The following is a 57,671-nucleotide window of genomic DNA, read 5'->3' as shown; positions in this document are numbered from 1 at the left end:
AAAAGAAGACACAAAAGAACTATGGGTATTTGGTTTAGATGACGATGATATTTTCGAGGTTAAAAATCCGTTTAATTACGCTGGTGTCAAAGTCAGAATTATTGGTGGTCATAATAATGATATTTATAGGGTAGAAGGTGGTAGAGATGTCGCTTTGTATGATTTTAAAAGTAAGAAAAATACGTTTGAAGAAACTGGTGGTACAAAAGTAAAACTGTCAGATGATTATGAGTTGAACACCTATCAGCCGTTAAAGTTGAGAAATAGTTTCAACCAAATTATCCCTACGATAGGGTTTAATCCAGATGATGGTATGCGAATAGGTTTTGTAAATACCTATACATATAACGGTTTTAGGCAGAATCCTTTTACCCAACAACACACTTTTGCTGCATCATATTATTTTGCTACAAGCGGATTTGATTTCAAGTATCAAGGTGAATTTGCACATGTATTCGAAAATTGGAATGCTGAGCTGAAAGCACGTTTTACGAGTCCGAATTTTGCCATTAATTTCTTCGGATTTGGGAATAATACCGAAAATTTTGATGACGATTTAGAACTAGATTATAATAGGGTAAAATTACGACAGATAGATTTTTCGCCTTCACTGGTGTGGAGAGGGCAATTGGGTGCAAAAGTGAAATTAGGTTTGTCTTACGAAAATATTAGTGTTGAAGAAACCAACGATAGATTTATAAACACATTTTATCAGGAAAACGGAGAAGAGACTAATAGTGATTTTGTTGGTGCTCATGCTGCTTACACGTATGAGAATAAAGATAACGAGGCGTTCCCAACTTTAGGTATGTCTTCTTCTTTAATGGTAGGTTTCAAAGAGAACCTTTCAAAAGAGGGCGGTAGTTTTGGTTACGTTATTCCTAGTTTAGGTTTTGATTACAAATTGATACCCAATGGTAGGTTGGTATTAGCAACTAAGTGGAAAGCACATTTTAATATTGGCGATGAATACGAATTTTACCAAGCCGCAAGTATTGGTGGTTTAGATGGACTTCGCGGATTTAGAAATCAACGCTTTACCGGTAAAACATCGTATTATCAGAATACAGATATAAGATTTAGTCTAAAAAAGAAACGTACCAGATTATTGCCAACGGCCATGGGTCTTTTTGGCGGATTTGATTATGGTAGAGTATGGATGCCTGAAATGAGTTCTGGTCGCTGGCACACTTCATATGGCGGAGGGTTCTTTTTAAATGCCTCAGATATCATTTCTATAAACACTGCCATTTTCGCTAGTGAAGACGGACCAAGATTTACTTTCGGACTAGGGTTCGGGTTTTAGATAACCCAGTTATTTTAAGGAAAAGGTGTAAAGGTTGCCACCTTCACCGTGTGCTTTTTCATCGGAAATTAGTAAGGTCTCGTCATTAAGAAAACAAACAGATTCTAATTGAGAGCGGGCACCTAAATCAATTTCTTGCATGTTTCCTTTAGAGAAATCATCCCAGGTGAAATTTGTGAAAATGAAAAGCTTACCGTAACTAAGTGCTATAATTTTATCACCTTTTGGCGATATGTCAATAGATGTTATTTGGCAAATTTTCCAATCTGTACATGGTGTAAACGAACCCACTAGTGTGGCTTCGTAATTACCTTTAGTATCAGGTACCCAGTAAATATGGGCTTCACCGGTGAACGATTTTGACCTGTTTTTAGTTACAATGTATAATTTGTTACCATGATGAAATATAGCCTCTGAATCATAGAAAAGATGATCTTTCTTTGGTGGAAAGTCTTTTTGATCAGGGTAATGTAGCTCAATCTTTTCAGCGTCAATTTTATCCCCTGGTTCAATAGTCGGGTTTGGTAATTTGTAAATGACTAAATCTTTACGATCATTAGCATTATTGCCAATATCACCTATGTATAAGTTGCCGGCAGCATCTTTTGTAAGATCCTCCCAATCATGATTTTTTCCGTTTTTAACTTTAAAACTTTTAAGTATTTCTCCGTTTAGGTTTACTTGGTATATTTCATCTTTATTGCCGCCATCTTCAACGACCCAAACAATAGAATCGCCGTAGGTAGCTAAGCCTGAGTTTTCAGACAAACTATCGGGCAAATCAGCAATTACTTTAAGTTGCCCGTAATTATTACATGAGATAAGTGTTATGAAAATTACAAGGTTTGTTAAAATTAGTTTATTCATATTATTCTGCTATTGGCATAAATACCTCGGTCTTCCAATATAACGCATCTCCACCCATGTTCGGGTTGTTATAAAAGAATTCAATAGGATTTGCTTCTACTTTTATATTGTTTTTTTCCGCGTAATCTAAAAGCGCATACCATGCTCTATCTGAGGTTATATAATTGCCGTTATATATGGCTTTTAGAGATTTTGAACCTTCAAATTCTTTATAAATAATATCTTTTATATCAGGCAGAGAGTCAGTTTTAATTATAGGATAGCAAAAGTTAAATGCAACACTATCTTTATGCATGTTCCAATCTGTAATTTCAATAAAAGGAACGCCATTTAATTGCAAACCATTACCTACAAGTACTGAGTTCAAAAAAGGATAACTATCTTTCATTGCAGTTGCTTTTTTTGTCTGAATAGTATTGTGTTGAACGCAAGCACAGTAAGTTGATGGTAATTCTTCTTCATTCAAAATGGTCACCTTAAATTCTTTTCTATGCTTATTTAAATAAGACATAAAATCAGTGACAAGTTTTCTTGACCCCTTTTCAAAATCGGTGTCTGTAAAGGGAATTGATAATCTATTTTTGAAACTATTGTCTTTGTCAGTTACATCTACCTTAAGTTGAGAGGTAGAGTCATTAATTGGGGAAATATTCCATGTATAAGTATGGGTAGAATCTCCAGATACTATAGTTTGCTTGAGATGTTTTATGTCTTCAAGTTGTTTAATTGAAGCATTGTTCAATGAAGTATTCCAGGCTTTCAATGACTGATTTATTGTCCCTGGAAAGGTTTTGGCTACGACCCTTATTTGATAATCTTGTGGCTTTATGAAAAAATACCAAAGTAAACCAATACAAATAATGGCAATTGTAATTGAAAGCGCTTTTTTCATGATGATTTAAAATGTGCTAAAAATTAATTTTTCTTCATTTTAATTTTAGAATTCAGTAGTGCACCAATTTTTCTACCTTGACCTACACCCACTTCAACAGCTGACCTGTAATGAATACCACCATACATTCTGCTAATGGCTGCTTCATCTGCTGCTTGGTTAAATGAATTGAATTTTCTAATAGGTAGGCCATACGGCGTTTCGGTATCATCTTCAAAGCTAAAATCTTCACCGTAAATACTGGTCAAGGCAGTTGCTGCAGCGCCAGAAACAACACTATGTCCACTCGTGTATTCTGGGAAAGGAGGCGTTTGTAGAATAGGCTTCCAATTCTCGTCGATATGTTGGTTAATTAACGTTTCTGGTCTAATTAAATTACTGCGATATTTTTCATCCCAGCAGCTAATAAATCCGTCAGCAATCGCCATTGAAGTTTTTGTATAGGCAAAAACAGTATCGTCGAAATTACTATTTGTTTTTTTACTGGCAATTTTTGTGATACCTATCCAATGTGCACCTGGGGTAATCTTTTTGGTAGCGAACATTAAATGTCCTCTTGTAACCGATACATACGGATTACAATCCCAGAATTTAGCTATTGCTACTTCGTCAGATTCATCTCCATTTTTAGTGATTTCATTACTAATATTATAAACCTCAATCAGTTCTTTGTAAAAATCTGAGTCTTTTTCTAGTGAAAACGGCGGTGGAGGAACGGGTTTAAATTGTGATGCGGAGTCTATGATAAAAGGGCGAATTTTGCTCCAATGTGGCTCAATACCGTCCATATAGGCAGGTGGAGTTGGTTGCCATCTGGTAGGGTCGTCTGTATTTACCGTAAATTTTGGCATGGTACGCGTTTGGCTGTAATTATCCTTGCCCATCCATTCTTTTATATGGTCTGCAACTTTTAGACCGTATGCTTTAGAAGCTTCGAATTCAGGTTCGTTCATTGACTTCCATTGTGTAAAAAGACTATCCTGTAAAACATCAAATTTATCTTCAGAGAATATCAATTGTCTGCTAATATTCATGTGCGCAATTAAGGCAGATAATTGAGGATTGATACCCGAAATAGTATCTATGGCAGGTATAGGTTTTAAATCTTTTAGTTGACCAGCTAATGATTGATAGTCAGGGTTTACTTGGGCAACGATTTCATATGCGGCAATATTAGGGTATGCAAAAATTCTACTCGCTACCGGTGGCGAGAAAATATCATGAATCATAATATCTATTATCTTATCAATAGAGTTGTGTAATTGATTAGGAGATACCACTATAGGTTCTTGCTTTTTTTCGGTGCAATTCGCTAATAAAATTCCTGCGATTAAGATTAAAATATACCTTTTCATTGTACTATGGTTTGAGAATGCTATACACCTCTGCTGCTTCATTATTAAAAGTAAGCAAAAGGTATGTGTTGTTGTTTGAGTTTATAATTTTCATGCTTCGAATCGATTTCCCTGTTAAATCGAGTCCTATTTCATTCGCTAAGGTAACATTGTTGCCAGTACTAATCAATGCTCCTGGAAAAGAATCAAAACGACCATGGTATGGTTTTACGCCAAAATAATTTCCTGCAGCGAGCACTTCGGTTTTGTTATCACCATTAAAGTCATATGCTAAAAATGCCATAATGGGTGCCAACTGTAATTGATAACTAAATGGCACAAAAGTGAACTTGCCATTGTTGTTTTGTAAATAACCTGAACTTAGGGTATGCACTTCTAGAATTTCTGCATTTGGTAACATTTCTTCGCCAAGAATTTCTTCCATCGATTTTCCTGCAAAAGAACTATAGGTATTGAATTTTTTACGGAGAGAAACCAATTGACTCGACAATTCTTTTAACCCATCTACTGGGTAGTCTTTACCGTCTTTATAGGTGCTAACAATAGTTTCCGTGGCTCCGTTTTTATCAAGGTCACCGTAATACATTTTCATCGGATACTTTTGTGATGCAGTAAACTTAGTATTCATTCCCCAATTACCTAATAGGTAGTCTTGATCACCATCATTGTCAATATCAAAATTGATTACGGATTGCCATAAACCATTTAATTTTTCATTTTCTAATGGCTGTATTTCTTGAAATTCACCTTGGTTGTTTTGAAAAAATTTAGGTGAAATCCATTCTCCAACAAATAATATATCTTCCCAGCCATCATCATTGAAATCGGTAACAATTGCGTCTGTTATCATACCTAAGTTCTTAAACGGATTTGACGCTACATTAAAATTGCCATTTTCATTTTCTAGAATATAACTGTTAGGTTTGTTTCCATAATCGGCACTGATAGATTGATTGCAAATTATAATGTCTAAATCATCATCGTGGTCATAATCTAGCTTTAATAGAACAGATGCATTCTCAAATAGCTCAGGGAATTCTTTTTGAGTAAAAGTACTATCGCTTGCGACGTAGTACGAGTCAGTTAATGGCTTCATTTCATTAAAGAAATCTGCTCCGCCTGTACCTACTATAATATCGTTTTTGCCGTCACTATTGAAATCACCTATTATAGAAGCGATGTCTTCTTTAATACTGTCTTTTTTTATTTCAGGATAATTTTTTAGCTGAAAGGTAGAATCCCCTTGAATATAAATTTGAGACGGAATAAATTTAGCTCCTCCAAAGAAAATATCCTCTTTTCCGTCAGCATTTAAATCACCAACACTAACTGCAGGACCTCTATCTGACATTTGATAAGGAATTAGCTTTTGGCGTAAATAATCACTGTAGGCATCTTCAATGTGTGTATAATTAATACCTAAATTATTAGATGTTTTTTGAAATAGGTGCTGCTGTTTAGGGTGTAAAGAATTATAGTAGAAAGGTTGCACTTTATCAGGACTAAGATAAAGTGTTTGATTGACGGCGATATTTTTTACTAATTGATAGCTTTTATCTGGCCATATAATTTTTAAAGAATCTATGTTTTCTAGGTCTCCATAGCCAAAATGAATTAAGGGTTCAGAAGAAGCTTGAAATCCGCGTACGGTATACATTTCCTTAAACTGTTGAATTCCGTTGGCATATGAAAATACCTTGGTGCCAATGCCGAATTTATTTTTATCAGAAAAATTCAGTTTAATTTTTAGCCAGTTGCGTTGGCTGTTTGTAGTGTTCTCTTGAATAATTGCCGGACTAAATAGGTTGTTGGTTACCAAATCTAAATCGCCGTCGTTATCTAAATCGCTATAAGCTGTAGCGCCAGAAATAATGGTGTCTTGTGCAATCCAAGATTTAGATTCATCTATAAATTGAAGATCTGTTGCTCCTTTAAAAATCATGTTGCCAATAAAACCAGAAGGCATCATTTTAAGAGCTTTCTGATCAACAAGATTGGTGTTGTTGATTTTTGACCGAATATTCTCGTTAGATATATAGTTGATATAATCAAGGTCGTTCGGTCTTTTAGGTATACCGTTACTTATGTATAAATCTTGCTCCCCATCTTGATCGTAATCACCGAATAGCGCACTCCAGCTCCAGTCTGTTGCGGCTACTCCGCTCTGCAATGCTGTTTCTAAAAACTTACCATTTGGTTGGTTGACTGATAGCATATTTCTAGTATACTGATTGTGATAGCCAAAAGTTTCGGTCTTCATTTTTTGGATTTGGATATCGTCATCACCTTCAGATGATTTTAAAACAATTTCATCTTTACCCAACATGTCTAAAGAAATTAAATCAGGTAGACCGTCATGGTTGATGTCTGCTACATCACTACCCATAGAAAACCTGGTGGTATGCCCAAAGGCTTCTTTAAGACTTTCTTTAAAAGTACCGTCGCCATTATTTAGATAATAATAATCATCTTCATGAAAATCATTGCCAATATATAGATCAGGGTAGCCATCTTGGTTAAAATCAGAAACAGCAATACCTAATCCATATCCATTTACACCACCATATATACCGGCCTCTTCGCTAATGTCAACAAATTTTCCGTTATCATTACGTAGCAGTTTATCACCGGTTTCATAAATACGGTTATGTCTAATTTGGGCATTGCCATAAGTATCTTGGGTGTGTATGGCATGATTAAGAAGATACATATCTAGATCGCCATCTAGGTCGTAATCTAAAAAAGCAGCTGAAGAACTGTACGATTCAAAATCCAATCCATATTCAGCGGCACTTTCCTTAAAAGTGGCATCACCTTGGTTTATAAAAAGCTCGTTATAACCATTGAAGCCGTTTAACCCGACAACCGCACAAACGTAAATATCTAGGAGTCCGTCACCATTAACATCGCCCATTATGGTTCCTGTATTCCAAGAACTATTTCCTGAGACACCAGCTGTTTCGGAAATATCTTCAAACTTTAAATTGCCTTTGTTCAGGTATAATTTGTTCTTTACTTGATTGCCCGAAAAATAAATATCAGGTAGGCTATCGTTGTTGATGTCGCCAATAGCGACACCACCACCATTATAAAAATAGAGGTAATCTAAAATACTAAGGTCTTTAGATTCTTTAAGTGTGTTTTCAAAAGTTATACCGGTTTCTTCTGTAGAAAGTTTTACGAACAACTCGCCAGAATTTTCAGTACAACCAATGGTAAATATTAATAAACATAGGTATAGTATGTTATTTTTCATGTAGTCGATACATTTTTGGAGTGTCGTTATTGATAGCTGCTATAATGAATTGATTGCCTTGCTTGTCTTTAACTATTTTTAATTGTTTTACTTCATTACGGATAAAGAAACCACTATCAGAATAATTTTGCCATTCAAAATTTAAGTTGCCATCGCCAAGAAGAACATTTCCATAATTGGCATCTAGCCTAGAATATTGGGGTTTAAACTCGAAGTTATTCCCTGCCATAACCAAATCTAAGTTTCCATCTTTATTGACATCTAGACATTGTATACCGCAAATACATGAAAATTGAACTTGAGGTGGTAGTATTTTAATAGTAAAGTTGCCATTGCCATCGTTTATGGCAATTATAGACTCAGAGATTGTTGACTGCTTTAATATAGTATTGTCTATAATGTTCTTTGGAAATAACTCTTGTATGGTTTTTGAAGCATATTCAGAAGCTTTAATATTTTTCTTTTTCAATGCAAGAATTTGGGTTGTCAATTCCTTCTTTTGATGAATTGGGTAATCGCCGCCATCGTAGTTTTGGGTGGTAATTTGTTCTATAGTACCATCGTTGTCAAAATCATTCACCCACATTTTCATGGGTTGCCCAGGTTTTGGTTTGTAATGGAGGTTGCTGCCCATGTTGCCTAGAATTAGATCTTGGTCGCCATCATTATCCAAGTCATACCCTTCAACAGCACCCCACCAGCCACTAAGGCTGTCTAAAGAACTTTTTGAGTCGCTAAGTCTTCTACCAGAGTTCTTGTAGATTTTTGGACTACCCCAGTCAGATACGGTTACTAAGTCATCTTTACCATCACCATCAATGTCAATCCATTTAGCATCGGTTACCATACCCGCATCTTTTAAATCATAAGCAGAGCGTTCAGTAATATCGGTAAAAGTTCCGTCTCCGTTATTTAAAAGAAATAGGTGGTCAGGATTTACACCATAAGTTCCTACGACACTTCTAGAGCCAACAAAAACATCAATATCACCATCTGCGTCAAAGTCTGACGGAGCTATAACCGCAACATTTTTATTTATGCTCGGTAGTTTGTTTGTACTCAACGAGAAATTGCCCTTGCCATCGTTTAGGTAAAGTCGAATTCCGTAATTGCCCTGCATGCCTAATTCGTTACCGCCTGTACCGACCATAAGATCTAAATCGCCATCATTATCTGAATCAAAAAAGGAAGCAGTGGTATCTTCTAGTTGAGCTTCTGCTTCAAAATATTTTACAATAGATTTAGAAAGTGATCCATTACCATTATGTATATATAACGCACCAGCTTGGTTTTTTGCTCCACCAATAAAAATATCTTCGTGGCCATCGCCATTTACGTCACCAACGGCTAAACCGGGTCCTTCTTCTGCTAATGATTTAGAAATTAACCCCTCATTATCAAAATCCATATAACTATTCTCTTTATGGGTTAAAAAGGTATTACTATCTATAGCTTCGAACAGGGTAGGGGTTTCTGTTTTTTTGATTTTAAATATTTCTTTAGCCTCTTCTTGCTTAAATGTAATGGTTTGGTTCGCCTTTACATTAGTCAATTTAGCGGTTGCGTCATTCGGCCATATAATGCGAATGGAGTCTAACATTTCTGTCGCGCCTAAACCGATAGTCATAGGGTATTCTACAGAAGACTGAAAACCTCTAGATGGCATCAAAGTCTGGTCGATAATGTTATCTGGGTAATATAGGCGCGCAACGGTTCCTATTCCAAATTTGTTACCATCGGCACCTTCAAATTTTAACTTAATGTAGTTATTTTTTGATTGCAATTCAGAATTATTACGGTACACAAAAGTCTCCATGTTTACGTTGTTGACAACGAGATCTAAGTCCCCATCGTTATCTAGATCCCCATATGCAGAACCGTTTGAGCGACTCGGTATTTCAAAACCCCATTGTTTGTTGTAATTACTAAACGTAATGTCGCCATTATTACGATAGGCGTAATTAGGTAGGGGCGTAACTGGCATTTTGTTAATGATAGAATCAATAGATTCTTTTCTGCCAGTTAAAGCCATTTTTTGAATGATATCATTGGCGAAGAAATCTATAAAATCTAAATCGGTAAGATCATGATTAATGCCATTGGTAATATAAATATCTTTTAGTCCATCATTATCCATGTCGAATAAGAGTCCAGACCAGCTCCAATCAGTAGCTTCAACTCCGCTGTAGTATGCAACTTCAGAAAAAGAACCATTACCGTTATTTAGTTGTAACGTGTTTTGAATATACTGTTGATGAAAATCTTTGCTCTGCTTAAGCTTGAAAATGTTGTAACCTTCAAATTCCATAACAGATTTTACACGCTGATCTGGTTCAGGTAGCATATCGGTAATGAAAATATCTGTAAGTCCGTCATTATTAATGTCGGCCATATCTACACCCATCGCAGATAAGCTTAAGTGATTTGTCCATTTTTGAACCTCTTCTCTAAAAGTACCATCTTGGTTGTTGATATATAAATAATCCCTTTCATAAAAATCGTTAGAAACATAGATGTCTGGGTACAGGTCATTATTAATATCTATAACCATAACACCAAGACCAAAACCTATAAGGCTACCATAAATACCAGCTTTTTCACTAACATCAACAAATTTTCCATTATCATTTCTTAGTAGCATATCGCCTACGCCTCTAAAAATTTTCGGGACACCTTCCCAATCTTGTGCTCTTACTTCCCGTTGTTCTGCATAGCCAAGACTACTTACGGGAATATTACTATTGTTTAGAATGTAGGCATCTAAATCTCCGTCTTTGTCATAATCGAAGAAAGAGGCGTGGGTAGAGAATCCTGTTTCGGCTAAATTATATTCATGCGCTTTTTCGGTGAAAGTACCGTCTCCGTTATTGATGTATAGGTCGTTGTCATGGTTGTTGCCTTCCATGTTACCGGCATTACTCACATAAATATCTAGAAATCCGTCATTATTGATGTCTGCCATCACAACACCTGTAGACCAAGGTTTATTTCCTGATATTCCGGCAGTTTCCGAAATATCTTCAAATTTCATATCGCCTTTATTAAGAAAAAGTTTGTTAGGCTCCATGTTTCCGGTCAGAAAAATATCTGATAATCCATCATTATTAATATCTCCAATAGCAACGCCACCACCATTGTAAAAGTTACGGTATTTAAATATGTTGAATTCTTTTGAGTTGGCAACTTTATTTACAAATGAAATACCAGATTCTTCAGGTTGTAGTAATGTAAACAATGTTGGTTCTGATTTTTCTTCTGATGTATTAACATCTTCTTTAGATCCGCAAGAATATAAAAGGGAGAAAAACAAACCAAGGTAGCTTAGCTTAAGCAAATTAGAGTTCATTCTTGAGTATGTTTGAAATAGCACTTTGCGTTTTTTTGTAGGCTATTAAAGTTGAGTTGGTTACCTGTGTAATAGTTCTTTCAAAATTAATTTGCAAGATAGCAAATACCTACTATTTGTAAGGCTTATTTAGTAAAAGTCGGCGTTAAAATTTAAAGAAAACGTTATATGATCAGTGTAATAATATGAATAATGAGATTTTGCTCTAAGTTTTTAGAAGTAATGGAAATAATCCAATATATTTAACCTTGACTTAACAACAAACAAATCAACCAATGATAGGAATTTTATCTTTTTTAGGCTTTACCATTTTGGTAGCGGTAATTGCTTATTTCGCAACAAGATCAACAAATGAACAATCTTCTGATGGGTACTTTTTAGGAGGGCGAAGTTTAACAGCGGGAGTGATAGCAGGTTCCTTGTTATTAACCAACTTATCTACAGAGCAAATTGTTGGGCTAAATGGTAATGCATATAGTGATGGAATTTTAGTAATGGCTTGGGAAACTTTAGCCGCTATTGCAATGGTGATATGTGCTATATACTTGTTGCCTAGGTACTTAAAAGGAGGTATTAGTACCATACCAACGTATTTAGAAAGAAGGTTTGATAAGACAACCAAAGCAATGACATCTGGCTTGTTTTTAAGCGGATATGCCATTGTATTATTACCAATTGTTTTGTATTCTGGGTCTTTGGCTATTAGTGGAATGTTCGATTTGCCCTCGAAATTAGGAATTTCTGAATGGGCGTCGATATGGGTATGTGTTTGGAGTATAGGAATAATTGGTAGTATTTATGCCATTTTCGGAGGTTTAAAAGCTGTTGCGGTTTCTGATACTATCAACGCCATTGGATTGTTGATAGGTGGATTGTTGATACCGATATTTGGACTTTATGCAATTAGTGATGACAATAGTCTTTTAGGAGGGATTTCAAAACTTACAACAGAACACCCAGAAAAGTTTGATGCTATAGGTTCAGAATCTTCTAGTATACCTTTTGCAACGATATTTACAGGTATGGTTCTAGTACAGTTGTTTTATTGGGGTACCAACCAACAAATAATTCAAAGGGCCTTGGGGGCAAAAAATTTAAAAGAAGGTCAAAAAGGAGTTTTGCTTGCAGCCTGCTTTAAAATATTAGGTCCGTTAATTGTTGTTTTACCAGGTATTATAGCTTTTCATATGTTCGATGGTCAATTAGATAAAGCAGATCAAGCTTATCCTAAATTAGTGGCCGCTGTACTACCTATCACTTTGGTTGGTTTTTTTGCAGCGGTGCTCTTTGGTGCTATACTAAGTTCTTTTAATAGCGCCTTAAATAGTTGTGTTACCTTATTCGGGTTAGATATTTATAAGGAGTATGTGAACAAAGAAGCTTCAGAGAGTAAAGTTGTTTCAGTAGGAAAACGCTTTGGTGTTTTACTTGCATTGTTTTCAATGATTTTAGCTCCTTTTCTGTATTATGCTTCAGATGGACTTTTTGGTTATTTACAACAAGTAAACGGTGCGTACAGTATTCCTATTTTATCAGCAATTGTTATTGGTTTCTTAACAAAGCGTGTACCTGCCATAGCTGCCAAAGCTGGGATAATTTTTGCTGTTGTTATTTATGTAATTTATATATTCATGCAAAGAGGACTTGGTATAGAGTGGTTGCCGCATATGTTGCATGTTCAGGCTATTACCTTTGTTTTGACAATTATTTTAATGTTGGTAATTGGTAAATTAAAACCAAGAGAAACTGATTATGAACAGGAATATACAAATGAGGTCGATATAACAAGTTGGAAGTATGTGAAACCGGTAGGATTAATCATTACACTAATTGTTATTAGCACTTATATTATATTTAGATAACATATCATAATCCATTATAGATTGCAGCTCTTATTTTAAGACGTTTATTCTATAATATTTTGAGATGATGTTTTAATTATAAAATAGTATTGAAAAAGTAACATTCTTATATGCAAAAGCTATATAGGAATGTTGCTTTTTTTTATGTGTTCATACAACAACCATGGCTTTTTTTTTCATGCTTAGTGAAAAGCTCATTTTTAATATGGAGTGATTGATTAAAAATATTTTGGCTGTTGGTTTCCAAGCTATTGCTTTAATGATTTTATAGTAATGTGAGTCTTTGAAAGAGATAGATGTGTTTAAAATTTCAATAGCCTATTTAAGATTCTGTAGTGTCAATGCTCTGTAAAAATTTTAAAGCAAGGATTTAGGTAGCTACTTATATGGATTCTAGCAAAATCTCTATTTGCAAGTATTGGTTGGTTTTATTTTTATATTATCAAGAGTAATTTTATGAGCTAACAATTATATATTGGGTAAGCTCTTTTTTGTTCTTTTGAATCGGAATTGAGAAATTATAATTTTTTCACACAACTAAATCAGGTTATATAATCATACCTGTATTTGATAGGTAGTATTTTAGGTTGCAGAGTAATTGATTTATTTTGGGGGTAATCGCTCATATTAATCTTAATTAATTTAAGGATTTGCAATTGGTTTTAGGTGCTATGCCAGGTAGAATTATTCAAAGTCTTAAAAAGGCAGGTACCTCAAACCCTGTTTTTATACTAGATGAGATAGATAAGTTGTCTAATAGTAACCAAGGCGATCCATCTTCAGCAATGTTAGAGGTGTTAGATCCTGAGCAGAATAGTGATTTTCACGATAATTTTTTAAAATTAGCGGAAATAAAAAAGCCTCCAAAATCAATTGGAGGCCTTTTCAACTTAAACTTAAATTTATATATGCTTAGTATCCTGGGTTTTGAACCAAATTAGGATTAGCTAATATATCTGCAAAAGGAATAGGGAAAATTATAGATCTTGCATCTGTAGCATCTTTAAGATTCCATGCTCTTAAATACTCATCAAATCTTACTAAATCTTGTCTTCTAGTTAATTCCGCATACATTTCTCTTCCACGTTCTGCTAAAAGATCAGATTCAGTTACTGAACCTAATGCTGTTGCACCTCTTATAACTCTTAATGTATTGATCATGCCAGTAACATCTTGACCCATTCTAAACATTGCTTCAGCTCTCATTAAGTAATCATCAGCAAATCTATAACGTACAGTATGAGCTCTTTGGTCCCCACCTTCTTCGTTAGGGTGATATTTCAGCATTCTCGTCCCGTCAGTTTCTAATACTGCATTATCGGCCGGTGCAGTATACTCAGCTTTTGATACTTCTTTTGTGAATACTAAAGGAACACTACCGACATTGTCTCTTGCGGTTAATGGGGTACCATCTTGTTCATATTGTTGACCAATAAGAAAACCATATCCTATACCTAAGTTATCAGCATTTGCAGTTTCTGCATCAGGAACCCATCCTCTACGTTCTTCTTGACCATCACCAACATAATTAGTATCAGGGTCACCTTCAAATAATTGATAGAATTCAGAAAGGGTAGCAAAACCGTTCCATCCACCTCCATCATTCGCACCTGGAAAATTCAAATTGTAGTGTAGCGTATTCCATATTCTAGGGCCAGTAGCTGCTGGTGACCACCAAATAGTTTCCACATCATTACTAGGTCTAAAAATATCAAAGAAATCTCCAGCTGCTGCTAAAGTATATCCATCAGCTTCAATTGCGTCAACAGCATCAATTACGACTTGCATATCTGCATTATCAGGAGAAGTCTCCAAATAAATATGCTTGTTTAAGTGTAGTTTTGCCATTAAATGGTTGGCAGCTGCTTTGGTTGGCGTTTGTTTTAAATCAATACCATCGCCAGCAGTTACTTGAGGTAAATCTCTAATCGCAATGTTAAGATCTGCAACAATACTATCGATTGCAACCTGACCTGTAAGTACAGAAGGTATTTCACTGTTAGGTGCATTGACATTTCTGTAAGGTACTTGTCTCCACATATCTAAAATCCAACTCATTGCCCAAGCTCTGTAAAAACGAGCTTCTGCTTTTAATTCGGTAACATCGCCCCCAGCAGTAGTAACACTACCTGGGTCAATTACACGCGTTGCATTTATTGTTATACTATTCAAAGCTTGCCAAGATAAACGTATATCTTGTAAATCCGCATTCCAAGAATGTTGGTGCATGGCTAACCATCTACCATTATCTCCCCAATCCGTTCCTCTTGTAGCTACTACATATTCATCTGTAGTTACTTCATTCAAAGCGTAAAGACCATCTTGGTTACCTAAATTACCTCCAGCGATTATATTGGAAATATTCGCTACTTCTCCTTGTACGTTTGCTACTCCTGCAAAACCTTCAGATATCAATGAATCTGTAGGCTCTATCTCTAAGTCTGTGCAAGAAAATGCCAGTGCTATTGGGAGTGCGAAACATAAATAATTTACTATTTTTTTCATAATCCTATTTTTTTGTTTTTAAAATGTAACGTTAAATCCAACACTGAAAGTTACTGGTCTTGGATATGATAGATAGTCTATCGAAGCGGATGGGAATCCATTAGATGGTATATCTGAAGTGCTAACCTCAGGATCTAATCCGCTATACCCTGTTAATAAAAAAAGATTTTGACCAACTGCACTTAAGCGCATGGTTTTAAAAGTACCTTCTCCGCTTAATGGTACGTTATACCCTATAGACGCTGTTTGAAGTCTTACGAAATCTCCTTTTTCTAAAAAGAACGTACTTGGGTTCGTTGCAGATAAAGTAATATTATCGTCCAAAACACTTTGTAAATTGTTTCTACTTCCAATTTGTGGGGCAGCAAACAATGCATTTGCGGTGTTGTTGTAAACATAAAATCCAAATTGTCCTGAGAAGAATAAAGAAGCATCCCAGTTTTTATAACTCATACTTGTCGATAAACCAGAGACGATCTTTGGCAATGCCGACTTATCAAGAATAGTTGGGTCCGTATCAACTTGAAAATTCTCATCAACTAAACGTAATTCATAAGTATATAAAGCCTGACCGTCGGTTAAAACTTGAGATGTAGTACCTGTTAGACCTTGCCCATATAAATTACCAGCTTGTATGTTTGGACCATCATAGTTAGTCAACTCATTTTGGTTGTAAGAAATATTGAAATTGGCATTCCAGTTAAAGTCATCTGTAGCAATTAAATCATAATCAAGTCCTAATTCTACACCTTGGTTAACAATTGTGCCATCTATATTTTGGAAAACAAAAGGAGAAGTTGCCGGCTGTACCGCTGGTAAATTCAATAGAATATCATTTGTTTCTTTTCTATAAAGATCAATAGTAGCGGTAAAACGGTCGTTATTAAAACCGAAATCAAAACCTAAACCATATTGTGTTGTAGATTCCCATTTAAGGTCTGGGTTTGCAAAGGCTACTTCTCTTGTTGCAGGTGCTGATAATTGAGAATTACTTCCTATACCTAAGCCGTCCCATCTGGTTCTGTTTAAGTATGCACCATAACCAAGACCGTCTTGGTTACCCGTAATACCCCAACTTGCTCTTAATTTAAGAGTTGAAAAAGTGTCTTCATTTACGAAATCTTCTTGATTAAGTTTCCAAGCGAAAGCCGCAGAAGGAAAAATACCGTACTTATTATTATCACCAAATTTAGAAGAACCATCCGCTCTTACCGTACCTGTAAATAAGTATTTATCATTAAGAGTGTAATTTAGCCTACCGAAGAAAGATTGTAACTCATCTGTAAAATCAAAAGTATCTACTGAGAATGCATTAATTGGAATATTAGGTAAACTACTACTTGTAGTTGAATTAATATTAGGAGTCAATCCTAGAATTCTAAATTGATCACCGTTGCCTGGTAAATCGTTAAAAGTACCAATTCCATAACCTTGATAATTACTTGCAAGGTTGCGAGTATCTTCATAAGCTTGTTGAGTACTTGATATTATTTGATTCATATCAGAAGTAGCATAGCCTTGCCCTAGTAAATTTTGGCCACTTCTATTAAAATCTTGAAATGAATAACCTACAAGTGCATCTAATTTAGAATTTTCAAATTCTTTGTTATAATTAATGGTGAGTTCCATTAATTTACTTTCAGTATCTAAGTTGCTTACTATTGCCCGACCATTTCCAACTACACCGTTCGTAAATCCAAGAATATCAGGGCTTACAACTTGTCCTCTAGTTGATTCAGAAGTGTCAAGACCGAAATTAATTTTAGCTGAAAGCTCGTCGGTAAATGCATAGTTTAACGATACATTTCCAAGAAATCTGTCTGTACCTGAATTATCATCATAATACGTTAATAGATTTGCAGGGTTTCTATCTGGATCAGCACCAATATTTGGATTTGCATTTAATGTAGGATTAGAATAATATGTAGCTGCTAATAAATCTCCGGTACTTCCGGAAGTTCTACTAATAAAAGGTGCCCTATCATTAATTCTAGATACGGTTCCTTGAGCATTTAGTGTTAGCTTATTGTCAAAAAAACGTTGAGTTAAGTTTATTCTACCTGAAATACGTTCAAAATCAGTATTTTCGATTACGCCAAATTGCTTTGAATATCCAAAAGTGGCCCTTACGTTTCCAGATCCGTAGTTTTGAGAATAAGAAAGGTTATTGTCAGTAGAGGCTGTCGTTCTAAAAAGATATTCTTGCCAGTCAGTTGATCCACCAAGGTCAGCACCACCTCTTTCTACGAACTCTTCAGAAGATAAAAGGTCATAAGTGTTTGCTACTGTTGCAATATTCAAATTACTAGAGAAGCCCCATTGACCAGAGGTTCCTCCGCCTTTTCCAGATTTGGTTGTTATTACAACTACACCATTTGCACCTCTAGATCCGTAAATAGCCGTTGCAGAAGCATCTTTTAGAACACTCATGCTTTCGATATCGTTAGGGTTTAAAAAGTTTAACGGGTTTTTAGCGCCACTACTACCAGCACCTAAATCTCCACCTGAAGCAGAAACACTTTCATTTGATACAGGTACACCATCAATAACAAATAATGGACTGTTATTTCCTCGTACAGAACCAGCACCTCTAATTCTCAAAGTAATACCAGCACCTGGCTCTCCACTAGCTTGCGAAATTTGTACACCTGCAGTTTTACCTTGTATTAATTGTTCTGGAGAGGAAATAATACCTCCGTTAAAATCTTCTGATGTAACAGAAGATACAGAACCGGTTGCATCTTTAACAGTTGTAGTACCGTAACCGATAATTACAACTTCTTCCAATGCTTCGGCATCTTCTTCTAAAGTGAAGTTGATTGAAGTTCTACCGTTTACTGCTACTTCTTGAGTTTTGTAGCCGATATAACTAACAATAAGTACAGCACCTTCTTCAGCGGTCAATGTATAATTACCGTCAAAATCAGTTTGTGTACCGTTCGTTGTTCCTTTTTCAAGAACACTAGCTCCTGGTAAAGGTCCACTTGCATCTGAAACAGTTCCAGATACTTCTTGTGCCTGTATGGATCCAAAGCACAAAAATGCACCGAGAACTAACAGACTTTTTAGGAATGTAATCTTCATAAATTGTTAATTTAAGTTGAGTTTATTTAATTTCAATTGTTAAAAATATGTAAAAAGCGGTGTTGGCAATGGTATTGTTTAAGTTAAAATATTACGAAAACGGTTTCGTGTTAATAACTTTTCTTTTTTGCGAGTATAATGAATGCGAATAGACAATATTATGATATTCTTAATTAACATAGAGGTTAAATGTGAATATTTGATTATTATGCAAATATATGAAAAATCCTTTTTTGTATATATTTACGAAATACCATTGATTTTCAAACTTTAACTTTTAGATTCATTTAAGTTATTATCTTAAAATTTAAAATCCTTTTTTTGAAACCAAAAATCACTTTAAAAGATATTGCTAAAGAACTAGATGTTTCTATTTCTACAGTGTCGAAGGCATTAAAAAACAGCAAAGAAATAAGCAAGGACACAAGAGATAGAATTAAAGCTTTTGCAAAATTCTATAATTATCGTCCTAATAATATAGCGCTTAGCTTAAAAAATAGAAGAACTAAAAATATAGGGGTAATAATTCCAGATATTGTACATCATTTTTTTACTACAGTTTTTAGGGGTATAGAAATGTATGCAAATCAAATGGGTTATAATGTAATTGTTTGTATTTCTGATGAATCGTTTGATAAAGAGGTTATTAACATGGAAATGTTAGCGAATGGTAGTATAGACGGCTTTATACTTTCGCTAAGTGCTGAAACACAGCGAAAAAATGATTTTACACATTTAAAGGAATTATTAGATCAGGGTATACCCATCGTACTTTTTGATAGAGTTACCCAAGATGTTGCTTGTGATAAGGTAATATTGAATGATCTTGAAATATCACGTGAATCGGTCACACATTTTATAAAGAAAGGTTCTAAAAAAATAGCATTGATTACTACCGAGAATTATTTTAATGTAAGTGAAAGTAGAAAAGAAGGTTATTTAGCGGCTTTAAAGGATAATAATATTCCGTTCGATGAGAATTTAATTTTGACCTTGCCACACGATTTGGACAATACAAAGCTAATAACAGAGTTTTTTCAAAAAAATAAAATAGAAGCGGTCTTATGTGTTAATGAGATTTTTGCGGTTCAATGTATGAGTGTTATTCAACAATTGGGTTTTAAGATACCTGACGAAATTTCAATTATTGGGTTTACAGACGGAATCTTATCTAGATACTCTTCGCCTAAATTAAGCACTGTTGCCCAGCATGGTGAGAAAATGGGCGAACTAGCCGCTAAAATGCTGATAGATAGAATGGAGACAACTAAAGTAGTAGAAGAGCCTTTTAGAACAGAGGTAATCAATGCAACATTAATTAAAAGAGGTTCTACAATCAATTAATATTTTTGTGATAATGGAGAAAGTAGGTTTTATATTTGACTTAGACGGAGTTATAGTTGATACGGCTAAATATCACTATTTAGCTTGGCGCAAACTGGCCAATGAATTAGGGTTTGAATTTACTAAAGAGCAGAACGAACTCTTTAAAGGCGTCAGTCGAAAAAGATGTTTAGAAATTCTTTTAGATATTGGCAATGTAAAAGCAACCCAAGAGCAATTTGATACCTGGATGGTAGAGAAAAATGTAGATTACCTTGCTTATATCGAAAAGATGGATTCAAGTGAGATTTTGCCAGATGTAACTAGGGTTTTAGAATATTTGAAGAAAAAAAATATACCGATAGCATTGGGTTCTGCCAGTAAGAATGCAAGGCCCATTTTAGAGAAGGTTGATCTATTGCCGTATTTCGATAGTATTGTCGACGGTAATAGCGTAACTAAAGCTAAGCCGGATCCGGAGGTGTTTTTGATTGCAGCGAATAATTTAGGTATTGCAGCCAATTCATGTGTGGTTTTTGAAGATGCAGTTGCTGGTATTCAGGCGGCTAATGCTGCCAATATGGTAAGTATAGGCATAGGAGATGCTGATATATTAAATGAGGCTGATTATAATTTTAACGACTTTACCGAAATGACCGATGATTTTTTAAAATCATTACTTAATAAAGAGCATAAAGCTTAATAAGAATGTTTATCTCTAGTTTCTTTTTTACAATTCAATATAAATTTTATGAATCAAGATTATATAAAACCAGATAATTGGTGCATCATAGAAGAAGGTTTCGATCAAGAAAACGTAAAATCTTCAGAAAGTATATTTAGCATAGGTAACGGTGCCATGGGGCAACGTGCTAATTTTGAAGAAACCTATACCGGTAAAACTTTTCAAGGCAGTTATATTGCAGGAGTATATTATCCTGATAAAACTCGTGTAGGATGGTGGAAAAACGGCTATCCAGAATATTTTGCAAAGGTTTTGAACGCTCCTAATTGGATTGGAATCAAAATTTATGTTGATGGGGTAGAGTTCGATTTGGCAACGAGTAAAAAAGTGTCAAATTTTAGACGAGAATTGAACATGAAAGAGGGTGTATACACTCGTACTTTTCATGCAGTAACTACTAATAATGTTGAGATAGAAGTTGTTGTTAAACGATTTTTAAGTATAGATATAGATACGGTAGGTGCCATTTCATATACTATTAAGGTATTAAAAACAGATGCTGCCATAGTATTTGAGCCGTATTTAGATAGTGGAATTACAAATGAAGATAGCAACTGGGACGACAAATTCTGGAACACTACAAATGTAAGCACAACAGATAATCGTGCCTTTATCGAGGCGCATACTATGAAAACTGAATTCAAGACCTGTACGTTTATGCAGGCTTCTTTAGAATATGATGGAAATCAAGTGCCGGGTGTTTCTTCAGAACAGACAGATAATTTTGTGTCTTTAAAATTTGAGCAAAATGTAAAGGCAGACGAATCTGTTACTTTGACGAAGTTTGGCGGTTACACTGTTGCAAGAAATCACCCTAATCAAGAATTGGTACAAGTTGCACATAAGTCTTTAGATGAAGTGAGTGCTTTAGGCTTTGATGAACTATTGCAGAAACAAAAAGAAGCTTGGGCTTCTATTTGGGAGATGAGCGATATAGTTATTGAAGGCGATATTAAGGCGCAACAAGGTATTCGTTTTAATATATTTCAATTAAACCAAACGTATTTAGGTACAGATTCTAGGCTTAATATTGGTCCGAAAGGGTTTACAGGTGAAAAATATGGAGGTAGTACTTATTGGGATACAGAGGCATATTGTATTCCTTTTTACATGGCTACCAAAGATGATAAAGTTGCTAGAAAGCTATTAAAATATCGATACAATCATTTAGAAAAAGCGATTGAAAATGCCAAGAAATTAGGTTTCTCTAATGGTGCAGCATTATACCCAATGGTAACTATGAATGGTGAAGAATGCCATAACGAATGGGAAATTACCTTTGAAGAAATTCATAGAAACGGGGCTATTGCCTTTGCAATACATAACTATTTTAGATATACTGGCGATTACAGCTACATCCCAGAAATGGGATTAGAAGTATTAATCGGTATTTCTAGATTCTGGCATCAACGTGTTAACTTATCTAAGGATAAAAATAAATATGTTATGCTTGGGGTTACAGGACCTAATGAGTATGAGAACAATGTAAATAATAACTGGTATACGAACTATTTAGCAAAATGGTGTATTAATTATACCCTAACTCAATTAGAAAAAGTTAAAAACGGGTATTCAGATGATTATCATAGAATAATAGGTAAAACAAAGCTTACCGATAGAGAGTGTGATAAATGGAGAAAAGTAGCCAATAAAATGTATTTCCCATATTCGAAAGAACATGGGGTGTTTTTACAACAAGATGGTTTTCTAGATAAAGATTTGGTAAGGGTAGATGATTTACCAAAGTCCGAGAGACCTATTAATCAAAAATGGAGTTGGGACAGAATTTTAAGGTCTCCATATATTAAACAAGCAGATGTTTTACAGGGCTTTTACTTTTTTGAAGAAGATTTCTCGGTTGAAGATTTAGAAAAACATTTCGATTTCTATGAGCCTTTTACCGTTCATGAATCTTCTTTGTCACCATGTGTGCATAGTATTCAGGCGGCGAAGTTGGGCAGAATGGAACAGGCGTATAATTTTTATTTAAGAACATCTAGATTAGATTTGGATGATTATAATAAAGAAGTTGAAGAAGGTTTGCATATTACATCTATGGCTGGAACTTGGATGAGTATTGTGGAAGGTTTTGGAGGTATGCGTGTTATAAACGACAAGTTATCTTTCAAGCCACAAATTCCTAATCAGTGGAGTGCATACTCGTTTAAGGTCAATTTTAGAAATAGAATTATTAAGGTGAATGTTACTGCTAAAAACACAACTTTTCAATTAATTGGTACCGAAGAAGTGACCATTCGCGTAAATGGAAAGAAAGTAGCTTTGTTTCCAGATGAATTGACTACTGTGTAATAAGTCTTTGATTAGTGTTCTGAAGTTTAAAATTGAATTGCCCCATGAATAGTAAGATTGTAATTTATCATGTATTTACCAGGCTTTTTGGTAATACAAATACCAATAACAAACCATGGGGTACCATCGAAGAAAACGGAGTAGGGAAGTTTGCTGATTTTAATAAAAAAGCGCTCACTGAGATTAAAGATTTAGGTATTACCCATATTTGGTATACCGGTATACCGCATCATGCTGTTATCAATGACTATACTGAAATCGGTATTTCAAATGATGATCCAGACGTGGTTAAAGGTAGAGCGGGGTCGCCTTACGCGGTTAAAGATTATTACAATGTTAACCCTGATTTAGCTACTGATCCGTCAAATAGGTTAAAAGAGTTTAAATCATTAATTGATCGTACCCACAAAGCAGGCATGAAGGTGATTATAGATATTGTGCCCAATCATATAGCTAGAAAGTATGAAGGAAAGACGAATCCTAACGGGGTTTCTGATTTTGGTTTTGGAGATGATACATCCGTTGAATATCAAAAAGACAATAATTTTTATTACATCCCGGGAACGGAATTCCAAACTCCACAGTGGCGAGATGGTTATGTGCCTTTAGGAGGAAGTATTCCAGATTATATAAATAATAAGTTAGTTGAAATACCCGCGAAATGGACTGGTAATGGTTCTCGTAGTCCGCAACCAGATATGAACGATTGGTATGAGACCGTTCGAATAAATTACGGAGTAAGACCAGATGGTGGTCTAGATTTTGATATGCTACCAAATGATTTCGGCGAGAAAGGTCACGAAGAGCATTTTAATTATTGGAAAAAAAAAGTAGTACCTAGTTCTTGGCGTAAGTTTAGAGATGTTGCCTTGTATTGGTTATCAATGGGTGTTGATGGTTTTAGATATGATATGGCAGAAATGGTTCCGGTAGAGTTTTGGAGCTTTATGAATTCATCCATAAAAATGAAAAACCCTGATGCTTTTATAATGGCAGAGGTGTATAATCCAGATTTATATAGAACATATATCCATAAGGGTAAAATGGATTATTTATATGATAAGGTCGATTTTTATGACGGTCTTAAACATATTATGAAAGGTTACGGTTGGTCTGATCATTTACCGGTAGTTCAAAATGGTTTGCAAGATATAGAGCATTATATGCTTCATTTTTTAGAGAATCATGACGAGCAGCGTATTGCTAGTCCAGAGTTTGTAGGTAATGCAGAAATTGGCAGGCCTGCAATGGTGGTTTCTGCAACGATAAGCACATCGCCGACCATGATTTATTTCGGACAAGAAGTGGGTGAGCCAGCTGCCGAGCATGCGGGCTTTGGAAGTCCGTCAAGAACATCAATATTCGATTACATAGGTGTTCCCCATCATCAAAGATGGGTGAATAACAAAAAATTCGATGGTGGTCAATCTACACCAGAGGAAGCTTCGTTAAGAGATTTTTACAAGCGATTATTGAATTTTACCATAAGTAGCGACGCACTAATGGGTGCGTACCGCGAGATTCATTTCTATAATAAAGAAATTACTGAAAATTACAACCACCGGGTGTTATCATATGTTCGTTGGTCTGAGCATCAAAAACTGATAGTTGTTTCAAATTTTGATGTTAATAATCACTTTTCGTTCGATTTAAAATTACCGGTGGATTTAATGAATACGTGGCAATTAAAAGAAGGTAATTATCCATTACTTGATGCACTTTATGGTCATGAGAATACTTTAAGAGTAGAAAATGGAGAAGGTCATATCACAATCAGTCTAAATCCTCTAGAATCCTTTATTTTTGAATTAAAATCTTAGAACATGCTCAATAGAATTTCTTTAGCTATTATTTGTCTCACTTTAACATCATGTAATATGAAAGAACCGTTAGTAATTGGTCATAGAGGTGCTATGGGTCACGAAACTGAAAATACCTTACCGTCTATTCAAAAGGCAATGGATTTAGGTGTTGACATGATAGAGATTGATGTCTTTAAAATTAAAAGTGGAGAGATAGTCGTTTTTCATGACGAAACATTAGATCGATTAACAAATGCCCCGGGTAAAATAGAAGATTATTATATAGTTGACTTGAAGAAGGTTATTGTTGAAGGCGGGCATGGAATACCAATGCTGCAAGATGTCTTAAAACTAATAGATAATAAAGTAGCCTTAAATATTGAGTTGAAGGGTGCCGGTACTGCAGATAAGGTTAACCATATCATGAATTATTATATCGAACAAAGAAACTGGTCGCCAGAAAACTTCATTATCTCAAGTTTTAATTGGGACGAACTCAAAGAGATGCGTAGACATAACCCTAATGTGGCTATCGCAGTGTTAACCGAAGAAAACCCGGTAGATGCCATACCTGTCGCTAAAGAATTGAATGCCGTGGCTATTAACCCGTATTTCAAGAATCTAGATGTAGAAAAGGCAAATGAGATTAGAAATGCCGGATTTAAAATATATACTTGGACGGTTAATGAGCCGGCTGATATTGATGCCATGAAACGTATTGCGGTAGATGGTATTATTACAAACTTTCCAGAAAGTGTAAAATAATGTACGATGTTTTAGTAATTGGTGGTGGTGCGGCAGGTTTTTACGCTGCAATACATATCGCAGAAAAAAGACCAAATACTAAAATAGCGATTTTAGAACGTGGTAAAGATGTATTGACCAAGGTGAAAATTTCTGGTGGTGGTCGCTGTAACGTTACCCATGCAGAATTCAATCCGGCAGATTTAAGTAAGAACTATCCAAGAGGAGAAAAAGAACTATTAGGTCCTTTTCATACCTATGCCAGTGGCGATACCGTGGGTTTCTTTGAAGAACGCGGTGTGGCTTTAAAGATAGAGGAAGATGGCAGAATGTTCCCCGTCAGTAATTCATCACAAACAATTATAGACTGTTTTATTTCAGAGGCAGATAGATTAGGCGTACAGGTGAAAACACTTTGTTCTGTCACCGGAATAGAGCAAATTGAGCAAGAGGGGGCTAAGATTTGGCAGATTGCCGTTGGTGAGAATTTTATGTACTGCAAAAAGCTCATTTTGGCAACCGGAAGCAATCCTAAAATGTGGAAATATATTGAAGCGTTAGGGCATACCATTATTCCGCCAGTACCGTCATTATTTACTTTTAATATCAAAGATAAGCGTATAACAGATATACCCGGTGTGGCTACACATGCCGAGGTCAACGTAATACCCAAAAAGAACTTTGGTAAAAAGACAGGAAAAACAAAATTAGATACATCTGGTTTAAGTTCAGACGGGCCATTATTGGTTACCCATTGGGGAATGAGCGGACCGGCTACTTTAAAACTATCTGCATGGGGAGCTAGAATTTTAGAGCAGTATAATTATCAATTTAAAATTCAGGTGAATTGGGTTCCTGAATATCACCAGAACGGATTACTGGAATTACTTTTAAAGGTAAAGCAGGTAGAAAAGAAAACTATTTTAAGAACCAAGGTGTTGGATATCCCCAAACGTCTATGGGTAAATTTGGTAAAAGCAGCTGGTATTGAAGATGCTACTACTTGGCCAGAAGTATCTAAACAACAATTAACTTTATTGGCGGAACAACTAACTGCGGGCGTTTTTCAAGTAAACGGAAAAAGTACTTTTAAAGAGGAGTTTGTGACCGCTGGTGGTTTAGATTTAAAGGAAATCAATTTTAAGACCTACGAAAGTAAAATTCTACCAAGTTTATATTTTGCTGGGGAAATCATAAATGTAGATGCCATTACGGGAGGATTCAATTTTCAAAATGCATGGACAGGTGGTTTTATTGCAGCGAACGGAGTAGTAGAAGATTTAAATGCAGATCAAACCTAAAATGAAAACCTATCTTGCATTTTTAAGAGGTATAAATGTCAGCGGAAAAAATAAAATTCCGATGGCAGAACTTCGAGATTTGTGCAATGGTTTAAAACTAGAAGATGTGAGAACTTACATTCAAAGTGGTAATGTAGTTTTTAAAAGTGAACTGCAGAATACGTCAGAATTAGAAGCATTGATTTCAAAAGCTATTTTTAAAAGTTTTGGTTTTGAAGTACCTGTAATAGTAAAAACGGCATCTCAATTACGTGATATTCTTAATGATAATCCGTTCGAATCTGAAGATGAAATTATAAGAAAGCAAGTCTATTTTGTACTGCTCAATGATGTTCCGAAAGTTGAAGAGTTTACTACGTTTAAAGCAGAATCATACGAGAATGAAGAATTTTCAATTTCTGAAAACTGTATTTATCTAAAGTGTAAAACTGGCTATGGTAAAGCAAAGTTGAATAATAATTTATTAGAGCGAAAACTGAAAATTTTGGCAACTACTAGAAACTATAGAACCATGCACAAATTATTAGAGTTGAGTTATTAGATTAATTCAATTCCCAAATTTTATAATTCAAAGCTGTAGCGAAACAAACCCAAAGTAGGTACGGAATTAGCAATATGGCTGCAAATTTGCTAACTATATTGAACCATTTAATAGTAAGTGATAAAACTACGAGAAGTGCCATAATTACGAGCAGCCCATAAAACGGTTGTTTTAATCCGAAGAATACGATGCTCCACAATCCGTTTAAAAGTAGTTGAAAACCAAAATGATACAATCCGGTTTTCACCCATTTATGATGAAAACCTTTTGCCCATACCCAGCCGGCAGAGATACCCATCATAATATAAAGAGCACTCCATACGGGAGCGAAAACCCAGTTTGGTGGGTTAAAACTAGGCTTGTTCAAGGTCAAATACCATCCGGTAACAGAACTTTGTGTAACAACGCTACTCAAAAAGCCAATGGTAGAGCAGATGATAATACCAATAAGAATATAAGTTAGCTTTCTTTTCAACTGGTCGGTGTTTAGGTCTAAAATAAGGAATTATTTTAATTGATAGTCCTAAAAACTATATTTGCACAAATTGAATATTCAATGTCAGAAAAAGAATTTATTCCAGCGTCATATACCACATTGAAAGAAGAAGGCATAGTATCGTATTCTTCGCCCAGTAATATTGCTTTGGTGAAGTATTGGGGTAAGCGAGCGAATCAGATTCCTGCTAACCCATCGATCAGTTTTACTTTAGCAGCATGCGTTACTAAAACTAGTGTGCAGTATAAGAAAAAAGTTCAAAAAAGTGATGATTTCTCATTTGATCTTTTGTTCGAGGGCGAGGCAAAAGAAGAATTCAAGCCGAAAATAAATACATTTTTAAAAAGAATAGAAGTGTATCTGCCGTTTTTAAAAGAGTATCACTTTATTATAAATACATCAAATTCTTTTCCACATAGTAGTGGTATAGCATCATCGGCGAGTGGAATGTCTGCATTAGCATTATGTTTTATGGAGATGGAAAGGTCATTCCTAGACTCTATTTCTGATGAAGATTTCAATAGAAAAACTTCGTTCTTATCTCGTTTAGGTTCAGGTAGTGCGTGTCGAAGTATTGAAGGTCCTTTGGTGCAATGGGGCGAGACTGTTTCGATTGAAGGCAGTTCAAATTTATTCGGTATAAAGTATCCGTACGCAGTACATGAGGTATTCAATAATTTTCATGATACTATTCTATTGGTTGATAAGGGAGAGAAACAGGTAAGCAGTACGGTAGGTCATGAGTTAATGCACGGACACCCGTTTGCAACTCAGCGGTTTGATCAGGCGCATACCAATTTAGAGAAATTGAAATCGGTTTTATCAGATGGAAATTTGGATACTTTCATAAATATTGTAGAAAGTGAAGCACTTACATTACATGCAATGATGATGACAAGTAATCCGTATTTCATACTAATGAAGCCGAATACCCTATCAATAATTAATGCTATTTGGAAATTTAGACAAGAATCTAATACACATATTTGCTTTACGTTAGATGCAGGTGCGAACGTGCATGTATTATATCCGGAAAATGAAAAGGATATCGTTTTTCCATTTATAAAAGAGAAGTTAGTGCCTTTTTGTCAAAATGGGCAGTATATTTGTGATCGAATTGGTCTGGGTGCTAAGAAGTTGTAGGTAATTAAGGTACTATTTTTTTATAAAAAACGTTTGTAAAAGAATGATTCATCTACTTTGTTTAACCTTTTAAGGTAAAACGTTCAACTTTATGTGAATCTTTGACTATATTTATATAAGTTTTAATATTAGCTTAGTTTTTAAAATGAAAGGACCTCTTTTTTATTCAAAAATTCTTCTCTTCGGGGAGTATGGTATCATAAAAGATTCTAAAGGATTATCTATACCTTATAATTTTTATAAAGGTGCTTTGAAATCTGATTCCAACTCATCAGTTGAGGCGATAAAATCAAATAAAAGTTTAGAAGGCTTTACTCATTATTTAGAAAATTTGACTTTTAAGAATCCGAAGTTGGTTTCTTTCGATTTAGAGCTTTTAAAAACAGATGTTGCAGAAGGCATGTATTTTGATAGTTCTATACCTCAAGGTTATGGTGTAGGTAGTAGTGGTGCTTTAGTAGCAGCTATCTACGATAAATATACACAAGATAAAATAACGGTTCTTGAGAACTTAACCAGAGAAAAGTTATTGAAACTCAAAACGATATTCGGTAAAATGGAATCGTTTTTTCATGGTAAATCATCTGGTCTAGATCCATTGAATAGTTATTTAAGTCTTCCGATTCTTATAAACTCTAAAGATAATATTGAGTCTACTAGTATTCCATCGCAAAATGCAGGAGGTAAAGGAGCTGTATTCTTATTAGATAGTGGTATTATTGGTGAAACTGCACCAATGGTTCAGATTTTTATGGAACAGATGAAAAATGATGGTTTCCGTAAAATGCTAAAAAATCAGTTCATTAAACATACAGATGCCTGTGTAGAAGATTTCGTGAATGGCAATATTCAATCTTTATTCGGTAATTTAAAGCAGTTATCTCACGTTGTCTTAGATAACTTTAAACCTATGATTCCGGCAAAATTTCATGCCTTGTGGAAAAACGGAATCGATACCAACGATTACTATTTAAAGCTATGTGGCTCAGGTGGTGGTGGTTATATTCTTGGGTTTACAGAAGACTTTGAGAAAGCTAAAACTGCGTTAAAAGATTACAAATTAGAAGTAGTCTATAATTTTTAGGTAATTTCCATACATGCTTAATAGAAGAAATAAACTCTTACTTTTAAAAGTACTGAGTCTGTTTTCAGTGGTTAGGGGGTATAACATTTTAGTTATAGCTTTAGCTCAGTATTTGGCATCAATTTACATACTGGCACCAGAATTACCGGTAAGAGAAGTAGTATTTGATGTGAAGCTTTTTGTTATTGTAATTGCATCTGCAATGGTTATTGCCGGTGGATATATCATTAATAACTTCTACGACGCAGAGAAGGATCTTATTAACAAACCACGAAAGAGCATGTTAGATCGCTTGGTAAGCCAGCGGTTTAAACTAACGACTTATTTTGTATTGAATTTTTTCGCGGTCATAGCTGCAAGTTATGTTTCTTTTAGGGCGGTTTTCTTCTTTTCTTCGTACATTTTTGGTATTTGGATCTATTCTCATAAGTTGAAAAAAATTCCGTTTTTAGGCAATTTCATTTCTGCAACCTTAGCGATAACCCCGTTTTTCATCATATTTGTATATTATAAAAACATTCAACCTGTCATTTTTGTACATGCAGTATTCTTATTTCTATTAATACTTGCTCGTGAAATGATTAAAGATTTGGAAAATATATCGGGTGATCTTGCCCAGAATTATAGAACTATTCCAATCATATATGGGTCAAGAATATCTAAAGTATTGATATCCTTATTAATTTTATTGACCCTTGTACCCTCATTACTGCTCATTTTTAAGTTTGATGTGGGGTATATGAACTTATATTTCATGCTTTGTGTGGTATTGCTAGTCCTTTTTATATTTCTTTTATTCAAGGCAAAAACCCGTAAAGACTATGTTTGGCTGCATAATATTCTTAAATTAATTATAGTAATGGGTGTTTTTGGTATTTTACTCATTGATGTCAATCTTGTTTTAAACAGAATACTATAGTTGTTTGTAATATGTTTGATATAACTATTTGAACGGCAATGCAATTTGCTACCTTTGTGCAAAATTGGTACAGTTATGAGTAGGGATGATTCTAGTAGGGGTAAAAATGCTTCAGGTAGGCAAGGGGGTAATTTTAAAAAGAAGAGCTATGCTCGTGGTAATGCGCCCATTAAAAAAAATGTGACGCCAGCTAAGCCACAAGATCCAAATGCTATTAGACTAAATAAATATGTAGCCAACTCTGGGGTATGTTCTCGAAGAGATGCTGATATCTATATTGCTGCAGGTAATGTAACCGTAAATGGCAAACCGATTACAGAAATGGGGTATAAGGTAAAATTGACCGATGAGGTAAAATTCGATGGTCAATTATTAAATCCTGTAAAGAAAGAATATGTACTTCTTAACAAGCCAAAAGATTTTGTTACTACTATTCGTGATGAAAAAGGCAAAAGGCACGTATCAGGGTTAATATCTAGTGCTTCTAAGTCAAAATTACTGCCGGTAGATAAATTGGAAAAAGACCATACAGGTTTACTTTTGTTCACTAATGACGGCAACATGACCAAGGTTTTAAAAAGTCCTATAAACGGTATGCGTAAGATTTTTCATTTGGTGCTTGAGCAAGAATTAAGAAGTGCCGATTTAAAGAAGATTCAAGAAGGTGTTACCGTTGATGAAAAGGTAGTAAGAGTACAAGATGTTAGTTTTATTGCCGATGCTCCTAAAAGAGAAGTAGGTATTGAAATTTATAGTTCTAGAAGTAAGATTGTAGAACGTTTATTTGAAACTTTAGGATATAAAGTTCAGAAATTGGATAGGGTTGTTTATGGTGGTCTTACCAAAAAAGATTTACCAAGAGGACACTGGAGGTATTTGACCGATCAAGAGGTTATAAATCTTAAGATGATCAAATAATACGCTGTCCTTGTCTGTTTAAAAGGCTATAGGATATGAAATTATTTCAGTGCACAAATTGTAAGAATACAGTTGTTTTTGAGAATAACGTATGTGTTAATTGCGGCTATCTACTAGGGTACTCTTCTTATTACAATAAGATAGTTTCTTTAGAAGCAAATGCTACGCAATGGAAACTTCCAGAGTTGGAAGATAAAACTTATGCATACTGTAAAAATCACAAGCATAAGGTTTGTAATTGGCTTGTGGATGTTGAAAAAGGTGATGAGTTCTGCCTAGCATGCAGCTTAAATAGAACCATACCTGATATTCTAGATGATGATAATTTAGCCAAGTGGAAGCAAATTGAAATAGCCAAGCATAGATTGGTATATCAATTATTACGTTTTAGATTATCGGTGGTGAGTAAAACCATTGATGATTCTAAAGGTCTTTACTTTGATTTTTTGGCGAAAGATGATTTGCCAGAAGAATCTAAAGATCTAAAAACAGGACATGCAAATGGTGTAATTACTCTCTTAATTTCTGAAGCAGACCCTGTTGTTCGAGAACAGATAAAGCAGCAAATGTCTGAACGGTATAGAACCTTGCTCGGTCATTTTAGACATGAAGTAGGTCATTATTTCTGGGATAGACTAGTTCGTGATAATGTCGAGGTATTAGCCGGATTTAGAAATATATTTGGCGACGAATCTATGTCGTACGCTGATGCTTTGACCAATTATTATAATAATGGTCCGCAGGCAAATTGGCAACAACGTTTTATAAGTAAGTATGCATCATCGCACCCGTGGGAAGATTGGGCCGAAACCTGGTCGCATTATCTACACCTTACCGATGTATTGGAAACTGCTTATAATTTCGGACTCAAAACAGATCCTAAGATTACTGCCAAGAAAAATTTAAAGATGAATGCTAGTTTCGATCCTTATAAAGAAACCAGTTTTAAAAAGGTATTGAATACCGGGATGCCTTTGCTATTCGCATTGAATAGCATGAGCCGTTCTATGGGTGAAGATGATCCCTATCCTTTTATTATATCAGAACCTGTGAAGAATAAATTAGAGTTTATTCATAAACTATTAAAGAGTGTTTAGAGACATTTCTTAATCGAGTAAGAAAAGAGGTAGTATTTGTTTTGATTGGGTTACAATACGCTACTATTCTAATGTAGATTTATATGAAGTATAAATTTACTGGTCAATGTCAATAGAGACGCTTAAAAAAGAATCTAAATTCAGAATAAAACATCTACCCAAATTATTGGTTAAAACCTATAATGCATGGATGGAGAAAGAGCCCTTTCAAATTAGTGCCGTAATAGCCTATTATGCAATTTTATCATTACCAGGTCTTCTTATTTTAATTCTAGAATTGGTGGGTGGTATTTGGGGCAAAGAAATTGTACGTGGAGAATTATTTGCTGAAATCTCATCTGCAATGGGACCAGAAACAGCGCAATCTATACAAGAAATGATAGCTGATAGAGGTAGTGAAAACACATCTATAGTAGCTACAATATTAGGTGTGGGAGTATTGATTTATGGTGCTACGGGAGTTTTTTATCAACTACAAAATGCGTTAAACGATATTTGGAAAGCGAAACCAAAATATACCAATGAAATATTATCTACCCTTTTTATGCGGTTAAAAGGATTTGGTTTTATTCTAATTTTTGGATTTCTATTGCTTATAAGTTTCGTGCTAACTTCATTTTTATCAGCATTTTCAAAACAATTATCTAGACTTTTACCAGAGGGAATGTTGGAGCTAGGTTTTGTATTGGATATAGTTATTTCCCTAACCTTTATTTATCTATTGTTCGGGGCAATGTTTAAATACTTGCCCAGTACACATGTACGGTGGAAAGCGGTTAAAGTTGGTGCTGCACTTACCGCCTTTTTGTTTTTAATAGGTAAGTACGCGCTAGCTTTTTACTTTAGTAAGGCAGAACCAGGCTCTACTTACGGCGCGGCCGGCAGCATCATTTTAGTGATGTTATGGGTATCTTATTCTAGCTTAATTGTCACTTTCGGAGCACAATTCACCAAGATTTATTCTGATAAGTACGTTAAGTTGACTTAAATATTTTTCATTTTATCATGAATTTCCTTCAAACATAAATTACCTAAACTACCTTCATGGGTATGATGAATATCTCTTTTTGGAGTAAAGGTACCATCATTAATATCTTGCCCCATTTTCTTATAGGCATCTCTAAAAGGCATTCCGTTTTGTACCAATTCATTCAAGGTATCTACACTAAATAAATAGTCATATTTTGGGTCGTCCAAAATATTTTCATTAACCCTAATTTCTTTAAGGCTGAATGTCAAAATTTCTAGACAAGCCTTCATATCTTGTATAGCAGGAATGATGATTTCTTTTACCAACTGTAAATCTCTATGATAACCACTTGGCAGATTATTGATAATTAAAGTAAGTTGATTTGGTATGGACTGTAACTTATTACACTTACCACGAACCAATTCAAAAACATCGGGATTCTTTTTATGTGGCATGATGCTAGAACCTGTGGTCAGTTCATCTGGAAAAGAGATGAAATTGAAGTTTTGGCTCATATACAAACAAATATCCATAGCCATTTTAGATAGGGTAGCGGCAATATTGGCAATGCCAAAGGCCGTCGCTTTCTCCGCTTTTCCTCTACTCATTTGTGCAGCCACTACATTATACTTCATAGTTGTAAAACCCATTTCTTCAGTAGTGAAACTACGATCTATAGCAAAAGAACTTCCGTAACCAGCAGCACTACCTAAAGGGTTTTGATCCGCTACTTTATAAGCTGCATCAATAAAATAAAGGTCATCTATTAAACTTTCTGCATAGGCAGAAAACCAAAGTCCGAATGAAGATGGCATAGCAATTTGTAAGTGCGTATACCCGGGTAATAGAACATCTTTATGCTCTTGAGCTTTTACCAGTAGAAGGTTAAAAAGCGACTTTGTCATTGACTTAATTTCTGACAATTCATCTTTTAAATACAGGTGCATAGCCACTAAAACTTGATCATTTCTTGACCTTGCCGTATGTATTTTTTTACCAGTATCACCTAAACTAAGGGTTAGCATGTATTCTATTTTAGAATGCATGTCTTCAAAAGATTTTTCTATAGAAAATGTCCCTTTCTCTATTCGCGCCGCAATATGGTTTAACTCATTAACAAGCTCTTGAGTTTCTTTGGGCGTTAGCAAACCAATTTCACCTAGCATTTTAGCATGAGCTTTAGATGCGATTACGTCGTACTTGGCTAAAACCAAATCCAATTCCCTATCGTTACCAACGGTAAAATGATCAATTTTTTTATCAGTGCTAAATCCTTTATCCCAGAGTTTCATTTTTTCAGTATTAAGTAATTAGTATTAAGTATAAAGTATAGAGGTCTTAATACTTTGTACTTAATACTTAATTCTATTTTATAAATCCTTTTACTATTTTAATATACAAATCTATACCTTCTTCAATTTCATGAACATAGATAAATTCATTTGCTGAGTGCGAACGTGTGCTGTCTCCAGGTCCTAGTTTCAATGACTGACAACTTAACGCTGCTTGATCAGAAAGGGTAGGAGAGCCGTAAGTCGTTCTGCCTAATGCTATCCCAGATTTCACTAACTCATGGTCTTTGTCTATTTTCGACGAATTCAGGCGTAAAGATCGCTCCTTTAATTTGCATGGCGCATCCTTCTTCAGTAAATCTGCAATTTCTTTGTTGCTATAGGCATCGTTCACCCGGACATCAACTACCATATCAACCTGTGCTGGTACCACATTATGTTGCGATCCAGCACTAATTTGTGTAACGGTCATTTTTACATCTCCTAAAGCTTCAGATGACTTTTTGAACTTGTAATTCTTAAACCATTCTAAAACTTTAATAGAATTGTAAATGGAATTATCTTCATTAGGATGCGCTGCGTGCGAGGGAGTACCCTTAACTACAGCATCAAAAACAACTAATCCTTTTTCGGCGATAGCAAGTTGCATTAATGTAGGTTCGCCAACTATGGCTACATCAATATGCGGTAATTTAGGAAGCAATCCGCGTAAGCTATTCTCACCTGCATTTTCTTCTTCGGCAGAAGCGACCATTAAAATATTATGGTTGAGGTTTTCATCATTGTAATAATTCACGAAAGTTGCAAGAAGGGAAACTAAAGGTCCACCTGCGTCATTACTCCCTAGCCCAAATAATTTACCATCTTCTATGTGCGGCAAAAAAGGGTCTTTTGTATAGGCAGTATTTGGCTTTACAGTATCGTGATGCGAGTTTAAAAGAAGGGTTGGTTTACTATCGTCCCAAAATTTATTTTTCGCTATAACATTGTTCAGATCCCTTTCTGTAGGTATGTTATATTTTGCCAGCCACACTTGTATTGCATCTGCAGTTTTGTCTTCTTCCTTAGAAAATGATTCTATTGAAATCAGTTCTTTTAATAAATCCATGGCACTTTCTGTAAGTTCTGTTTGATTCATATTATAAGGTTAACGTAGTGAACAGTTCGGTGTTTTTACCTAACATAGTTACATCTCCCAAACATACTTTTTCAACAGTATTGTTCAAGGCATGAAAGCAATTATGGAGTTTAGGCAACATGCCGTCAGCTATTACCCCTTCTGATAATAGCTCTTTATATGTGTCTGTATTGATATTTTTTACAACACTATTATCATCGGAAATATCTAGTAAAACACCCTTTTTTTCAAAGCAGTAATAAAGAGTAGTTTCATAGGTTGATGCCATACCAATTGCAATTTCAGAAGCAATGGTATCTGCATTCGTATTCAGTAATTGCCCTGCGCCATCGTGCGATAATGCACAAAAAATAGGAGTAAGGTTGATGGATAAAAGATTGCTAATTAAATCAGAATTTACACCATCAATATCACCTACGAATCCGTAATCAATTTCTTTTACAGGTCTTTTGTGTGCCTGTATGCTATCACCATCGGCACCACTTAAACCAATTGCATTTATATTTTTTGCTTGAAGCTGGGCAACGATTTTCTTGTTTGCCAAGCCGCCATAAACCATGGTAATAATATCGACAGTTTCAGCATCGGTAATACGCCTACCGTCTATCATTTTAGATTCAATACCTAACTTAGTTGCGAGTTGAGTAGCTAATTTACCACCACCATGAACTAATATTTTTAATCCTTCTAGTTTGGCAAATGCAGTAAGAAAAATAGCTAGAGCCTTTTCATCTTCAATGACATTACCGCCAATTTTTACTACGCTTAGTTTATTTTTCATTTTCAGAAAATTTGAACATGAGAACCATGGCAACAATAAGAATTATGTTACTAACGGGTCCCATATAGGTTTTCCAATGTGCGGTGCTATGGTCGATATCGACCATATTTGCCACAAATAAAATGAGTGCAAAAAGTGCGATACCAATATAAATCCATTTACTAATTTTCATTGCTTTCCAGTATTTTCTTTAGAACCAATTGAGCGGCATACGTTCTGTTATTCGCTTGTTCAATAACCAAAGATTGCTCACTATCTAAAACTTCGTCGGCAACTACAACATTTCTACGTACAGGAAGGCAGTGCATAAACTTAGCTTTTCCTAATTTCTTAAGGGTCATTTGCCAATTAGGATCTTGTGATTTTATTTGACCATAATCGGTATAGCTACTCCAGTTTTTCACATACACAAAATCGGCATTTTCTAAAGCCTTTTCTTGATTGTATTCAATTTTAGAATCTTTAGTAATGTTAGGATCTAGCTCATAACCCTCAGGATGCGTAATTACAAATTCAGCATTCTGCTTTTGCATCATCTGTATAAATGAATTGGCAACCGCGTGCGGTAAAGCCCTTGGGTGTGGCGCCCATGACAAAACTACTTTTGGGTTATTCTTAAAATTATGTTCTTCTAAAGTAATGGCATCGGTTAGTGCCTGTAAGGGGTGCCCAACTGAGCTCTCCATATTTACGATAGGTACAGAAGCATAGGTTTTAAATCCGTTTAAAACTTCTTCTGCTTCATCTAATTCTTTGTCAACCAAGCCTGCAAATGCACGTATGGCTATGATATCGCAATACTGAGAAATTACCTGTGCAGCTTCTTTTATATGCTCAGAGGTGCCTTGATCCATAATAGTGCCATCGACATATTCTAAAGCCCAACCTTCACTGCCAAAGTTCATGACAATAACTTCCATACCTAAATTCATGGCCGCTTTTTGAGTGCTTAAACGCGTACGAAGCGAGTTGTTGAAAAATAGGAGCCCTATGGTTTTATCGTTACCTAAAGTTTTAAATTTTTTAGGTTGTTTTTTTAATGCAATAGCTTCTTTTACCCAGGTAGATAAAGAGTCGATATCGTTTATGGAAAGGTAATTCATGATGCTTTAATTTTTGTAAAAGTACTTTTGTTATTCATGGCGTCGGTAATGAAATTATCGGTTAAGCCATTGGTGATCCAAGTTTCAATCCCTGCTTTTTGTGCGATAGTTGCAGCATCTATCTTAGACTGCATTCCGCCGGTGCCATGGCTCGATTTAGATTCCCCAATTTCTTTTTGTAATTCACTAAGGTCGGTCACCTGTTCGATAGTGGTAGGTTTTGCCGACGATAGCGATGCTTTGGTATAGATACCGTCCGTATTTGTGGCTATTATTAGTATATCTGCGGATAAAAGAGACGCGGTTAAACCTGCTAATTTATCATTGTCACCAAACTTAATTTCATCGGTGGCCACAGTATCATTTTCATTGATAATAGGAATGAAATTGTTAGCGACCAGAACGTTTATCGTGTTTTTAATATTCACTCTAGTTTGCTCTTTTTCAAAGTCGGAATACGATAGTAAACACTGTGATGTAAAAAGGCCTAATTCTCTAAAATTCTCTTGAAAAATACGCATTAAGTGTGGCTGACCAATAGATGCCAATGCTTGTTTTACATTGATTTCTTCACCATTATGCTCCAGTTTTACAAATTGTTTCGCTGCGGCAATAGCACCAGAACTCACGATAATGAATTCATATTGATCTTTTAAGGCTGCTATTTGCCTACCAATATCTTCAATTTTACCACGAGAGATGTGGTCGGTATCCTTCGTTAAAGTATTAGATCCTAATTTTAATAAAATTCTCTTTTTCAGCATTCTAATTCAATTTTGTCAGGTCAAGCTTTTATTTTTCCTAACTCCTAACTCCTAACTCCTAACTCCTAACTCCTAACTCCTAACTCCTAACTCCTAATTCCTAACTATCTAATCTGTCCATTCCCTTTTACATACCACTTATTGGTCACGAGGTGTTGCAGCCCAATAGGGCCTCGCTGGTGTAATTTATCGGTACTGATAGCTAATTCACCACCAAGTCCAAATTGCCCACCATCGGTAAAACGGGTAGATGCGTTATGATACACAGCCGCAGTATCAACGGACTGCATAAAAATTTCAGCTTCTTCTTCGTCTTTGGTAATGATGGCAGCTGAGTGACCACCACCATAGGTGTTAATGTGCTGTATGGCCTCTTCAACATCTGGCACTTGCCCGATGACAATTTTATAATCTAGAAACTCTTCAAACCAAACAGATTCATCTTCCATCTGAGAAGTGCCTTCTAATCCGGCTAGTTTTGCATCGGTTAAAATTTCTACATTGTGTTTTTTAAGGGTTTTGATCAAATGATTTAGAAACTCCATTTTACGTGGTAAATCTCTTGAGATAATTACTTTGTCAACAGCATTACACGCCGATATTTTTGTGGTCTTTGCATTGACAATGATATCTAAAGCCATTTGCAGATTTGCTTCATGCGAAACATATACAAAGTTGTTTCCACGACCACTTACAATTACAGGGCATTGCGCATGTTGCTTTACAAAAGCAATCAATTTTTCACCACCACGCGGAACAATTAAATCTAGTTTTTGAGTCGGATTTTCAAGAAACTGTTGGGTTTCTTCTCGCGAATAATTGAGATAGGTAATCCAATCTTCAGAACAGTCACAGGACTCTAAAGCTTTATGCCATAAATTGACTAAAACCAAATTGGAGTTCAATGATTCTTTGCCTCCCTTTAATAAAATTTTGTTTCCAGATTTAAAAGCAATACCGGCAGCTTCAATAGTGACATCTGGCCTAGATTCATAGATAATCATAATAGTACCGAAGGGAGCCGTTTTATTGCTGATTTCTAGCCCGTTATCATGGGTAAATTGAAAACGTTCTACATGTAACGGATCGGCTAATACAGCTAATTTTTTCAAGGAAGAAACCATTTCTCTAACCTTATCTTTATCCACCTTTAAGCGGTCGATCATTGCGATATCATCAGATTCGAAAGAGTTTAAATCTTTTTCATTGGCAGACATTAAAATTGATTCTTCTTGTAGAACCAATTCTGCCATCCGTTTTAATACGGCATTTCTTTTTGCTAAGTCGAGCGTTTTTATCATGATAAAGCAGTCTTAAGAGCTGTGAAAAACACGTCTAAATCTTGTTTGGTGATATTCAATGCCGGTAAAATTCTAAGTACCGTTTTGTCTTTTGCGCCTCCGGTAAAAAGGTGGTGGTCATAAATAAGTTTTTTGCGTAAATCAGCTACCTGAAAATCGAACTCTAGACCCAACATCAATCCCCTACCTTTTACTCTTTTTACTTGCGGAATTTCTTTTGCCTTTTCATTGAAATACATACCCAGCTCTTCGGCATTTGCCATTAGGTTCTCTTTCTCAATGACTTCTAAAACAGCCAATGTGGCTACGCAAGCTAAATGGTTACCGCCAAAAGTGGTACCTAACATTCCGTATTTTGCTTTAATATCTTCATGAATAAGAACACCACCAACGGGGAAGCCGTTACCCATACCTTTTGCAATACTGATAATGTCAGGTTGTATGTTATGATGTTGAAATCCAAAGAATTTACCACTTCTACCAAATCCGCATTGTACTTCATCGGCAATCAATAAAGCATCATTTTCTTTACATAATGCTGCTACTTTATGTAAAAATTCTGTGTTGGGTTCATCTAATCCACCAACGCCTTGAATAGATTCTATGATTACAGCACATACATTTTTAGAAATTTCCCTTTCAAAACCCTTTGCATCGTTCAGGTCAAGAAAAACGACCTCATGTTGTTGATTTATTTCTGCGTTTATAGACGGATTGTCGGTTGCCGCTACAGCAGCAGAGGTGCGACCATGAAATCCGTTGTTGAAGGCAATTATTTTCGATTTTCCGGTGGCGAATGATGCCATTTTAAGTGCATTTTCATTGGCTTCGGCGCCTGAGTTACACATAAACAGATTATACGCCTCGCAACCAGAAATAACCCCTAGTTTTTCAGCAAGCTCTTCTTGAAGCGGATTTTGAACTGCATTGCTATAAAATCCGATTTTATCTAATTGATCTTTCAAGCGCTTTACATAATGTGGGTGCGTATGACCAATTGATATTACGGCATGACCGCCATAAAAATCTAAGTAATCTTGACCTTTGTCATCCGTAACCACAATACCTTTTGCAGAAACAGGTGTAACATTATATAGTGGGTAAACGTCGAATAATTTCATAATTCAAAAGATTCAAGTTCTATAAGAACTAATTGTACACTGGTATTTTATTTCGTTTTAAATTCGGTAATCTTATCGTATGAGGCAATAATACCACGTATTAATGATGAGCTTAAACCTTGGTGTTCCATTTCGTTTAGACCCGTAATAGTGCATCCCATTGGTGTCGTTACTCGATCAATCTCTTGTTCTGGATGATTGCCCGATTCAATAAGTAAGTTCGCTGCACCGTTGCACGTGTGCATAGCTAATTCTTGCGCCTCTTGAGCATCAAAACCTAACTGAATGGCACCTTGTGTTGTAGCGCGAATTAAACGCATCCAAAAGGCAATACCACTGGCGCAAATAACGGTTGCTGCTTGCATTTGATTCTCAGGTATCTCCATACAATGACCCATTCTGTTGAAGATAGCTTTTGTTAGGTCGATACGTTTTTTACCTTTTTCATTACTGCAGATACAGGTCATAGATTTACCAACAGAAATAGCGGTATTGGGCATGCTTCTAACAATATAATTGTCTTTGCCGATAACCGCTTCTATTTTGTCGATTCCAAAACCGGTTATTGTTGAAATAATAACATGGTTTTCAGTAAGTAAATCTTTTACATCTTCTAGAATTGCGGCAAAATGAACGGGTTGGACGGCAAATATTAGAATGTCTGAATTTTGTATAGCCAAACGATTATCATTGGTTACAGTCACCTTATTGTGTTTCTCAAAATCGATAATAGATTTTGTGTCTCGTTTAGTAAGGTACATGGTGGTGGCACCGTTACTGTTCAGAATTCCGTTTGCAATGGAAAGTCCTAAATTACCTGCGCCTATGATTGCTATTTTCATGTTTTATTTTTTACTTGTACTAAATGCATAGCACTTTTTATTTTTATATCTAAAAGACACCTGCCTTTAGGTTCAAACCTAGATTTTCTTCTAATCCGAATATTAAATTCATGTTCTGTACCGCTTGTCCAGATGCTCCTTTCAACAAATTATCAATGGCAGAAGTAATCAGCAATACATCTTCATGTTTGTGTAGATGAATGTGACACTGATTGGTATTCACTACTTGCTTTAAATTAATAGGCTCTTCGGAAATTTGGGTAAAAACAGCATCCTTATAAAATTCCTGATAGATTTTCTTAGCATCGGCTAAGCTGCCATCAAATTTGGTATATGATGTAGCTAAAATTCCGCGGGTGAAATTCCCCCTATTCGGCATAAAAAATAAGTTGCCCGTATTTTCTTGAAGTGAATGTAGGCTCTCGTTAATTTCACCTAAATGTTGATGGGTAAAAGGCTTGTACCAGCTTACATTATTATTTCTCCATGAAAAATGCGAAGTAGGCGACGGACTAACGCCTGCCCCTGTACTGCCGGTTACGGCATTAATATGTACTTCGTTCTTTAATAGATTTGCCTTGGCCAGCGGTAACAGTGCTAATTGAATAGCCGTTGCAAAACAACCTGGGTTGGCAATATAATGGGCATTTTCTATGTCACTTTTGTTCAATTCTGGTAATCCATATACAAACTGTTTTCCATCAAAATCAGCATCGGCATGTAATCTAAAGTCATTGCTTAAATCAATGATAACAGTATCTTCAGAAAAATGATGTTCTTTTAAAAATTCGGTAGAATTACCATGACCTAAGCATAGAAAAACCACATTCACATCTAGGTTCACATCACCTGTAAATTCAAGGTCTGTAGTACCTAGTAAATCAGGATGCGCCGTAGTTACCTTTTTGCCAGCTCTAGTAGTACTGAAAACAAAATCTATTTCCGTTGCCGGATGATTCAATAGAATTCGAATAAGCTCCCCGCCCGTATAACCAGAACCACCAATAATACCTGCTTTAATCATAATTTTATTTTTTCGTAATTAGTACGAAGTATTAAGTAATAAGTACGAAGTACTTGGTTTACTCAATAATCTAAATTTAAATGCTCAGAGGCTTGCCTTGAACTTTTTTACTTAATACTTTGTACTCATTACTTAATACTACATTTTCCTAACTCCTAACTCCTAACTCCTAACTCCTAACTCCTAACTCCTAATTCCTAACCCCTAATTATCACCATTCACATGGTTATATATTTTTCCTGGATTTGATAGAATTTTAATAAATCCTTTCGCATCATCTGCCGTCCAACCTTTGTTTACTTCACCATATTTACCGAAAGCATCGGTCATTAAATCATGTTTAGATGAAATGCCATGCAACCTGAACTGAAAAGGATACAAGCCAACGAAAACATCACCAGAAACCATTTTTTGTGTGTCTGTCAAGAAAGTTTCTATATTTCTCATTACAGGATCTAGGTAATTACCCTCATGCAATAACATTCCGTAGAAATTACCTTGTTGTTCTTTTTGATATTGCTGCCATTTTGTAAGCGTATGCTTTTCTAGCAAATGGTGTGCTTTTATAATAATTAATGATGCAGGAGCCTCAAAACCAACCCTACCTTTAGTACCAATTATAGTGTCACCAACATGAATATCTCTGCCAATAGCATACTTAGAAGCTAATGCCTCTAACTTTTCAATATTTGCAACTGGGTTATCTTTTTTACCGTCGATAGCAACCAACTCACCTTTTTCGAAAGTAAGTTTTACATCGGTTGGGTTCTTTTCTTGTAACTGGCTTGGGTAAGCACTGTCTGGCAATGCTTTTTCAGAAGTCAAAGTTTCTTCACCACCAACCGATGTTCCCCAAAGACCTCTATTTACAGAGTATTTTGCTTTCTCCCAAGGGTAATCTACTCCGTTTTCTTTCAGGTATGCAATCTCTTCCTCCCTTGCTAGTTTATTATCTCTAATAGGGGTGATGATTTCAATTTCTGGTGCAATGATTTGAAAAATCATATCGAAACGTACTTGATCGTTACCTGCACCGGTGCTACCGTGAGCGATGAAACCAGCGCCTACTTTTTTGGCGTAGTTAACAATCTCGATTGCCTGTACAATACGTTCGGCGCTCACCGAAAGCGGGTAGGTGTTATTTTTTAGTACATTACCGAATATTAGGTATTTTACTACTTTGTCATAAAATGTCTGTACGGCATCAATAGAAGTATACGAAGTTGCACCTAACTCAATCGCTTTCTTCTCGATTTCTTTTATTTCGTCAGATGAGAATCCGCCAGTATTTACACTTACGGCATGAACTTCGAATCCTTTGTCTTTTGATAAATGTTTTGCACAGTAAGAGGTATCTAATCCGCCACTGTATGCTAGTACTAATTTTTTCATTGTAATATGTTCAAATCCCGTGATGACGGGTAATTATTGTTTTAGTTTGAAAGAAAAGAGATAATAGAAATTAGAGAAGAGATGTTAGAAAAAAGAAGAGATAAGAATGTTGAAAACCTTCATTGTCCAGTTCATTTTTTTTAATTTTCTATACTCTATACTCTATACTCTATACTCTATACTCTATACTCTATACTCTATACTCTATACTCTATACTCTATACGCTAACTTTTATTTTCTTCTTTCTTTTTAAGAAACAAACTCTCTTTAATGCTTTTTAATCTTGTAAAAGCTTTGCTATTTACCGGTTTAATTTCCTCAGTTTTTTTCTTATTGTTGCCATCGTATAGCATGCCTGTGCATAAGCACATTTTTTGCTCTGTTCTAGTAAGAATGTCGAAGTTCTTACAAGTTTGACAACCTTTCCAAAATTCTGGATCATCGGTTAGTTCTGAAAACGTAACAGGTTTGTAACCAAGCTCGTAGTTAATTTTCATAACAGCTAAGCCTGTGGTAATTCCAAATATTTTAGCATCTGGAAATTTCTGTCTACTAAGTTCAAAAATCTTGGCTTTTATGCTTTTCGCAAGTCCCTGACCTCTGTAATCTGGGTGAACTATGAGTCCGGAGTTGGCAACAAATTTCTCGTGCCCCCAAACTTCAATGTAGCAGAAGCCTGCAAATTTATCTCCGTCCAAAGCTAAAATAGCATTGCCGTTAGATAGTTTTCTTTGAATATATTCAGGGGTACGTTTTGCAATACCGGTTCCACGAACTTTAGCAGATTCAGCTATGGTATCGCAGATATCCTGAGCGTATTTAAAATGTGATTCGTTAGCAACAATTAAGTTCATTGCCAGATAGATTTAAAAGTGTAAAAAAAGTTTTGATTTGCTGTGCGGAAATGGACTCACCTAATTCCATAATTATATCTTACCCTTACGGGCGACGACGGCGAGATGTGAACGGACGCGCAAGAGCAACTGGGCTCACGGTACTATATAAAAAGTAGATTTCTTCGTTCATTATAGGGTAAATGTACAAATTATATTTATTTGACATCCCCAAGAGTATAATTTTTACAAAAACCTCACTTTTTGTTATTATGTGCAACAATTTCGTAAATAATGAAACCGTACACTGCAATATATTCAATGGCAAGAAGCCATAGGTTTTCTTTAAAATCTGCCTGAGAATAAGCGAAGTAGCTCAATATAATGGCTGCAGACCAAATGATAGCATATCTATACGTAGTAAAAACAGAAAGCAGAACTAGAAATATGCCATACCAAGGGTGCACGGTAGTAGACATAAAGTAATAAATAGTCAAAACCCACATCATAGACCAAAGCACTCTGTTTAAGTCATATCTTTTTGGTAAAAATGTAAATAGACTTACAGTGACTATGGTTAGTAGCGGTGTAATTTTGCCATATTCTTTAATGAACTCCCACGGTTTTGCATCAAAATGTATGGCAGTTTTTTTAGCGATATTATAGATGCTAGCATTGAATTCAAAATTTGAGAACCAAAGCTTTAAGGTTTTGGAATAGTTATCAATAAACTCGGGAGTATTAAATGGTAGAAAAAGAAAAATAGACGTTATGCCGATGATAGCATAGAAAATGATACTTTTTTTCCATCCTAAGTACTTAAAGAAAAGTGGTAAGAATAATAGCGGTACCAGTTTTATTGAAATCGAGCATGCCATAATCACACCTGCAGTTTTCCATTTATCAATAGATAATAGAAACATGGATAGGATGAAGAAAAATAGCATAACCCCTTCGAAATGAAGATTACCGGTAAGCTCTACAATTACAAGCGGATTTAAAAAGTACCAGAATATTAAATGCGGAGATCTGTTTAGGTTTTTTAGCAGTTTTCTGCCGAAATAAAATATACCAATATCGGCAAGAATAATTATCGCCCTCATAACTACTAACGAGCCGAACATACTTTTGCCGCCGATAAGCGCTGCTAGGGCGAATAACAGCTGATTTAAAGGTGGGTAATTACTATAGTGGCGTGCACTTAAACTGCCCATACCTTCATAAAGAGTGTTGGCATTCGGTATCATAGATACCATGTTTTCCATTAATTGGTCTGGGGTGTGTAAATAGGGGTTGGCACCACTAGATACCAAATGACCGTCCCAAATAAAACGATAAAAATCTTGAGAAAGATTAGGTTCTGCACATAGAAAAATGAGTCTAAAAATGATTCCTATACCAAGTAGAAATCTAAAGTTGAGTTTTTCGAACTGTATAAGTTTAAAACAGAAAAAGAAAAGTGCAACAAAGAGTGTTAGCAGCTTTATGAAATCTGTTCGCTGCAAGTGATATGCAAAGGTGTAATAGAATACAACACTCAATACCGCCAATATCAAGGAAACCCTGTGGAGTTTCATAAAATTTTTAAAGGAAAACGGCATTAGGGTTTTGAGTTTAGTAAAAGGTCAATTTAATGGTTTTTATTGAAATATGATTTAACGTTCCATCATTTTACCGATAAGTTCTTTCATCATTTTTGCCGCCAAATAAGCGGTCATGTCATGAAAATCGCGATCAGGGTTATATTCAACGATATCCGCACCTACTACTTCGGTATCAATACTATGAATTAAATCTAAAACTTGACGCGATGTGAGTCCGCCTGGCTCAAGATGAGAAACTCCCGGTGCAAAGGCAGGGTCAAAGCCGTCCATATCTAAAGAAATATACAACGGGTTCTCAAATTTCGGAATGTTATTTAGGTCAAGGTTCCGCATTTCATGAACGTCTACATTATACTTTTTTGCTTGTGCAGCCTGATGCGGATTCAGAGTTCTTATCCCAACTTGAACCAATTTTACGGCGAAACCGTTTTCCATAATACGTGCAAAAGGGCATGCGTGAGAATAAGGGTCGCCTTCATAATCATGATACAGATCTGCATGGGCATCGATATGTAGAATATCTAGTTTTGGGTAATGCTCATGTAAGGCTTTTATAATGGGGAAGGTAACCGAATGATCACCACCTAATGAAAGTAGTTTAGCACCAGATTCAATATTCTTTCTCGTAATATCAGTAATGTCAAAATACTCATTTATGTTGAAATCACCTTTATCGGTTACCGCATCGTTTTCAATTGATACCCCGAATTCGGTACATAGGTTCATCGAATCGCTGTACAGTGCTTTTCTGATTAAGTTAGGAGCCTTCGCCGGACCTTGTTGAAAAGAGGACTTGGCGTCCCAGTTTATACCTTGAATTTTGATGTTTTGCATGAGTGTTGCTTTTAGTTGATATTAAAATTAATACATGGTATTAGAGTTTTCGGACTTTCCGGGAATTTGCTGAATAGAATCCCAGTGTTCGCAAATTTTACCGTTGTCATCAAACCTAAAAAAATCCATAGTAATATATTGGTCGTTGCCAGGCCATGTTTGGTGCGTGTGTAAGGCAACAAGGTCGCCTTCTGCAATACTGCGCACAAATTCAATAGATTTCTGTGGGTATTCTTTTTGCATACGTTCAAAGTAATCGATGAACCCTTGTATACCGTTCGCCACTGCTGGGTTGTGCTGAATATATTCGTTACCTACATATTTCTCTATAGCCAGTTTTGGTTGCCCTAAATAAGCTGTTTTGTAAAAAGCAATGGCATTTTCTTTGTTTTTTTCTAGGTTCATGATAATACCCAATTTTAGTAATTATTGATTTAGTGAAAATACATTTTTCTAAATTCCATTGGTGTCATTCCTATTTTAGATTTAAAAAATTTTGAAAAATAAGCATAATCAGAAAACTCAAGTGTATTTGCAATACCAGCTAAATTATCGCTAGAATGTACAATTAATCTTTTTGCTTCAAGTAATATGCGTTCAGAGATTAATTGGCTAGTGGTTTTGTTAATAGTTTTTTGCACCACTCTGTTCAGGTGTTTTGTAGTGATATTTAGTTGCGACGCGTAAAATTTAGGTAGCTTTTGACTGTAAAAATGAATGTTGATTAACGTTTCTAGTTGCTCTAGTATCTGAGCATAACTAGTCGATCCCAATTTTTCTATGGTGACATCTGCGGTATAAACCCGAGTCAGTTCTATATAAATGTAATTGATAAGATTGGTGATTTTAGCTTCACGAAGCATATTGTTTTCTCGGTATTCTTTGAAAAGCTCGGTAAAATGAATTGAGATATCCACTAGTTTTTCTTCGGATAGTTGTAGAAATGGCGGATTCTGATTTGAATAGTAAAACGGAAAAGAGCTCAAGGTATGGTCTAAATACTTTAGTTCATAAAACTCTTTTGAATGAAAGAAAATGTAACCTTCGGGCTGTGTATCGAACTTCCAGAAATGTGTTTGACCCGGTTTTAAGAAAAAAACCATACCAGGTTCAATGGTGTAGCTGTTAAAATCAATTTCATGGGTGCCGATGCCTTTGGTAAATAGAACGCACAAGTAGAAATTATGGCTGTGTGGTCTATTAATCAAATTTTGGTTAAGTACAATATGAGTAGCAAAAGAGTTGACATACAAGCTGTCTAGAGGCTTTTTGTCTAAGAATTGTTGAATATTTAAAGCGGGTATTTTCATAAAAATGTCTTAAAAGTACAAATAATGGAGCTTATAATATAACTGAACAGGAAACTTTGTGTCTTAATTTTGCAGTATTATAATCGTAGTTATGAGCAAAGTTGTAGATGTATTAAAGTGCAAGTGTCCTAAGTGCAGAAAAGGAGACGTTTTTAGCGAGGGCGGAAATATATTTTTGTTTAAAATGCCTAAAATGAACCCAAGGTGCACCGAATGCGATTTCAAGTTCGAAAAAGAGACAGGTTTCTTTTTTGGTGCTATGTTCGTTAGTTATGCATTATCGGTGGCGCAAATGATCATAAGCTTAGTACTCTTCTGGCACTTTGTAGATTTATCACCTGTTAGGGTGTATGCTATAATAGCATGTGTAGCAATTTTGTTGAGCACCTTAAACTTTAGACTGTCTCGGTCAATATGGATTTATATTTTCTACAAGAATTAATTTAATAGTTGATTCTGGTAATTAATATTTTTTGCAAGTTCGATTACTTTCTGTGTAGTTCTATTAGGGTCACTTTTTCTCCAGTTTATAAACAGATCAATTTCTTCATTTAGTTTAATAAACCGCACATTTTGTGCTTTTGAGAAAGTGTAAGAGTACGGTAAAATCGAAATACCAAGCTCTTGGGCAACGAGATTTAAAATCATTCCGCCAAAATCAGATTCTATAACGGTTTTAGGTTCGAATCCGTTCTTGTTAAATAAATCTCTTAAAAGAGACGGAAAGTAGGTACTTCTGTGGAGTCCCGAAATAATAAATTTTTCATCTTTCAGGTCATTAAAATTACCAAGATTTTTTTCGGTTAGCCAATGGTTGGTGGGTACTACAATGCAAATGGATTCGGAAAATAGTTTATGAGAGGCAATATGCGTATTCTTTATTTCATCTCTATTAAAAGCGATATCAGTTTCGTAATCTAATAACAATTTCTCGTGATTTTCATCGGTAGGCTCGGTCAGTTCTAATTTTAAATCGGGCAGCGTAGTGTTCAATTTTTCTAAAAAAGGGGGTAAATAGCTAAATGCGATCGATCCTGGGTAAGATATTGACAAGAACCCAGAGGTGCCCTGGTCTATTTTTTTCGCCTGTTTATGTATATGGTCAAGCTCATTTATGGTAGTTGCCCATTTTTCTTGTAGAAACTTACCGGCATCGGTCAATTTTACATTCCTTTTATCTCGTTCAAATAATTGAACATTCAGCTCATCTTCTAGCGATTTTATTTGCCTAGTTAATGTCGATTGAGAAATAAAAATCTTCTCGGCAGTCTTCCAGAAATGAAGTTCGTTAGCAAGAGTTAGAAAATACTTGATTTGTTGTATGGTCATAATTAATGCGTTTTTTGCATTAGTTGATCAAAAATATGTATTTTTTGAGAGGTTGTAAAATCTTTCCTTTGTCCTTTGGTTTTAAAAAAATATAAAACTATGGGTATAGAAAATTTTATCACATTCATGATTACGGCATTATTATTCGTCATGACACCTGGTTTAGATACCATTTTTATATTAAACAAGTCAATTGGTCAAGGTAGAAAATCGGGAGTGTATGCTTCATTAGGCATAAATACAGGGGTAATAACGCATACGTTACTCGCTGCATTGGGTCTATCTGTAGTACTGGCAAGTTCACCTTATGCCTTTTTGATCATTAAGTATTCAGGTGCTTTCTATCTATTGTTTCTAGGGATCACTTCTTTAAGAAAAAGGGGCGGATCATTTCAAATACAAGAAGAAATTAATGGTATTCAAAATTCAAAAAAAGATTTTTTATCTGGTTTTTTGACAAATACATTAAATCCGAAAGTTGCATTATTCTTTATAGCATTCTTTCCGCAGTTTATCACTCCTACACAAATTAACAATCCTGTGCCATATTTGCTTTTGGGTTTTACTTATGCCTTGATCGGTATTGCATGGTGTATTCTAATAGCGTTATTCGCAAGTGGGTTTTCTTTGAAAATAAAGAATAACCCCAATGCAGGTATTTGGTTGAATAAGATTGGTGCTGTAGTATTTATTTTAATGGGTTTGAAAATAGCATTTACGTAGTTGCAATAACATATAATCACTACCAATATCTGGGTATAACTGTCTAGATAAAACCATGAATAGGGAAATTTGTACGCAAACCAATTTTATGTTTTCAGGTTACGGTAGTGATTTTTTATTAAGATGAATGATGTGTTATTATTAAAACGAGGTAAAAATTTCAATAACTGATTTTTAGAGATGGGTTGTGTAGATGGTGATTTAATATAAAGTCTAAATTCAAGGCAAATTGATTATCTTTAAATCCTTCCCCAGCTGCTGTTCAACAGTAGGTTATAACAGCAGAATTATAACAAACTAAATCTAAAATCAATTATCATGAAAAAAATTATTTCTACGAGCATTGCAACTAGCTTTTCTATAGCTTTTCTGCTACTCTCTTCTTGTAAAGAAGAACCAAAGGTTGAGGTAGATCAAACGGTAGCATTGAACAAATGGTTCGATGATAAGTACGAAGAGCAGTTACAAATGAGTCCGTTAGGGTTGACCGCTCAAGGTCGAAAAGACCAATATGATAAAATTGACGATTTAAGTAAGGCAGCTGAAGAAAAAGAGTTGGCGTGGTACACAGAAGCTACCAACGAATTGAAAGAGAAATTCGATTACGATAAGCTAAACGACGCCGATAAAACGTCTTACGATTTATGGGTTTATCAATACGAAACATTAAAAGAAGGTGCCAAGTTTGAGAATTTAGATTACGTTTTTGACCAAATGCGCGGTATGCATACGCGTTTGCCAAGTTATTTAATCAATTTTCATAAGGTCGATAGTCTGTCAGATATGAACGCCTATATCTCTAGAGTAAAAGAGGCATCTAGAGGTATTGATCAATTGGTGGTAAGAGCAAAAGAACAAGCTACGGCAGGTAATCTTCCTCCAAAATTTTCATTTACTACGGTTATCGCTCAAACCAAATCATTAAGCGATGGTACTCCGCTATTAAATGATATGAATGCTAAAATTGATGCCCTTTTTGCATCAGAAGAGATAACGGCAGAAGAAGCAACTTCACTTAAAGAGCAATCTGAACAGGTACTTAATGATTATTTTAAACCATCGTATGAAAAGCTTTTAGCTTGGCTAGAAACTGAAATAGATAATGCCGAAGAAACCCCAACGGGAGTAAGCCGTCATGAGAACGGAAAAGACTTTTATAACTACAGATTAAAGGTCTTTACAACAACCGGAATGACGGCAGATGAGATCCATGAAATCGGACTCCAAGAAGTAGCTAGAATTAAGGGGGAAATGATGGCGATTAAAGAAAAGGTAGGCTTTGACGGCGATTTAAATGCTTTTTTCAAATTTGTAAATACAGACCCACAATTCTTTTTTCCGAATACAGACGAAGGTAGACAGGGTTATTTAGATGAGTCGACAAAGTACTTAGATGATTTAACGAAGAAGTTACCAGACTACTTTGGTATTTTGCCAAAAGCAAAGTTGCAGGTAAAAAGGGTTGAGGCATTTCGTGAGCAAGATGGTGCGCCACAGCACTATTCAGCTGGTACGCCCGACGGTTCTAGAAAAGGTACGTATTATGTACATTTATCTGATATGAATGCGATGCCGAAAACTACGATGGAAGGTGTTGCGTATCATGAAGGTAACCCAGGGCACCACATGCAAATTTCTATAGCACAAGAATTAGAGGCGGTACCTAAGTTTAGAACTCAAGCAGGTTTCAGTGTCTACAGCGAAGGTTGGGGCTTATACTCAGAAGCATTGGCAAAAGAAATGGGCGGATACCAGAATCCGTATTACGATTTTGGTCGTTTGGTAAATGAAATTTGGAGAGCTATTCGTTTGGTAGTAGATACAGGTTTACATGCAAAAGGATGGACAGAAGCCGATGCAATCAAATATTTCACAGAGAATTCTTCTATTTCTCAAGGTGCTATTGTAGCAGAGGTTCAGCGTTATATGGTAATGCCAGGTCAAGCAACTTCTTATAAAATAGGAATGCTTAAAATTCAAGAATTGCGTAAAATGGCGGAGACCGAGTTAGGCGATAAATTTGATATTAAGGGCTTTCATGATACTATTCTTGGTGGCGGTGCTTTGCCTTTAAATTTATTAGAGCGCAGGGTAAAAGCTTGGATAGCAACCCAGAAATAATAAGAATTCATCTATTTTAAAGTATATTAACACGCCATAAACGAATGTTTATGGCGTGTTTTTTTTTAATAGGAGTCCCGGTGGATAAAAAAGAAAATAAATCGAAACGAAATAAAAAACCATGGCCTACCAAAGATGCCATGCAGCAGGTCTATGAAAAGAATCTGTGGGGTAGTGGTACTTCAGATTTTTACTCGGGTGAAGGATCTCATAAGCCAGAAATTGTAAAACCTTATATCGATACATTAATTGCTTTTTTAACATCCTTCGAAAACCCTATTTCAATATGTGATTTAGGATGCGGAGATTTTAATGTAGGTAAAGAATTGGTGCAGTACACCAAGAACTATATAGCTGTAGATATTGTTCCAGAACTGATGGAGCGCAACAGCGAGAAATTTCAAGCTTCAAATTTAGAATTTCAATGTTTAGATATCGCCAAAGACGCACTGCCTAATGCAGATTGTGCTATTATTAGACAAGTATTGCAGCATATCTCTAATGATGAGGTAAAGCAAGTGGTGGCTAAGTTAGCTAGCTACAAATATGTAATCGTTACAGAACATCTACCTAAAGGTAATTTTACGCCTAATAAAGATATTATCTCAGGTCAAGGCACTCGTTTAAAAAAGCAGAGTGGTATCAATCTTTTGTTGGCACCATTTAGTTTTAATGTGCTTGAAGAGCGCGTGTTGCTGTCTGTTACTGATGAAAACGGCTTAATTGTAACCACTTTGTATCGTTGTAGGTAAAACTTGTTTTTAAGCATATTTTTTTTCAACCCTGATAAATATCATAGTATACATTAGCGGTGTAATCTAGCTTTGTTGGTATCATAAAAACAAACGTAGATGAGCAAAGTAGAAATAAATCAAGGAGAGATAAAAGTAAAATTTAATGAACCAACTTCAGGAAAATTATCTTTTGAAGAATTAGGAATTTCTAATGAAGGTGCAACGTTAGAAGGCGGATTGCTTCGTTTAGTTTTTGATTTAGAAGGTATTGGTGAGCATGATTATTACCAAGTACCAACTTTAGAATTGTTTTACGAAGAGAATATGTCTGAAACCCATTGGGTATGTGAGTTTAACGGAAAAACTATTCTAGATAAATTAGATCACTACGGTCATTCAACTATTTTATTGTTGAACAGAAAGGTATTGAGTGAACTAGAGCAGCATCATGAAAATGTATTAATAGTTCATGCTGAGTTTCCGCAACCGGCAAAGTTAAATTTGAAAGAATCTTCTATTCGTTTATTTAAGTAAACGAGAATAAATTTTTAAGAAGAGGATAGCGAAAGGTTTGTTTGTTTTACAGTGGTAGTTCATAACAAGCAGACCATTTAGATTGTTGTTTAGTTCATAGGTCATTTTCGCTATCCTTCTTTTTTACAGCTTCTTGCTGCATATATCCAAGAGCCCAAACAGCGATTCCGGTCCAGAAAAATAGCTGATTGAATTGGGTGACTTTAGGCATGGGGTCTTCTCCAAAAACTCCCATTTCCATAAATTGAAAGACTAGCCCTACTACAACGATGGCTAAAGCAATATAGATTGCTGTGTTTGGTTTTTTCATTATTAATATTTTTATTTTTTAGATAAAAAGAGAAGCAGACCGCCAATTATTAAAGTAATAAGATAAGATAAATATTTCAAGGGTGTATGGTCACTTTTAGCTGTTGGCACAAACCAATTTTCATCTTCTAAAATAATGTTTAGTTCGTGTTTGTTATTGCGTTGTAAAGTGAATTTTTCTTTTGGAAATCCATTCAATAAAAAGATAGCAACAGATTGGCTATTGTGTAGATCTTTGAATAATACATTCTTTAAATAGATGTGGTCTACTTCTTCAGGAAGATTACTTATTTCAGCAATTATTTTGGTTTCATGACCTAAAAGCACTTTTAGATTCTTAAACTCAAGGGTGTTATTGTTGTTAAGAATTAAAGAGAATCTAGACTTGAATAGCTGAAGTACGAGGTCTTGAAATTCTTCGGGAGATGTATAGGCTCCTTCTCCGTTTACATAATTTACTTCTTGTTGAAATGCCGTTAAAGAACTGGTTATTTGTAAAACAATTTGTCCGTTTTCTGTTTTAGAGATGATAATACTAGAAAAATCAGGGCTATGGGCAAGTGCAGTAGTACTGATCCATAGCAAACTGAAAAGTAAAAATTTTAGTGCAGTATTTTTATAAGGCATATTCACCACGTAAGCCGTCAATAAAGTTATTGTTTCCGGCTTTATCTACATGATAATGGTATCCTCTAACTTCATCGTAATGACCACGAGATTCATCTAAATCTTCATATGATTTTCCTTCTGCATTAGTGTTTCCGAAGATTCCGTATCCATCGAAAGCATAACCGATCATAGCGGCGTGATTGTCTGACTGTTCAATTTTTTTAGAAACTCCTGTTGCAGCATGGTAATGGTAGCCAGCGTTTAAATTTATATGTCCGCCTGCATCATCAAAAGGAGCAATAGTATATGCACCTAGAATGTTATCTACAGGTGCCGGAGCGTTAAAAATAACACCGTTAAAAGCCAAGCCTCTGTCCGATGGCATAGTAGAGCCGCCATCAGGTCTATCAGGACCCTCAGGTCCGCCATTTGGTGGTGGTCCCGGTCTTTCATGTCCGTCATCTGGTCCGCCTCCAGGAGGTGGTCCGCCACCTGGTCCGTTAGAAAAAGCATATGGTTTAGCCGCTTTTTTAGGAGTAACAGGTATGTAATAGGTGTGCGTTATTTCACCCAAATATGATGGTAAACATTCTACACAAAAATTCTCATATTCTTCGCCAACATTAGGGTTTGCGGCATCTTCACATTCTTGTTTTGAACTTGTTTTAGTAATCGCACCAGTTTCGTTGTCGTACATCATCCAAGTTTCATCATCATAAAAGGTACTTAGGTTCTTTACAAAAGTGCCATCTACATCATATACTTTTCCGTCTTCTAACCAAATACCACCGGCAGATGCATCATCAGAAATATTATCAGGACACCAAGGCCCCATTTCGTGATCCGTAGGGGTTGAGGTCACCACAATTTTAAAACAATCGGCAGTAGAGCCATCAGAAAGTTCTCTGCTTACAATGGATATGGGTTCAGCCAATCCGCCAGAAAGAAAATGATCTTTTTTTACCGAAATGGTTACTTCGTCAGTAGTAGCTGTCGATTTTATGTCTTTGCACGCTGTAAAAACGAATAGCATTACTGGTATCGCTAAAATCTTAAAATAATCTTTCATTGTAACTGCCTTCTTGTGGTTAGTACCTTAAAGTTAAGCACTTTGAACCTCTTGGCGTTTATTGTAGCAACTTATCTATCAGAAAAGAGACTGATTTATATTATTACTAGTGAATAGCACTTCAAATTTTGTAATACTATAAATCAGACATGTTTTGATATTCTATTATAAAAAAGTCTTGCTAATTTGTTGCACCAGTTTAGTGCCATCTGGATCTGCTTTTGTTTTTAAGTTACAAAAGTCTTCTGCCCATTTAGAAGTACGAATACGCAATGGTGGCTGTTCATTTTGTGCTACTTCTAAGGCAACTGTGGCTACTTCTAAACCAGTCTGGTAAACTTGTTCTTTACTTTCTTGTGCCCTTTTTTGATTCCCGGCCATATATCTTTCAAAAATCGGAAGGTATTCACCAGTTGCGAACTCACCATCGACAGCGGTTTTACCAATAGCAGAAGTCATAAATTCAGTTGAAATTCCGCCAGGTTCAATACAGGTAAATTTAATATTAAAGGCGCCGCCTACATAAGTAGCAAGACCTTCCATAAAACCTTCAACGGCAAATTTTGCACCACAATACAGTTCGTTAAAAGGCTGACCAACCAAACCACCAACGGAAGTAATAGATATGATCTGACCAGATTTTTGCTTTCTCATATAAGGTAATACCGCTTGTGTACAGAAAACTACACCTAAATAGTTGACATCGGTAACCCATCTAATCTCAGCCTCTGTGCTTTGTTCAGTTGTTTTTGCAAAACCGGCACCGGCATTATTATAAAGCACATCTATTTTACCATCTTTTTCAATAATAGTCTTAACAGCGGCATTAATAGAATCAATTTTTGTTACATCTAAAGAAAGAATCTCAATATCTAGGTTTTCTTCTGCAATTCGTTTCTCTAATTCAACAGCTTTTTTAAGATTACGCATACTAGCGTATACTTTAAAATTATTTTTAGCAAATAAGATGGCGCTTTCAAAACCTACGCCTGTTGATGTTCCTGTAATTAATACGTTTTTTTTCATAATTGTAATTT

At 35.4% G+C, this 57,671-nt stretch carries 49 protein-coding genes and 1 pseudogene (1 of these 50 running past the window's edge); 21 read left to right on the top strand and 29 right to left on the bottom strand.

What is annotated here, in order from left to right; translation table 11 throughout:
* Positions 1-1,306 carry the end of a metallophosphoesterase gene (locus CLV90_RS14700; protein ID WP_133688258.1) on the top strand. The gene continues 2,417 nt to the left of window position 1, outside the view, so 1,306 of the gene's 3,723 nt are visible here — the last part of the coding sequence; its start codon lies beyond the left edge, outside the window; the stop codon is at positions 1,304-1,306.
* A 9-nt stretch (positions 1,307-1,315) separates the two neighbouring features.
* On the opposite strand, the gene CLV90_RS14695 is transcribed toward CLV90_RS14700, so the two are convergent.
* From CLV90_RS14695 to CLV90_RS14675, 5 genes are read right to left on the bottom strand one after another with little or no spacing between them, the layout of a single operon-like run.
* Positions 1,316-2,173 (bottom strand): hypothetical protein, encoded by an 858-nt coding sequence (locus tag CLV90_RS14695; RefSeq protein ID WP_133688257.1) that lies wholly within the window; start codon positions 2,171-2,173, stop codon positions 1,316-1,318.
* Position 2,174: 1 nt separating this feature from the next.
* Positions 2,175-3,065, bottom strand: coding sequence for an AraC family transcriptional regulator (locus tag CLV90_RS14690; protein ID WP_133688256.1), 891 nt, complete (start codon positions 3,063-3,065; stop codon positions 2,175-2,177).
* Positions 3,066-3,088: 23 nt separating this feature from the next.
* Positions 3,089-4,420 carry a vanadium-dependent haloperoxidase gene (locus CLV90_RS14685; protein ID WP_133688255.1) on the bottom strand — a complete coding sequence of 444 codons (1,332 nt, stop codon included), beginning with the start codon at positions 4,418-4,420 and terminating at the stop codon, positions 3,089-3,091.
* A 4-nt stretch (positions 4,421-4,424) separates the two neighbouring features.
* Positions 4,425-7,676 carry a VCBS repeat-containing protein gene (locus CLV90_RS14680; RefSeq protein WP_133688254.1) on the bottom strand — a complete coding sequence of 1,084 codons (3,252 nt, stop codon included), beginning with the start codon at positions 7,674-7,676 and terminating at the stop codon, positions 4,425-4,427.
* The gene (locus CLV90_RS14675; RefSeq protein ID WP_133688253.1) at positions 7,666-11,022 is read right to left on the bottom strand and encodes a VCBS repeat-containing protein; all 3,357 of its coding nucleotides are present in this window, start codon (positions 11,020-11,022) and stop codon (positions 7,666-7,668) included. Before CLV90_RS14675 ends, CLV90_RS14680 begins: the two co-directional genes overlap by 11 nt.
* A 275-nt stretch (positions 11,023-11,297) precedes the next feature.
* Here CLV90_RS14675 and CLV90_RS14670 point away from each other — a divergent pair, with 275 nt between their 5' ends.
* Complete coding sequence (locus CLV90_RS14670; protein ID WP_166638598.1) at positions 11,298-12,884, top strand: solute:sodium symporter family transporter; 1,587 nt, start codon at positions 11,298-11,300, stop codon at positions 12,882-12,884.
* 662 nt (positions 12,885-13,546) lie between these two features.
* A pseudogene (locus CLV90_RS14665) lies at positions 13,547-13,729 on the top strand (AAA family ATPase); the annotation flags it as partial.
* 67 nt (positions 13,730-13,796) lie between these two features.
* On the opposite strand, the gene CLV90_RS14660 reads toward CLV90_RS14665, so the two are convergent.
* Positions 13,797-15,389: a RagB/SusD family nutrient uptake outer membrane protein gene (locus CLV90_RS14660; protein ID WP_133688252.1), complete on the bottom strand. Its 1,593-nt coding sequence runs from the start codon at positions 15,387-15,389 to the stop codon at positions 13,797-13,799.
* 18 nt (positions 15,390-15,407) lie between these two features.
* Positions 15,408-18,473: a SusC/RagA family TonB-linked outer membrane protein gene (locus tag CLV90_RS14655; RefSeq protein WP_133688251.1), complete on the bottom strand. Its 3,066-nt coding sequence runs from the start codon at positions 18,471-18,473 to the stop codon at positions 15,408-15,410.
* 321 nt (positions 18,474-18,794) lie between these two features.
* Here CLV90_RS14655 and CLV90_RS14650 point away from each other — a divergent pair, with 321 nt between their 5' ends.
* From CLV90_RS14650 to CLV90_RS14620, 7 genes are read left to right on the top strand one after another with little or no spacing between them, the layout of a single operon-like run.
* Positions 18,795-19,817 carry a LacI family DNA-binding transcriptional regulator gene (locus tag CLV90_RS14650; RefSeq protein ID WP_133688250.1) on the top strand — a complete coding sequence of 341 codons (1,023 nt, stop codon included), beginning with the start codon at positions 18,795-18,797 and terminating at the stop codon, positions 19,815-19,817.
* 13 nt (positions 19,818-19,830) lie between these two features.
* Complete coding sequence (pgmB, locus tag CLV90_RS14645; protein WP_133688249.1) at positions 19,831-20,499, top strand: beta-phosphoglucomutase; 669 nt, start codon at positions 19,831-19,833, stop codon at positions 20,497-20,499.
* 48 nt (positions 20,500-20,547) lie between these two features.
* Positions 20,548-22,851 carry a glycoside hydrolase family 65 protein gene (locus CLV90_RS14640; protein WP_133688248.1) on the top strand — a complete coding sequence of 768 codons (2,304 nt, stop codon included), beginning with the start codon at positions 20,548-20,550 and terminating at the stop codon, positions 22,849-22,851.
* Positions 22,852-22,895: 44 nt separating this feature from the next.
* Positions 22,896-24,671, top strand: a complete 1,776-nt coding sequence (locus CLV90_RS14635; RefSeq protein WP_133688247.1) for an alpha-amylase family glycosyl hydrolase — start codon at positions 22,896-22,898, stop codon at positions 24,669-24,671.
* A gap of 57 nt (positions 24,672-24,728) precedes the next feature.
* Positions 24,729-25,418 (top strand): glycerophosphodiester phosphodiesterase, encoded by a 690-nt coding sequence (locus CLV90_RS14630; RefSeq protein ID WP_243835459.1) that lies wholly within the window; start codon positions 24,729-24,731, stop codon positions 25,416-25,418.
* Positions 25,418-26,698 carry a BaiN/RdsA family NAD(P)/FAD-dependent oxidoreductase gene (locus CLV90_RS14625; RefSeq protein ID WP_133688245.1) on the top strand — a complete coding sequence of 427 codons (1,281 nt, stop codon included), beginning with the start codon at positions 25,418-25,420 and terminating at the stop codon, positions 26,696-26,698. Before CLV90_RS14630 ends, CLV90_RS14625 begins: the two co-directional genes overlap by 1 nt.
* A 1-nt stretch (position 26,699) precedes the next feature.
* The gene (locus CLV90_RS14620) at positions 26,700-27,239 is read left to right on the top strand and encodes a DUF1697 domain-containing protein (RefSeq protein ID WP_133688244.1); all 540 of its coding nucleotides are present in this window, start codon (positions 26,700-26,702) and stop codon (positions 27,237-27,239) included.
* A 1-nt stretch (position 27,240) separates the two neighbouring features.
* Here CLV90_RS14620 and CLV90_RS14615 read toward each other — a convergent pair whose 3' ends face one another.
* Positions 27,241-27,714 carry a TspO/MBR family protein gene (locus tag CLV90_RS14615; RefSeq protein ID WP_133688243.1) on the bottom strand — a complete coding sequence of 158 codons (474 nt, stop codon included), beginning with the start codon at positions 27,712-27,714 and terminating at the stop codon, positions 27,241-27,243.
* A gap of 81 nt (positions 27,715-27,795) precedes the next feature.
* Here CLV90_RS14615 and CLV90_RS14610 point away from each other — a divergent pair, with 81 nt between their 5' ends.
* The 6 genes from CLV90_RS14610 (at position 27,796) to CLV90_RS14585 (ending at position 33,884) form a co-directional block, all read left to right on the top strand.
* The gene (locus CLV90_RS14610; protein ID WP_133688242.1) at positions 27,796-28,878 is read left to right on the top strand and encodes a diphosphomevalonate/mevalonate 3,5-bisphosphate decarboxylase family protein; all 1,083 of its coding nucleotides are present in this window, start codon (positions 27,796-27,798) and stop codon (positions 28,876-28,878) included.
* Between the two features lie 145 nt (positions 28,879-29,023).
* Complete coding sequence (locus CLV90_RS14605) at positions 29,024-29,962, top strand: mevalonate kinase family protein (RefSeq protein WP_133688241.1); 939 nt, start codon at positions 29,024-29,026, stop codon at positions 29,960-29,962.
* Between the two features lie 13 nt (positions 29,963-29,975).
* Positions 29,976-30,881 (top strand): geranylgeranylglycerol-phosphate geranylgeranyltransferase, encoded by a 906-nt coding sequence (locus CLV90_RS14600; protein WP_133688240.1) that lies wholly within the window; start codon positions 29,976-29,978, stop codon positions 30,879-30,881.
* A 75-nt stretch (positions 30,882-30,956) separates the two neighbouring features.
* Positions 30,957-31,799: a pseudouridine synthase gene (locus CLV90_RS14595; protein ID WP_133688239.1), complete on the top strand. Its 843-nt coding sequence runs from the start codon at positions 30,957-30,959 to the stop codon at positions 31,797-31,799.
* Between the two features lie 35 nt (positions 31,800-31,834).
* Positions 31,835-32,896, top strand: coding sequence for a zinc-binding metallopeptidase family protein (locus CLV90_RS14590; protein ID WP_133688238.1), 1,062 nt, complete (start codon positions 31,835-31,837; stop codon positions 32,894-32,896).
* A 106-nt stretch (positions 32,897-33,002) separates the two neighbouring features.
* The gene (locus tag CLV90_RS14585) at positions 33,003-33,884 is read left to right on the top strand and encodes a YihY/virulence factor BrkB family protein (RefSeq protein ID WP_133688237.1); all 882 of its coding nucleotides are present in this window, start codon (positions 33,003-33,005) and stop codon (positions 33,882-33,884) included.
* Here the strand turns inward: CLV90_RS14585 and argH are convergent.
* The 16 genes from argH to CLV90_RS14505 all read right to left on the bottom strand — a co-directional run bounded on the left by argH (position 33,881) and on the right by CLV90_RS14505 (position 49,206).
* The gene (argH, locus tag CLV90_RS14580; RefSeq protein ID WP_133688236.1) at positions 33,881-35,158 is read right to left on the bottom strand and encodes an argininosuccinate lyase; all 1,278 of its coding nucleotides are present in this window, start codon (positions 35,156-35,158) and stop codon (positions 33,881-33,883) included. The two genes, CLV90_RS14585 and argH, sit on opposite strands and share 4 nt — an antisense overlap.
* A 73-nt stretch (positions 35,159-35,231) precedes the next feature.
* A complete protein-coding gene (locus tag CLV90_RS14575; RefSeq protein ID WP_133688235.1) occupies positions 35,232-36,296 on the bottom strand; it encodes a M20 family metallo-hydrolase in 1,065 nt (354 codons plus the stop codon).
* 1 nt (position 36,297) lies between these two features.
* The gene (gene argB / locus CLV90_RS14570) at positions 36,298-37,077 is read right to left on the bottom strand and encodes an acetylglutamate kinase (RefSeq protein ID WP_133688234.1); all 780 of its coding nucleotides are present in this window, start codon (positions 37,075-37,077) and stop codon (positions 36,298-36,300) included.
* Positions 37,067-37,249 carry a hypothetical protein gene (locus CLV90_RS14565; protein ID WP_133688233.1) on the bottom strand — a complete coding sequence of 61 codons (183 nt, stop codon included), beginning with the start codon at positions 37,247-37,249 and terminating at the stop codon, positions 37,067-37,069. The genes argB and CLV90_RS14565 overlap by 11 nt, the downstream gene beginning before the upstream one ends.
* Positions 37,239-38,180: a Rossmann-fold NAD(P)-binding domain-containing protein gene (locus CLV90_RS14560; RefSeq protein WP_166638597.1), complete on the bottom strand. Its 942-nt coding sequence runs from the start codon at positions 38,178-38,180 to the stop codon at positions 37,239-37,241. The genes CLV90_RS14565 and CLV90_RS14560 overlap by 11 nt, the downstream gene beginning before the upstream one ends.
* Positions 38,177-38,944 carry a glutamate 5-kinase gene (proB, locus tag CLV90_RS14555; protein WP_133688231.1) on the bottom strand — a complete coding sequence of 256 codons (768 nt, stop codon included), beginning with the start codon at positions 38,942-38,944 and terminating at the stop codon, positions 38,177-38,179. Before proB ends, CLV90_RS14560 begins: the two co-directional genes overlap by 4 nt.
* Before the next feature lie 104 nt (positions 38,945-39,048).
* Positions 39,049-40,245: a glutamate-5-semialdehyde dehydrogenase gene (locus CLV90_RS14550; protein WP_208295135.1), complete on the bottom strand. Its 1,197-nt coding sequence runs from the start codon at positions 40,243-40,245 to the stop codon at positions 39,049-39,051.
* A complete protein-coding gene (locus CLV90_RS14545; RefSeq protein ID WP_133688230.1) occupies positions 40,242-41,366 on the bottom strand; it encodes an aspartate aminotransferase family protein in 1,125 nt (374 codons plus the stop codon). Before CLV90_RS14545 ends, CLV90_RS14550 begins: the two co-directional genes overlap by 4 nt.
* A 47-nt stretch (positions 41,367-41,413) precedes the next feature.
* Complete coding sequence (proC, locus tag CLV90_RS14540; RefSeq protein WP_133688229.1) at positions 41,414-42,208, bottom strand: pyrroline-5-carboxylate reductase; 795 nt, start codon at positions 42,206-42,208, stop codon at positions 41,414-41,416.
* 49 nt (positions 42,209-42,257) lie between these two features.
* Positions 42,258-43,232: an N-acetyl-gamma-glutamyl-phosphate reductase gene (argC, locus tag CLV90_RS14535; RefSeq protein WP_133688228.1), complete on the bottom strand. Its 975-nt coding sequence runs from the start codon at positions 43,230-43,232 to the stop codon at positions 42,258-42,260.
* Between the two features lie 204 nt (positions 43,233-43,436).
* Complete coding sequence (gene argG / locus CLV90_RS14530; protein ID WP_133688227.1) at positions 43,437-44,624, bottom strand: argininosuccinate synthase; 1,188 nt, start codon at positions 44,622-44,624, stop codon at positions 43,437-43,439.
* A 225-nt stretch (positions 44,625-44,849) separates the two neighbouring features.
* A complete protein-coding gene (locus tag CLV90_RS14525; RefSeq protein WP_133688226.1) occupies positions 44,850-45,479 on the bottom strand; it encodes a GNAT family N-acetyltransferase in 630 nt (209 codons plus the stop codon).
* Positions 45,480-45,715: 236 nt separating this feature from the next.
* Positions 45,716-47,035, bottom strand: coding sequence for a glycosyltransferase 87 family protein (locus tag CLV90_RS14520; protein WP_243835458.1), 1,320 nt, complete (start codon positions 47,033-47,035; stop codon positions 45,716-45,718).
* 78 nt (positions 47,036-47,113) lie between these two features.
* On the bottom strand, positions 47,114-47,896 hold the full coding sequence (speB, locus tag CLV90_RS14515; protein WP_133688224.1) for an agmatinase: 783 nt from the start codon (positions 47,894-47,896) through the stop codon (positions 47,114-47,116).
* Positions 47,897-47,923: 27 nt separating this feature from the next.
* The gene (locus CLV90_RS14510) at positions 47,924-48,301 is read right to left on the bottom strand and encodes a nuclear transport factor 2 family protein (protein ID WP_133688223.1); all 378 of its coding nucleotides are present in this window, start codon (positions 48,299-48,301) and stop codon (positions 47,924-47,926) included.
* A 29-nt stretch (positions 48,302-48,330) separates the two neighbouring features.
* Positions 48,331-49,206, bottom strand: a complete 876-nt coding sequence (locus CLV90_RS14505) for an AraC family transcriptional regulator (RefSeq protein ID WP_133688222.1) — start codon at positions 49,204-49,206, stop codon at positions 48,331-48,333.
* A 91-nt stretch (positions 49,207-49,297) separates the two neighbouring features.
* Here CLV90_RS14505 and CLV90_RS14500 point away from each other — a divergent pair, with 91 nt between their 5' ends.
* On the top strand, positions 49,298-49,648 hold the full coding sequence (locus CLV90_RS14500) for a DUF983 domain-containing protein (RefSeq protein WP_133688221.1): 351 nt from the start codon (positions 49,298-49,300) through the stop codon (positions 49,646-49,648).
* On the opposite strand, the gene CLV90_RS14495 is transcribed toward CLV90_RS14500, so the two are convergent.
* Positions 49,645-50,535 (bottom strand): LysR family transcriptional regulator, encoded by an 891-nt coding sequence (locus CLV90_RS14495; protein WP_133688220.1) that lies wholly within the window; start codon positions 50,533-50,535, stop codon positions 49,645-49,647. The two genes, CLV90_RS14500 and CLV90_RS14495, sit on opposite strands and share 4 nt — an antisense overlap.
* Positions 50,536-50,634: 99 nt before the next feature.
* On the opposite strand from CLV90_RS14495, the gene CLV90_RS14490 reads away from it, so the two are divergent.
* The 4 genes from CLV90_RS14490 (at position 50,635) to CLV90_RS14475 (ending at position 54,647) form a co-directional block, all read left to right on the top strand.
* Positions 50,635-51,258 (top strand): LysE family translocator, encoded by a 624-nt coding sequence (locus CLV90_RS14490; protein ID WP_133688219.1) that lies wholly within the window; start codon positions 50,635-50,637, stop codon positions 51,256-51,258.
* A 318-nt stretch (positions 51,259-51,576) separates the two neighbouring features.
* Complete coding sequence (locus CLV90_RS14485) at positions 51,577-53,379, top strand: DUF885 domain-containing protein (protein ID WP_133688218.1); 1,803 nt, start codon at positions 51,577-51,579, stop codon at positions 53,377-53,379.
* A gap of 140 nt (positions 53,380-53,519) precedes the next feature.
* On the top strand, positions 53,520-54,131 hold the full coding sequence (locus CLV90_RS14480) for a class I SAM-dependent methyltransferase (RefSeq protein ID WP_407943384.1): 612 nt from the start codon (positions 53,520-53,522) through the stop codon (positions 54,129-54,131).
* Between the two features lie 99 nt (positions 54,132-54,230).
* Positions 54,231-54,647 carry a hypothetical protein gene (locus CLV90_RS14475; RefSeq protein ID WP_133688216.1) on the top strand — a complete coding sequence of 139 codons (417 nt, stop codon included), beginning with the start codon at positions 54,231-54,233 and terminating at the stop codon, positions 54,645-54,647.
* 94 nt (positions 54,648-54,741) lie between these two features.
* Here CLV90_RS14475 and CLV90_RS14470 read toward each other — a convergent pair whose 3' ends face one another.
* The 4 genes from CLV90_RS14470 to CLV90_RS14455 form a co-directional block, all read right to left on the bottom strand.
* Positions 54,742-54,957, bottom strand: a complete 216-nt coding sequence (locus CLV90_RS14470; RefSeq protein WP_133688215.1) for a hypothetical protein — start codon at positions 54,955-54,957, stop codon at positions 54,742-54,744.
* An 11-nt stretch (positions 54,958-54,968) separates the two neighbouring features.
* Positions 54,969-55,583: a hypothetical protein gene (locus tag CLV90_RS14465; protein WP_133688214.1), complete on the bottom strand. Its 615-nt coding sequence runs from the start codon at positions 55,581-55,583 to the stop codon at positions 54,969-54,971.
* On the bottom strand, positions 55,573-56,634 hold the full coding sequence (locus tag CLV90_RS14460; RefSeq protein WP_133688213.1) for a YHYH protein: 1,062 nt from the start codon (positions 56,632-56,634) through the stop codon (positions 55,573-55,575). Before CLV90_RS14460 ends, CLV90_RS14465 begins: the two co-directional genes overlap by 11 nt.
* A gap of 165 nt (positions 56,635-56,799) precedes the next feature.
* Positions 56,800-57,660 (bottom strand): SDR family oxidoreductase, encoded by an 861-nt coding sequence (locus CLV90_RS14455; RefSeq protein ID WP_133688212.1) that lies wholly within the window; start codon positions 57,658-57,660, stop codon positions 56,800-56,802.
* Positions 57,661-57,671 lie beyond the last annotated feature (11 nt).

This window comes from Maribacter spongiicola (assembly GCF_004364165.1).
Lineage (GTDB): Bacteria > Bacteroidota > Bacteroidia > Flavobacteriales > Flavobacteriaceae > Maribacter > Maribacter spongiicola.
The sequence above is the reverse complement of the archived record's forward strand: the minus strand, read 5'-3'. Positions and strand labels throughout refer to the sequence as shown.

Bases quoted from the DNA above. Each gene is read 5' to 3' on its own strand.
- CLV90_RS14695 (WP_133688257.1), bottom strand. From the start codon at position 2,173: ATGAATAAACTAATTTTAACAAACCTTGTAATTTTCATAACACTTATC.
- CLV90_RS14690 (WP_133688256.1), bottom strand. From the start codon at position 3,065: ATGAAAAAAGCGCTTTCAATTACAATTGCCATTATTTGTATTGGTTTA.
- CLV90_RS14685 (WP_133688255.1), bottom strand. From the start codon at position 4,420: ATGAAAAGGTATATTTTAATCTTAATCGCAGGAATTTTATTAGCGAAT.
- CLV90_RS14680 (WP_133688254.1), bottom strand. From the start codon at position 7,676: ATGAAAAATAACATACTATACCTATGTTTATTAATATTTACCATTGGT.
- CLV90_RS14675 (WP_133688253.1), bottom strand. From the start codon at position 11,022: ATGAACTCTAATTTGCTTAAGCTAAGCTACCTTGGTTTGTTTTTCTCC.
- CLV90_RS14670 (WP_166638598.1), top strand. From the start codon at position 11,298: ATGATAGGAATTTTATCTTTTTTAGGCTTTACCATTTTGGTAGCGGTA.
- CLV90_RS14660 (WP_133688252.1), bottom strand. From the start codon at position 15,389: ATGAAAAAAATAGTAAATTATTTATGTTTCGCACTCCCAATAGCACTG.
- CLV90_RS14655 (WP_133688251.1), bottom strand. From the start codon at position 18,473: ATGAAGATTACATTCCTAAAAAGTCTGTTAGTTCTCGGTGCATTTTTG.
- pgmB (WP_133688249.1), top strand. From the start codon at position 19,831: ATGGAGAAAGTAGGTTTTATATTTGACTTAGACGGAGTTATAGTTGAT.
- CLV90_RS14640 (WP_133688248.1), top strand. From the start codon at position 20,548: ATGAATCAAGATTATATAAAACCAGATAATTGGTGCATCATAGAAGAA.
- CLV90_RS14635 (WP_133688247.1), top strand. From the start codon at position 22,896: ATGAATAGTAAGATTGTAATTTATCATGTATTTACCAGGCTTTTTGGT.
- CLV90_RS14630 (WP_243835459.1), top strand. From the start codon at position 24,729: ATGAAAGAACCGTTAGTAATTGGTCATAGAGGTGCTATGGGTCACGAA.
- CLV90_RS14625 (WP_133688245.1), top strand. From the start codon at position 25,418: ATGTACGATGTTTTAGTAATTGGTGGTGGTGCGGCAGGTTTTTACGCT.
- CLV90_RS14620 (WP_133688244.1), top strand. From the start codon at position 26,700: ATGAAAACCTATCTTGCATTTTTAAGAGGTATAAATGTCAGCGGAAAA.
- CLV90_RS14610 (WP_133688242.1), top strand. From the start codon at position 27,796: ATGTCAGAAAAAGAATTTATTCCAGCGTCATATACCACATTGAAAGAA.
- CLV90_RS14605 (WP_133688241.1), top strand. From the start codon at position 29,024: ATGAAAGGACCTCTTTTTTATTCAAAAATTCTTCTCTTCGGGGAGTAT.
- CLV90_RS14600 (WP_133688240.1), top strand. From the start codon at position 29,976: ATGCTTAATAGAAGAAATAAACTCTTACTTTTAAAAGTACTGAGTCTG.
- CLV90_RS14595 (WP_133688239.1), top strand. From the start codon at position 30,957: ATGAGTAGGGATGATTCTAGTAGGGGTAAAAATGCTTCAGGTAGGCAA.
- CLV90_RS14590 (WP_133688238.1), top strand. From the start codon at position 31,835: ATGAAATTATTTCAGTGCACAAATTGTAAGAATACAGTTGTTTTTGAG.
- CLV90_RS14585 (WP_133688237.1), top strand. From the start codon at position 33,003: ATGTCAATAGAGACGCTTAAAAAAGAATCTAAATTCAGAATAAAACAT.
- argH (WP_133688236.1), bottom strand. From the start codon at position 35,158: ATGAAACTCTGGGATAAAGGATTTAGCACTGATAAAAAAATTGATCAT.
- CLV90_RS14575 (WP_133688235.1), bottom strand. From the start codon at position 36,296: ATGAATCAAACAGAACTTACAGAAAGTGCCATGGATTTATTAAAAGAA.
- argB (WP_133688234.1), bottom strand. From the start codon at position 37,077: ATGAAAAATAAACTAAGCGTAGTAAAAATTGGCGGTAATGTCATTGAA.
- CLV90_RS14565 (WP_133688233.1), bottom strand. From the start codon at position 37,249: ATGAAAATTAGTAAATGGATTTATATTGGTATCGCACTTTTTGCACTC.
- CLV90_RS14560 (WP_166638597.1), bottom strand. From the start codon at position 38,180: ATGAATTACCTTTCCATAAACGATATCGACTCTTTATCTACCTGGGTA.
- proB (WP_133688231.1), bottom strand. From the start codon at position 38,944: ATGCTGAAAAAGAGAATTTTATTAAAATTAGGATCTAATACTTTAACG.
- CLV90_RS14550 (WP_208295135.1), bottom strand. From the start codon at position 40,245: ATGATAAAAACGCTCGACTTAGCAAAAAGAAATGCCGTATTAAAACGG.
- CLV90_RS14545 (WP_133688230.1), bottom strand. From the start codon at position 41,366: ATGAAATTATTCGACGTTTACCCACTATATAATGTTACACCTGTTTCT.
- proC (WP_133688229.1), bottom strand. From the start codon at position 42,208: ATGAAAATAGCAATCATAGGCGCAGGTAATTTAGGACTTTCCATTGCA.
- argC (WP_133688228.1), bottom strand. From the start codon at position 43,232: ATGATTAAAGCAGGTATTATTGGTGGTTCTGGTTATACGGGCGGGGAG.
- argG (WP_133688227.1), bottom strand. From the start codon at position 44,624: ATGAAAAAATTAGTACTAGCATACAGTGGCGGATTAGATACCTCTTAC.
- CLV90_RS14525 (WP_133688226.1), bottom strand. From the start codon at position 45,479: ATGAACTTAATTGTTGCTAACGAATCACATTTTAAATACGCTCAGGAT.
- CLV90_RS14520 (WP_243835458.1), bottom strand. From the start codon at position 47,035: ATGAAACTCCACAGGGTTTCCTTGATATTGGCGGTATTGAGTGTTGTA.
- speB (WP_133688224.1), bottom strand. From the start codon at position 47,896: ATGCAAAACATCAAAATTCAAGGTATAAACTGGGACGCCAAGTCCTCT.
- CLV90_RS14510 (WP_133688223.1), bottom strand. From the start codon at position 48,301: ATGAACCTAGAAAAAAACAAAGAAAATGCCATTGCTTTTTACAAAACA.
- CLV90_RS14505 (WP_133688222.1), bottom strand. From the start codon at position 49,206: ATGAAAATACCCGCTTTAAATATTCAACAATTCTTAGACAAAAAGCCT.
- CLV90_RS14500 (WP_133688221.1), top strand. From the start codon at position 49,298: ATGAGCAAAGTTGTAGATGTATTAAAGTGCAAGTGTCCTAAGTGCAGA.
- CLV90_RS14495 (WP_133688220.1), bottom strand. From the start codon at position 50,535: ATGACCATACAACAAATCAAGTATTTTCTAACTCTTGCTAACGAACTT.
- CLV90_RS14490 (WP_133688219.1), top strand. From the start codon at position 50,635: ATGGGTATAGAAAATTTTATCACATTCATGATTACGGCATTATTATTC.
- CLV90_RS14485 (WP_133688218.1), top strand. From the start codon at position 51,577: ATGAAAAAAATTATTTCTACGAGCATTGCAACTAGCTTTTCTATAGCT.
- CLV90_RS14480 (WP_407943384.1), top strand. From the start codon at position 53,520: ATGCAGCAGGTCTATGAAAAGAATCTGTGGGGTAGTGGTACTTCAGAT.
- CLV90_RS14475 (WP_133688216.1), top strand. From the start codon at position 54,231: ATGAGCAAAGTAGAAATAAATCAAGGAGAGATAAAAGTAAAATTTAAT.
- CLV90_RS14470 (WP_133688215.1), bottom strand. From the start codon at position 54,957: ATGAAAAAACCAAACACAGCAATCTATATTGCTTTAGCCATCGTTGTA.
- CLV90_RS14465 (WP_133688214.1), bottom strand. From the start codon at position 55,583: ATGCCTTATAAAAATACTGCACTAAAATTTTTACTTTTCAGTTTGCTA.
- CLV90_RS14460 (WP_133688213.1), bottom strand. From the start codon at position 56,634: ATGAAAGATTATTTTAAGATTTTAGCGATACCAGTAATGCTATTCGTT.
- CLV90_RS14455 (WP_133688212.1), bottom strand. From the start codon at position 57,660: ATGAAAAAAAACGTATTAATTACAGGAACATCAACAGGCGTAGGTTTT.